The sequence below is a fragment of the Algoriphagus algorifonticola genome (assembly GCF_007655305.1).
Classification (GTDB): domain Bacteria; phylum Bacteroidota; class Bacteroidia; order Cytophagales; family Cyclobacteriaceae; genus Algoriphagus; species Algoriphagus algorifonticola.
Genome location: NZ_VLOG01000055.1, coordinates 115,343 through 158,231, shown reverse-complemented (window position 1 = coordinate 158,231; position 42,889 = coordinate 115,343). Strand labels below are relative to the sequence as shown.

The window sequence follows — 42,889 nt, the reverse complement described above, 5'->3', positions numbered from 1 at the left end:
GGATCAGTCCTAAAACTTGGGGGATTTGAGTGAATCGAGTTTCTTTGTTAAAAAAAACAATTGGAAGAAAAGGATTACCTCAGTTTACTTTTGCCTCAGGGGCTTTTGGAATTTTTCAAGGTTACCTCGGCAGCCTTGAAGGACAATGCTTATCATATTTATTTGGAAGAGCTCAACATTCATCCTGAACATCTTCAGGGAGTAAAGCTGGTTTCCAAAGGTTTTTTTGAGGAAGTTACCGTGCAGGATTTCCCCCTGAGGGGTAAAGCTTGTTTCCTGAAAATAAAGCGGAGAAAGTGGTTGAATGAAGAGACGGGAAAGAATGTAAGCAGGGACTGGAATTTGGTAGCTAACGGCACGCGAATGACACAGGAATTCGCGCTTTTTTTAAAAAGGAACGACTGGACTCGTCCCCTGTAAGTTGTAAGAGTCTTGCCGAAAACTTCCATGTGAATGGAAAGGTCCTTGAACATCAGTATGTTTTTCATCTCAGTGACTTTCAGACTTGGTCTCAGAAATTCCATGCCAAGGATTGGATTCTCTTTCCGGAAAATCTGGGCACCCACCTCAGCATTGATGAAACATCCCTTTCTCAGGGAGAACTCTATACCGTACTGACCAATAAAGCCGCCAAAGGCAAAAAGGGAGCGTTGGTTGCTATGATTAAGGGAACTGACAGTGAGCGGGTAATTGATGTGCTGAGAAAATTACCTGAGGGCAAACGAAAGAAAGTCAAGGAAGTGACCCTGGACATGGCTGCCAGCATGGAACGAATTGTTCGCAGGAGTTTTCCTAAAGCACTGTTGGTTACCGACCGCTTCCATGTCCAGCAACTTGTTCATGAGGCCGTACAGGAAATGAGAATTGCCCACAGATGGGAGGCCATCGAGCAGGAAAACAAAGAAATGGAACTGAGCAAAGAGTGTGGCAAGCCGTTTATTCCTAACAAGCTCGAAAACGGAGACACTGAAAAACAGCTTTTGGCAAGGAGTAGATATTTGCTTTTCAAGGCAGAGGATTCCTGGACACCCTCACAGGCACACCGGGCAGAAATACTTTTCTATCGCTATCCTGATCTGGAAAAAGCTTATAAACTGTCCAGGTCTCTGGCCAGAATCTATCAGACCAGCAAAATCAAGGGAGTAGCCTTCACCAAACTAGCTCACTGGTACAACGAAGTGGAACAGGCAGGATTCAAATCCTTCAACACCGTATCCAGAACCATCCAAAATCACTACGAAACCATTCTCAACTTCTTTGAAAACAGAAGCACAAACGCATCGGCTGAATCATTCAATGCAAAAATCAAAGCGTTCAGAGCACAGTTCAGAGGTGTATCAAATGTCGAATTCTTCCTCTTCAGACTTTCCAATATCTATGGATAAAATTTTAGCCTCCCCAGATATTCAGACTGATCCGCAATCCCTTCCTCTCTGCAAAAAGCCTTTTCGCTCAGCGAAAAGGCTTTTTGCGTTTAAGCGGCCAAGAACGCTTGAGCGGGAAATAGGCAAAAAAGATATTGCGAACAAGGTGAGCAGGCTTTTTTGAACTACCTTCTTTATTTGGGATTGGCAAGGCCAACCTCTTTATCTTTACAAGTAAAATCTCTAACTATCAGTATTTTATATAGTTGGGGTTTTTAATTTAATCAGTTGCGAAGTCATCCTTTTTATTTAAAATGAGCCACAGAATAAATTTTCCAGAATAGTCCTCCATCTCATTTATAAGGTAGTGAGTAGAAACTTCACTTAAATGAAGTAATGGAAAGTTGAATTAAAATTATCCCCGTAAGGGTATTTTAAGCCTTATTTTTTAATAATTATACCCTTTTAGGTGTAATTTGATGTTATTTCTTTAAATTGTACCCATAAGGGTATAAATATATGGCTTGGAATAGAAATAATAGCATTTCAGAATTTGTTCGAAGGAGAAGAAAGGAAGCTGGGCTAACTCAATTGGAACTAGCTGATATTTCTGGTGTAGGAATACGGTTTCTAAGAGAATTAGAACAAGGGAAACCGAATCTGATGGCGGATAAAATCAATCAGGTTTTATTGTTTTTTGGTCACACATTAACTCCAACTGAAATAAGTGATGAGACAAGGAGAAATTTGGGTAGCTAATCATTTGGTAGGAATTCTGGAAGAAGGTGAAGATGGGTATACATTTACCTATTCAGACAAGTACCTAAAATCAAAGAATCCATTGCCAGTTTCGCTGACATTGCCATTGCAAACAGAATCATATAAATCAGAAACTTTATTTCCTTTTTTTTGACGGACTGATTCCTGAAGGATGGTTATTGGAAATTGCACATCAAAATTGGAAATTGAATCCAAGAGATAGGATGGGTTTGTTATTAAAAACTTGCAGGGATTGTATTGGGAATATTAGTGTGATTGAAATATGATTTTTTGTCTTGCATGTAATCGGGCATTGAATGGAGAATCTCAATATCATCAAAAGTGCCTCAAAGATTTTTGGAAGGAAGATGAACCTGTTTTAAGTCTTAATCTGGACTTGGCTAATATTAAAGAACTTGCAAGAGAAAACATTTCTCAGAGGATAATTGTGATCGGAGTACAGCCTAAACTATCACTGGGTTTTATCGAAGAGAAAAAAGAGAAGAGATTGACTATTGTTGGAGCCTTGAATGGAAAATACATATTAAAGCCTCCATTTGATCTTTATCCTCAAATGCCGGAAATCGAGGCTTTATCGATGCTGATGGCCAAAGAGGCTGGAATAGAAACAGTTCCCTTTTTGCTAATACCTCTGCTAGGTGGTGAATTAGCCTACCTCACAAAGCGAATAGATAGAAGTCCAACCAATAAGAAGTTTCCAATGGAGGATGCCTGTCAATTTACAGGAAAACTTACCGAACATAAATACAGGGGCTCCTATGAGCAGATTGCAAAAGCCATTATCAACTTTAGTTATAACCCATTATTGGAAGTAGTGAAATTCTATCAACAGGTTATCGTCTCATTTTTGATAGGAAATTACTGTCGTCCGACATATTTATAAGAACACGCAAAAGAGGCCTCTAATGTTCAAGTAGAGGCCTATTTTCTATTTCTCAAAAAGTACCCCTATCCTGAGAACAGGATTTCTGTTTGTATTTTATTGAGTTCTGTTTTAAATATTCTTTCACCGTAGGCCTTACTATTAAGCAGAAACCTCTCCAGGCTCACGTATGAGCATAGGTTTTTGGCTGCTACCATCACAAGGGTTGAAAAGTCTTCAGCCTCCTTTATTTTCCTGTGGGGTAGGGTAAACAGCAGATTCAGGATCATGGCAACCCATATTTGGATTTTGATCCCGTTCTCGCTGTCCGACAAAAAGTATTTCAGTTCAAAATTCTGCTTTATCTGCTTGAACAGAACCTCTATGACCCATCTGTTCTTATAAAGCTGGGCGATGGTCAGTGCCTCATGTCCCATCAGATCGCTGATAAACTCCAGTTTTTACCGCTTTGGGGATCCAGGTAACTCACCATTCTGACCTCGACTGTCCGAGAAACACGGTTCTCTCTGTAAGTCAGCAAGATAACCTGGTCTTCTTCAATGTCCGGAGCATGGGAACATTCAAACTCCTTGACCATCTCATACCGTGCATTGTCTTTTTTTCGGGTCACAAAATACCTGTTGCTACTGCTCCACTTTTCAAAACAGGAATAGCGGTTACACCCCTTGTCAAACACGGCTATGCTGTACTGTTTAAGTTACATCACCTTAAGAAACACGTTTTCATTCGTTGCCGCTGAACGGATGCAGATGAAATTGGGAACGCCTTCTGCCAGATTCATCTGGGTGAATACCTTGGCTCCCCCCTTTTTCTTTCCCTCCAGGGGATTTCGTCCGGTACCCTTGAGCACCGCTTTGAAAAGCGTTATGGTCGTAGAGTCAAATACTTCCACTTTACTTGGGTCGACCTCACCGCCGATATCCAGCCAGTTCCCGGTCAGATTTGTTCTATAATGGATATATAGCCGCATATAAAGCTGCTGGAAAAAGGTGTGACTGCGTTTTCGGTTCGCATCGGACAGCGTACTTCTGGCAGGCAGTTGTCTGATCCCAAAAGGAATTAGGCTTTTGGCTATAAAAGAAATATTGGTACACACTTCCCGTAGGCTGCTGTTGCGGGTCAGCACGGCATAAAACATGGTGATAAAATGGTCTATTGACTTAAGCTTTTTGTAATACCTGTCAGCTCCTTCCTGTTCAGTGACTTCTTTGAAAACCTCCCTAGGGATCAGCGACAAAAGCTGAGCAATAATGGTATGACCGGATGAAAAATTATCCTTACTTTGCTTCATATTGTTATTTCTTGTTCGAAACAACAATGTAACTAAGATGGGATAGCTTTTTAGTTTCCCATCTTTAATATTGCACTATTCCTAGAAGAAATTGTTTTACCAACTTTTGTTCTCGGACGACAGTAGTTGATAATCATAAAATAACTGATCAAATATTTCACATCTTCGTTGCTAAAACCTGTCAAAGCCAGCACATCAGGCTGAAATCTCACCCTTAATCAGAGATATGGGAAAAAGTTTTTCAATCCGACTTAAATGTTCATTAGGTTAATCTTTCGCTGTCATCGAATGATCAGCTTCTTTCTTTTGAATAGTTTGGGCGTTCTTTTTGTTGAACGAAATTTATTTTGGAGGGACAATGCAGTTAAGTGCCATCAGACCTAATAATTGTAGGAATTCAGATACCTCGTCGCTGTTGGAGTATAAAGTAACCTAACCCAAACAAACAAAGACTCACCTATAAACCAAATAGAAGTTCGACTGGATATAACTGCCAAATCTTTTAAGAATTCAAGGTTTTGGTTTCCGGCCACAATTACCTTTGTGAAATCAAGGTGTGCTGGTAAATAGCCTAAATCATAGAAAAAAAGCACTAATTTCGATGCTTGAGACTAGCTGCCTACCAATTCTAAAATCATTCTTCCTTTTTTTTTAGTGGTAGAAATACTCAGTTCGACTTTTTTGTTGGAATCCAAAATAAGGATCGTATTCTTTTTGAATAATCAATTTTCCTTCTGAATCATAAAAATACTGGAAAGCATCTTCTCTCTCATCAGTAATTGTTCCTCTTATTCCTGATTCTTTAGCTACAAGAAGGTCATCATTATAGCGATATACCAGATAATCGATTTTGAATTCTTCCTGGCCCATTGCGGATTTCCATTCTTTTGAAATTCTACCAAATTCATCATATTCATAAACCTCCAAAGCAGCCCCGTTTTCATTAGGATACTCAACCTGAACTAATTGATTTTGAGAATTATAGTGATATTGGGCAAGAAGACTTCTTTCTCGATTTTCACTGGTGAGGAAAATTTTATCGAGGAGATTCTCAGACGTAAGTTGGATCTCCCGTGAGGAAAACCAATTTGCCTTCCCTTCTTGATATTGAAAGAAATGAGAGGTTTCCATTTGCTCTCCACTGAAATAATTAAGAGTTATCCCTAAAGTATCTTGATTTTGATCCTTTTGAATATGCACGCTAATATTCCCAATGGCTGGATAATATATTTCGATGGATCCATAAACCTTATCAGAGTTTCCTCCATAAGTGACCACTTTACTCAATTTGCCTGAAGGAGAAACAAGCGGCATTGCCAATACTTCTTTAAGTTCATCCTCCAAGGTAAATATAGGGGGATTTTGACTTTCCGTGATTTCGCAACCTGATAAGATGATTATCAAGAAAAATAAAAAGGCCTTAGTTTGCATGATTTCCTGAAATTTTATTTTAATTATACTAATATTCCGAAACTCTGTTAGAAATTGATAATAACGAATTATGGGGATGCGCGACGACAGACCACAATTCACAGAAAGCATTTTGGTTTTTAACCCATGTTTAATTGGAAAACTCGCATTGACGCGAATCTTTATGTAAATTAACATTTAATTATTTTAACGCAAAGCTTATGAAAAAGTATTTACTCCTCTCAGTTTTTATTTATTTCAATTTTCAACTAACTGAAACAATTGCACAAGCAAAAGTAGAAAAGGTGGATCCTTCACAAATTCCATCAAAAGTTTCATCCTTTAAAACTTCATTTGTACCAGAATTTCCAGACAAAGATCGTTCAATTACAGAATTGTTTTTAGGAATTCAGAATCATACTTCATTAGATAAGCCTCTTGACATTGGTAAAACCCTGATTTTTAATTTAAGTTTTGATTCGATTCCAAAGGTAAGGAATGGAGAGGTGAATTTTCGAGAAATTGAGATCTCTTCTCCTGGTTCCAACACATTGAGTGTTAATTTTAGCCATATCGAATTGTCTAAAAGCGCTCAACTTTATATTATTAATGATGAAGAATCGTATATTTTAGGCCCAATAATTTCAGAAGATATTTTTAGGTCAAATAATTTTGATCCAGGTTTCATTCCGGGCGATAAAATCAGGATTTTATTAATCGAAGGAGTAAATGAAACTTCTCCAAGTAAAGTCCAAATTTCTAATATCGGACACGTAATTTTTGACTTTTTTGGGGTTAATAAATTCGATGCTGCAAAAATAGAGGGAATTAATTGTTACGGTTATGGTTGTTCCTCATCATGTTTAGAAAATATAGTATGCTTTACTGGACTAAATTTGGAGTCAAAAGCAGTTGCTCTTATGACTTATTCCGAAAATTGGTCTGGAGGAAATATTTCGTTTCATGGAACAGGATTTTTGATTAACAATGGATCTCAAAATAAGAGGGCTCTTTTTCTTTCTATGATTCATGGCTTATCTGAAATTTTATTATCAAATATGAGATATATTTTTCATTACAAGAGCCCTCAATGTACTCCTACAACAAACGGATCGCAAATGTATTTTATCCAAGGAGCTACTCAACTGGGGTTTGATGGATCTAATGATTTAAGATTGGTTGAATTATCTACTAATCCGGGAACCAGCAGAGTTTTTAATAACAACCCAGTGTCTTATTTAGGGTGGAGTATAATTGATGAAACAATCCCTACTATTCACGGTATTCACCATCCTCTAGGAGATGTCCAAAAGTACATGCTAGGTGGCCCAGCAACGCCTGAATTATTAGTGGAGCCTGGTGTTTCTTATGGAATATGGAAGTATATGCTAACAAATTGATTTCCAGAAACGATTAGTTCTGGAAGTCCTACTCTAAACCAAAATAAACGCGTTATAGGTTCTCTATATGGTGCAGAATCTGTTCTAAACTGTTCTGATTTTACATCATATGAAGTATATTCTGTAAGGCTTAGTCGCTCATGGTCGTTCTTGTGTTCATATTTAGACCCAAATAATGAAGGCATTGTTGCAATTAATACCATTACGAGTACTCCAGGAAGTAAGATTTTCCCTTCTGTTAACGGCCCTGATTTAGTTTGTAGCAGTTCCACTTTTACTTTGCAAAATGCACCTCTAGATTTGTCAGTTAGCTGGTCAATTATTCAGGGGGCTTCACTTTTGTCTTCACCATCATCAGGAACAGGTAAAAGTGCGAATGTTTCTATTTCAAACACTTCTGTCTCAGGAGAGATTAAAATTAGATTCACTGTCTCTGGGTTGTGTAATTCTAAAACCTATGACAAAACGTTTAGAGTAGGAAAACCGAGCGGAGCAGGATCAATTTCTGGAGGAACTTACGTTTATACTTATAGTATAATTACATACTCGGTTCAAGCAGTTCCCGGAGCAACAAGTTATAATTGGCAATTACCCAGTGGGTGGACCGGAGGCGGTAATGGTTTAGGAAATTCTATTACAGTTACAGTAGGGCCTTCTAGTGGCAATGTTACTGTTATCCCCGTCAATTCTTGTGCCTCAGGCCAATCATCTTCCTTGTATGTTACAGTAAATAATTGTCAGAATTGTCGAGAAATTGAAATTAGTCCAAATCCAGCAAGTGAGTCGATATCAATCTTTCCAAAAAACAACAAATTCGATGTTGATGAAAACTTTGAAATCCATGGATATAGTATTTTTGATTTAAACGGGAAATTATTGAAAAACTCAAATCAAAAAATTGTGGGATCTCCAAAAAGAATAGATGTGAAAGATTTACCAAAGGGAGTGTATATCATACATTTAGCCATAAACGAAGGAGTCATTTCTAGAAAAATATTGGTAGATAGGTGAGAAATTTGCTTTCAAAAGGGTATTAGAGGACTTCAGAGGCTATATCCAAAGCGATGGATATGCAGTTTATGGCCAATATGGAAAACAAAATGAGGTGCCCATCTGTGTCGCAGATCATATTCATGCCGTGAATTCTTTAATGCATAACAAACCTACGAAATAAGGGCAAAGCTAGTACTTGCCTTTCTTGGAAAGCTTGAGGAGATGGAAGGTTACTGCCGGGACAATCGCTTAAGCCCTGTGTGTGTGGGGCTATAAGCTTGACAATTCATCGCCGGTATTGGATGCCTTTTCCAAATGGCTCATAGAAAACTAGTCAAAGTGCCTCCAAAAAGTGTGATTGCTAAAATCTAACCTATACCATGACCCGTTAGGAAAAACTTTCTAAAAATCTCTTGAATGGAATGCTCGAAATCAGCAAGAATGCAATTAAGAAAAGGATCAGACCTTTATCGGCTATAAACTATTCGTTCTTTGCGATCCCGAAGATCGGGACAGGAAGTGTAGTGTAAAGCCTAAGAGGTCATAAAGGGCTGCCTCATTCTGTAATTCAAGTTCACCTACCATTTTCAAAAAATTGAAAAGCAGTTGCCCTGAATCCACCTTAAAAAACAACAAGGAATCAGGGCAAGGGCTGCAAAAAACCCGATTTACAGCCAATTCTGCTTCCCGAAAGAGGAACGTAACGTATGGGGAAAAGGGAATGGCGGGAATTCAGAAACATAAAGTGGTCAATATTTTATCCTCTTTTGTATACAACAAAATCGTGATAAAATTTAGGAGGTTCGAAAACTTTTATAAAAATGGTTGGAAATAAAATCTACAGTCTATAATTTTAATGGAATTAGAAAACGTCTAATTAAATTTTGTGTAATTATTTGCATACCCGATTATTTGTTTTGTAACATATTGATTTTCAACATATTTCGTAAATAGTTCGAATCCCTTCCTCTCTGCAAGTCAACTTTAGCGATAAGGTTGACTTTTTTATTTTATGTAAAGTTCTAGGTTGTCGGCAAAGAAGGGATGAGAACCCTCGGGTTTGAAATCGACCGAAGGGAGATTCGCGAGAGGTTGAGTGGCATGGCTGAGCGTACGACCAATCCCTTCCTCTCTGCAAAAAAAAGCCAGTCTTTGCAAGAAGGCTAGCTTTTATTTTTGCAGTTTGAATCAAAGATTCAACCAATAAGTCATTTTAAAGACTATTGCTCGGGATTTGGAACTCCCAAACTCAATAAATCCATCCGGATTCATTTCTGCCAAATAATTGTCCGTGTAAACCAAGAAAATATCTGAAACCGGAGCAAAACGCCATTGGAGCCTGGAATTGATATTCACATTGTCGATTTGGCTATTGTATTGGACAAAGGTGGTCCAAAAAAGTTGCTTGCTGAAGGTGAAATCGAACCTCGGTCCGATTAAAAATAGATTGGAATCACTATAGGGTCTCGGAAGTCGGATTCGGTTGAATTCGAAGTCTATACTGGTAAAGCCTAAAGGTTGATATCTCCACTGAACGCTCCCCTCCAAGTTAATTCTCGTCCCGTTGAAGTATTCTCCGGATCGGGTGCCCAAGTTGAAAGAAATGATTTTTCTTTCATCAGAACTATACCTCGCTATGATCAAATTATTGGTGTATTCGGTATTGGCAGGTAAAGCGAGCCCGTCTGATCCGCTGGGATCAAAGCCTCTGAACAAATAGGTGTATTGCCTTCTCGCCCGCAAAGAAAACCGCGCCGAGGATTTCCAATTGATGTCATATAATAAATTGACATCCCAGTCCAAAAATCCATAGGTATTATTTCCTACCATGTCAAAGTCAAAGCCAGGTCCGTGTCGCTGAACTCCTCCCGAAGAAGGGAAGAAGCTGCGGCGGTAAGTCATGGCTAATTGTCGGATGTCTGTTCTTCGGACAAAGCCTACTTCAGGAGCATAATTGGAACCAACAGATTGAGAGCGCATTTCCAAAGACCACTTTGGTACATTGTATTCAAGTTCCACACCCATTGCAAAGGCACTGTCTTTTGCTACCTGATTGATATTTTGATGGTAGAAGAACTTACCATTTATCCGGTTATTTGCTGAAGCTAAATTGTAGTCTACTCCAAAAGTCCTATCCCAAGCATTGTACAGGCTATCAGCATATTTTTCTCTGCTCTGGAAAGTTTGCTTATTGACCAGGAAAGCAGAGATATTCGATCTGGTAAATACTTTTTGCTGCAAAGAAACCATAGAATAATTATAGGAAGGTAAGCTTGCAGCTTGGTCATCGGAGACCTGCATGCTTAGAATTCCTACCCGGAGATTGTCATTGGCCTTTCCACTGATTCTGGCTCCAAAGGGAATAGGCGATTGTATATTCTGTCCGGTGCTTTCATCTCTGGATACGCCAATTCTTCTGCTAAAAAAAGGTCGGGTACCTCTATTTCCATAATTCGAAAATAGGTCTGCATTTTCCAGAAAGAATTGTCTTCTTTCAGGAAAGAAAATCTCGAACCTATCCAAATTGGTGACCTGCTGATCGACTTCAACCTGGGAAAAATCCGGATTAACAGTTAAGTCCAGGTTCAACCCGGGAGTGATACCATATTTAATATCAAACCCTGCGTTGAAACCAGTTACAGCATCAGTTTTATTTTCAAAATTCTTACTGGAATTGCCTGATATATAGGGGATAAATGAAAGGTTTTTTCCGGATTTCTTGGTGGGTTCTTCCCACTGTGCAACACGCAATACTGCTAGATTAAAGAGCGTGAAATTTCTGGAAATGGGTGCCCAGGTAGATCTTTCGGCACTTTCACTGTCAATTCGGTAAAAATTTATATTCCACTCCTTCTGACCTTCATTGAATCTTAGGGAATTCAGCGGAATAGCCATTTCTGCTACCCAATAGCCATTATACTGCTTGGCTTCTCCTTTCCAAACATTATCCCAATCCAAACTGAATGAACTTTCTCCCGTTCCACCATTTGCGACCAAACCTTCTCTTCTTACGCCAAATGGATTGATTCCAAAAGTAAATGCATTGGTTCTATCCTGAAATGTGTCAAAAATGACTGTAAAGTTGTCATTTGCTGCCCCTCTGAAATCCCGTCTTAAGGAAGGGGTGACATATTTTCTGTCTTGGTTATTGCTGTATAGAATTCCTAAAACATAGATGTTTTTATCATCAAAAAGCACTTTAGCTACCGATTGATTAACAGCCAAAGCAGAGTCGAAAGGGAAATATTGCATCCAATTATAGGCAGAATCCGCAAGGTTCCACGCCTCATCAATCTCTCCGTCTATTTCTATAGGTTGTGAAACTCTTTTGAAAATAATATCCTGAGCAGAAAGACCACCTAAGCTTAAACTAAAAACTAAAATAAATAGTATTTTTCTTAGCATAGTGCAAAGTACAGCTGCTTAAGCGGGGTGGGAATCTTATTTATATCAGCGGTACTTTCTTGTCCTAAGCTTAGCCGTTTGCGTACATTTTTTAGAATCCAAATTCAGGGGAAATTGCAGAAAAAGAGAATATTTCACTTCTATTTTCCTTTATTCTCCTTCTTCCAATTAGTTTTATCGGATGAACCCAGAAATACTGATTGATTTAGTGACCAAGAGAATGCCTTTTGGAAAGTATAAGGGCCGTTTACTTTGTGATGTGCCAGAACACTACTTGGTCTGGATGCATGGACAGGGATTTCCTGAGGGGAAATTGGGGATGTGCTTACATACCCTCTATGAAATCAGGTTGAACGGGCTGGAGCAAATTTTAAGTGATCTTAAAAGGAAGTATCCTCAAAAATAAAAGACTTTCTCAAAAGTCCAATTTGTCACATTGAACATTCCGACGATTGTACGGGATCTAAATTTAGGCCACAACGATAGTAATGGCCTTCGAATCCTTTATCAATGACAGGTTGAATTAAATTCCGAAATTTCAATTATTTCGGAATTTAATTCTTTGTTCTTTAAAATTAGTTTTAACTAGACTAAGGACTTCCTGCTTCAATTTAGCATTTTGATTTTTTCTCTTTGTTCTTTTGGCTTGAACCAAAAGAACCAAAAGTTCAAGACGCAGCAAAGCTCCAACCGCACTGGGCCGGACGCTGGCCCGCTGCTGCGTCAGCCCACCGCGCCCTCCATAAATAAGTTTTTCTAAAAGGAATGGATTTCAATTGTGAAATAACAACAGACGAATCCATTTTGGATGACCCTGTCATACCATTATTTATATGATCGAAGAACATTTAAGACTCAGGCTGACAATAGAGCTATTAAAGAGACAGCCTCTTGATTGGGTTTTAAAGTCTTCCTCTTCTTTTTATCAACTCATTCCGTATTTCATTGGCACGCTCCTCGGTGACATTATAATTCCACATCGTCACTACGGCCAGCAGGGCGGCAACTATAGGTACAATTACGTCTGCAATTCTGAGGTTAGTGAGAGTTTCCAAAGTCTGGGTAGGCTGGTTTTGATCCCAACCGACAAATGAAAGGATCATTCCGCTGAGAGTCAGGGCAATCGCAGACCCAATTTTTACCATGAGCCAATAAACAGCTCCGAAGGTTCCCTCTTTCCGAGGCATTCCATTTCTCAATTCATCCAGATCGCATAGGTCGGCAGTCATACTCATCATTAAAGTGAATAAGCCCCCAATCCCGAATGACATGAAGGGAACTTGGATAAACATCAGCCAAGTGATCTCTGGATTGAAGCCCCACCATTTTATGCCATAGCCAATAATGGATATAAAAGTTGAAATAATGAATGCATTCTTTTTACCATACTTGGTGGCTAACTTGGTGATAATAGGAATTACCAAAAACATGGTGGAGGCTGCAGCTAAGGTATTATACCAGGCAGGCCATTGACCAGCTACTCCATAATCACCATTGAACATGTAATACACAATAATGAACAATGAAAATTGAGCTACGATCTGAAAACCGTTAAATACCAAAAAAGTAGCTCCACATACCCTCAAAAATTGCTGATTGGTTAAAATCTCTTTCATCCCCTTGAAAAGATTCAGCATGTTCTTTTTAAAGTCTTTAAGGGATAGATTAGATTGACCGGTTAGATTGGTTTGATCTATTTCTTTACAAAAAATAGAAGGAAGCAAGGCGAGAATCAGGCAGGCAATACCAGTTACAATTGCCACCGTTCTTACCCCCTGAGTTTGGGTTGGAAAAATATTAGGCTGCGCAATAACCCACCAAATCCAGGGAGCTATCATCCAGGCTAACTGCCCTATGATTTGAGAAGAGGCCATTAAGCGAGTTCGCTCATTATAATCGGAAGTCATTTCATACCCGAGCCCAATCAAAGGTGTGGCGAAAATGGTGTAACCTATATAGAATACAAAGGATAAGGTCAGGATGTACCAAAAATGAAAGTTGGAAGAGTCTTCTGGATTGAGCTGCCACATCATGATAAAGGTGATTCCTGCAATGAAGGAGCCCAAAAAGATATAGGGTTTTCTACGACCCCATTTGGAGCGAGTATTATCCGTGACATAGCCCATAACTGGGTCGGTGATTGCGTCCAAAAGACGGGGGATGGATGAGAGTAAGGCAGCATCCAGTGGGTCCATTTTATAGGCAACCACCAGGTAATACATAAATGCTCCCAAAGCGGCCGGGAACAACTGATTAGCGAGGTTACCTGCGCCGAAGGCAAACTTCTGAACAAAAGGAACAATGTCCTCAGGGGCAGTTTTAAATTTTGACATGTTTTGGGTTGATGGTTAAAGGTTTTAGGGTTAATTCAGCAAATTTGCTATTGCTTATCTACAAAAGCTTTCTTTACGATATCAAATACTTCTTTTTTGGATCGGTCTACTCTGACTATTCCCCAATATTCTTCATTGGGAGATCCGTCATAAGGGACTCCACTGCTGTTTGGGGCCCAACCTCCGGTATCTTGTTGGTCAGGATTTCCCGCTTTCCACCATTCATCGGAAAAGGCAAACAAGGCGACCCCTGATCCAATTTCCTGGTTGTCAAAGACGGCCTTTAATATATTCTTGGTAGCATCTGCCTGAGCTTTCTCATTACTTCCTGCTTGATATTTTTCTTTGGAAATCGTCATATAACTGTCAGCCCCAGCTTCAGAAAAATACATAGGTAAAGAACTGATTGCAGCCCATTCTTCATAAACAGTTTCCGGTTGATCCCATCGGTAAATATTCATGCCCCAAACATCAATTTCAGAGCCCATCGTCAAGGCCAAGGAGTCCGGAAGCTCTCCGTGTGCAGTAGTCACCGGATGATTGGGGTCAGTCTCATGAATTTTTTTGGCAGCCTCATTCATGGCTTTGTACCAGTTTTTCATATCCCCATCGAACCACTCCGGATGATAATTGTATTCATTTCCCAGCTCCCAAAGTAGAATGGCTGGATGATCCTTAAATTTTTTTACATAGTCTAAAAAGCTTCCTGATAGAATGTCAAACTTTCCATTTTGATTGTAGCCAAAGCCCAAGATGACTTTTAATCCGGCTTCATGTATTTGGTCCAATACTTCTTTTTCCTCGATAGGGGAGTAGACCCGGATGGTATTGATCCCCGCTTCCTTCATCAAGGCGAGATCTTCCTGAAGCCTTTTGAAAGTACGTGCGGTCTCTCCCTTTTCAACCGGATTGTAACAAATCCCTTTGATGAAATAAACCTCATTATCGACAATGATTTTTCGATTTTCGGTTCTCACCTGACCGTTTGTGCAGGCAGGAAATAGGATGACCAAACCTAGTAATGCGAAGAAAATTCTGATCCGGGACTTCATGATTGAAATTATTTCTGAGTTGGAGGAACTAGCACATCTTTTAAAAGGGAATCCAAGCTACCGTTATAGGTTTTTATAATGGGTTTCCCATTTCTTGTAAGACCTTCAAATTTTCCCTCATCCACATCTTTCCAAAGTGCATATTTAGCCTGGGCATCCAAGGTGATCAGTCCGAAGTGATTTTCTGAACCCATAGGATTCTGAGCATCTTTCCATTGCTCATCGAATGCCTCAAAATAGAAACAGGAAATTCCCGAAGCCTCTGTCCATTGTCTCATTAAATCATGATACATGGCTTGTTTATACTCATCAGTTGCTTTGGATCCTTCAGGGCCATAAAACCCATCAGAAACGGTTGCCCATCCAGTCTCTCCAATGTGAATAGGTTTATTCACTCCTATGCTTTTCATATAAGATGTGACTGAATCATATTGAGCTTTTGCAAAATCTCTGGCTCTAAGCATGGCAGCATCTACCCGTTCTAGTTCTGATAGATTAGACATGCTGTCAGACTCTATCCAAAAATCCGGGTTATAATGAGTATTATGATAAGGGTAAGTATGCATGGAGATATAATCCACTGCCTGATAAAGCGCCTTCAAATCCTCAGTATGGTAGGATGCATCGCCGCCTCCCCATGATGCGAAATCATCCGAACTTGTAATCCACAAAGCGGAAGAGAGTTCGCCATTGGCCTTCAAGTTCTGTAAATGGTTTACCCATTTAAGGATTACATTGGGGCGTACAAAGTAGCTTGCCGCCCAATTGACCATTGCCTCATTTCCGACTGCAATTACCTTCACGATATCTGGGTATTTCTGGGCCAATTCCACTGCGCGGGCTATTTCTCCGGCATTTTCCGGGCTTTCGGCTTCATGATTCGGGCTATCTGTCCATGCATTTTCGCAGTCTATCCAGGCACCTAGCATCACATACATTTCAAAGGATGAATCCTCTTTTTTCAGCTCTGCAATTGCCTTTAATAAATTGGGGGCTTCCATTAGCTGAACATTGTAGGTTCGGAGAATTTTAATTCCCATTGCCTGAAGAATTTTCAAATCCTCCTTCAATTCAGCGATAGTCGGCTGTATATCTCTTGATTTTTCTCTGTATCCACCATAAGAAATAGCTCTGTATTCCGCATTTCCCAGAATGTCCGCAGCCGTTTTTTCCGGCACTTCCTGAGTTTGTGATTGGCAATTCATCAAGCCCATTGCCATCGCTAAACCCAAGATCAAAGAAGGCCAATTTTTCATCCTTTTAAGGTTTTGTGATAAATACATGGATTTCCGTGATTTCTCCCGTCCTTTGAAATACTTTTGTACTCAGGGATTCTTCTAAAATGGTAGAAGGAATTTCCTTAAACTCCCCTTGAGAGAAATGCACTTGTATTTTTTCTTCTTGGTCAAGATGATAAACAACTGGTACTTGACAATAGGTGAAGACTAAAGAATTTGCGGGGATCTCTAAAGATTTTTCCTGTTGATTCAGGTCGAAATAAGAAAATGTTTGAGCTTGGTTCAGAAATTCCTCTTTTTGGAGAATAGTGGGTTGGAAGTGAATTTTTCCATCTCGGATCTTTATTCCCAGTTCTGTGAATCTTGTCAGAATATCTTCTTTCACCTGTCCGGTCATTCCTGGTTGCTGAGCTCCTCTTCCTCCTGGAGTGTGGGAGTACGGGTCAGTTGGAAATGCTCCGTAAAGCTCTGGTGATTTATGGACTCCAATTCCCTCGTTGATTTCAAAGTAATGTGCAATCAGTTTCCCAATAGTTGATTCGTTTTCTTCTTGTTCTATTGCCTGCACACAGCATTCTTGGGCAGCTAGGGCTAGTTTGGAAACCATATGCCAATAAATTGAGCCCAAACCTTCGTATCCATAAAAAGTCCCGGATCTTCCCGTAAAGGCTTTATGATTGAATACTGATTCAAAGGTTTGAAGCAAGGATTTCTTTTCCTTTTCCACTAATTCCTGATGGCTTGAATCTAGTTGAGAAAGGGCTTTTTTAAGGCTCTCTGCATTATTGAAATTGCCATTGAAATGGTAATCACCTAATACGTCCTGCTCAACGATCTGAGTATTGCCTTTTTCCAGGAGTTTTTGAAGGAGCTTGGAATTTTCCACAGCTTCTTTAGGTACCCGATTTCTATCTACAAACAGTGGACGTTGTTTATTCGGATAGAGAATGTAGCTGTATTGATCTTCCCTGAACAACTCACTTTGCTTCAGAGAGTCCAAAACTTCCAAGCTTTCTTTCGGAGATAGGTAACCCGAGCTCAAGACCGCTACCTGACCTTCCAGCATTTCACTCAGGTAGGAAATGGACACTTCCCGCTCATTTTCCAAAGTCATCAAATTGTAGGCATGATAAAGCCCATCCTTTCTTTTATTCGCTTGGATTGAATGATCAATAAATTGTAATGTAAGTCTTGTGAATTCCAGAAGCTGAGCTTTAGTCAAAGGAGCTTTTTGTGCTGAAAATCCATTTTCATAAATCACAGTCCTGAATCTACTACCTGCTTCTCCAAGTCCATCCATTACTGTCTTTCTGTCTTGATCAGAAATTTTCCCTTTCAAAAGCTGCTGATTGGAGTTTAGAGTAGCTTCTATTTCGTTGAAAAAAATCACTAATTCTTCCGAAACGGGGGAGGATTCGAATTCTGACTTTTGGAGTAGCTTTTCAAAAAAGGATAAGAACCTCCTGATGTAATATAAGGTCACCATGGAAACTCCATTGCCTACTAAGGCATTATTGGCATCGTTCCATTCAGGTCTTTGGGTATTCATCCAGATTCCCCCTTCCGGTATGAAATTGGAAATTTTTGAAAGCAGGGTTGCTAGGAGTTTTTCCAGAAAGTTTACCTTATAAATTTCGTGATTACTGGTACTCAACAGTGCTGCATCTGCACCAATTTGTTTCCTTTTTTCTCTGATTTGTTGGTCTAGATCAAAGTCAAAATCAATGGTATCTTTCGGGTTATCCAGAATTTCCTGATAGGATTTGATTTTGTAAGGCACATTGGCGTAAACAAACACATCCTTATTGAAACTTGAGGATAATTTGTCAGCAAAGTGCTTTTCAGAAATCTCAAGGAATTTTAATAGGTAGATTATCTGATGGTCTCCCCAATATCCAATGTAAGACCAAGGATCATCCGGCTCAATGGTTTCCCAGTCAAAGCCGTCTTTTGTCACGCGGTAGGGATTATATCCATCGAAAGTGCTCGCATTCAAAAATTTATGAATCATGCTTTCAATGAATTCAGGGTAGGAATAGGCTAAAGCCTCCCAGTTTTGAAAAATATCCCTCCAGTTTCCCTGGTAATCTAAAATCTTAGAGCCATCGGATTCACTTCTAGTATTGATGGAGAATTTGTTCCAAGGCCTACTTGGATCCCCGTGCCTTCTACTGAACTTGAGCGGTAAATATTCCAGGCAAAGTCTGCTAAAATCCTTGTCCTTACTATTCTCCGCTATTTGCTGAAGTTCCGTCTGAGCGAATTGCTCAGGGAGCTGCTCTATTTGATGTTTGTTTGCAGCAAATACTTTTTTATTCGCCTTGGCTAAGTATGGAACAAAGTCCTTTTTCTCAATAGAATAGTTATAATCAAATATTCCTCCCCGCATGATGTTGAATAAAACATTTGCAAAATGGCGGGAATTTCTTCGTTGATCGGAGCTAAGTTGTAGTCCATCGGCAGCCGCTGTCAGTGCTCTGAGGTTTTTGGTGCCGAGGGCAATATCAGCTTTGATTTCGGCTTGGAGATCACCTGATTTCTTGATGTATTCTGATAAGTTTATTACTGCAGAAGGGCCTTTATTCACGTCTGCAAGTATCATCCAGCATTTCTCCTCATTCGGCTGAAGTTCAAGCTTTTTATGAATGAGATAAGCTCCTTTTTCAGCCCGTCTATCATTTTCAGCTCGAATTTCTTCTCCTTTTCTAAATGCATTCAACTGAAGAGATGAAAGCAGAATTTGGGCATTTTTCAATCCTATATTCCAAGCCACATTGGCTTTGAGAGCCTCACTTGGCTCTGCTTTGTCTACGATGATGGCGCTGAGAGTGAAGAGGCCTAATTGGGAATCGGATATGATTTCAGTCTTTTTATAAGCGTCAACCAGATTACTTGCTGATTGCTGCAAGTCTGGATTTACGCCAAATGGTAGCACATTTTGAATTCCGTCAATCAACTCCAGAGAAACTGGATTTTGACTTTGATTGACCAATCTGCTGGTTTTTACAAAGCCGAACTTATCACTGAAATTCCAGGAGTAGCTAAACAGAAGCTGAAGGTCATGGTTGATTTCTTCAAAAATGATTTTGTTGCCAAAGTCATTTTTGTAGAGGTTTCGGGTTAGTCGAAATACTCCTGTATATCTGTCAGAAAAGGGCTCCCAGATTTTAAAAGCACCCCTCTCTTGAATTCTAAAAATGCTTTTATTGCCAGTAATTTCATAGTACTCAGTGATTTTATCATCAGTGTAATAGGGAAATAAAGCATAATTACTGTTTTTCCTACCGGCTGAAAGTCCTCCATTGCTGGAGATGAACAACCAGTGATCTGAGTCACTGACCACACTCATGAAGAATGGTCTTAAAGAATCAATATTTGGGATTTTATAATATCCTTCGTTTTCAAGTTGGACGTAATCCATGTTTTATTTGTAAGGGGTTTGTTCTGTTAAGTGGGAAAAAGAAGGCAAAAATTCTTTGGCAAAACGCCATTTTCACTTTCGCTTGCTTCTATTTCAAATTTGAATATAATTTTTATTAGATGTCGATTGAAATTAATCAATAGATTGGCAAATGATACTTTTGAGATGTTATAGGACTTTCACAATTCTTTCACTTTTGAAAAAAAATCAATTTAATCGCTGATAAAGGCAATTTGAATGGGTATTAATGAGAAAGTGGATGGGAGGCTAATTATAAACTCTCGCTCTTTGAAAAAGCGAAGTAGGGTAGGCGACCTGATATTTTGAAAGATATTTTAATAAAAACCAAAGATTTTATTGAATACCTTTTTTGGTACAATTCTTTCGTTGAATTGTTTTTTCTTTTGGCTAAAAATGTGAACCTTTCGCCGAGTTTAGAAGAATACGGCTCTTTTTGAAGTATCAAGAAAATTCCCCGCTCGTGTAAAAATTGGCTTAATCTTGCTTTAAAAGCGGAATTTTTCGAAAAAATCTAAAAGAGTCCATTGTTTTTTGAATATAAAAAATGATAACTTTAAAACTCGATTTTAGTGTAGAAACCATTTAACCTTTATCAAAAGTCTATTTAAAAATCACATTATGAGAAAGTTAATCGCTTTGTTCATGCTTGCAGGTATCCTATTCGCGCCTGTTTTCGCTAACGCACAAGAAGCAGAATCAGATTCTGCAGCACAAGAAGAAACAACCCCTGTAGCAGAACCTGCTGCAACTCCGGCCATCGTAGATGATGAGATCGTAGCTGAGGAGGTAGGCTTCCACCAAGTGGTAAAAGAAAAATTTATCGAAGGTGATCCTATTTACATGACTCCAGTATTGATCTGTTTGATCTTGGGGCTTGCAGTGGCATTGGAAAGAATCATCACTTTGAATCTTTCTACCACCAACACTAAGAAATTGTTGGCTAAAGTAGAAGATGCTCTTTCTTCAGGAGGAGTAGAAGCTGCAAAGGACGTTACTAAAAGCACTAAAGGTCCTGTAGCATCTATCTTTACACAAGGTCTAATGAGATACTCTGAAGGTATCGAAATGGTAGAAAAATCTATCATCTCTTACGGTTCAGTAGAAATGGGACGTTTGGAAAAAGGTCTTGTTTGGATCTCCCTATTTATCTCCCTTGCTCCGATGTTGGGTTTCATGGGTACAGTAATCGGTATGATCGGTGCATTCGACTCTATCGAAGCAGCTGGTGATATCTCTCCATCCCTTGTAGCAGGTGGTATTAAAATCGCCCTTTTGACCACAGTAGCTGGTTTGATCGTAGCGATCATCCTACAGTTGTTCTACAACTACTGCGTGGCTAAAATTGACTCTTTGGTTAATGACATGGAGGATGCATCTATCACATTGGTAGATATCCTAGTGAAGCACAAATTGACTGGTAAGTAATAACTACCGGCATTTGTTGAATTTCAATCAATTGTTAATCCCAAAGAAGACATATTATGGATACTTATGATATTTTACTATACGGAAGCTATCTACTCATTGCAGTAGGAGCTGTCGTATCCATCCTGATGCCTTTGATCCAATCTTTGGACAATCCAAAAAGTTTGGTAAAAACAGCCGCTGGCATCATTGGAATCGCGGTGTTGTTCTTCATTGCTTATTCTATTTCTAGCAACGAAGTACTTCCGAAATTTGAGGCAGATCCTTTCAACCTGACTCCTGCGGGATCTCAGTTTGTAGGGGGAATGCTGATTACAACTTACATTCTTGCTCTACTTGCTCTATTGAGTATTGTATACACAGAATTTAATAAAGCTATTAAGTAATTATGGCCAGAAAGAAAAATAGAATGAGCCAGGAGGTTAATGCAGGTTCGATGGCAGACATCGCCTTCCTGCTCCTAATCTTCTTTCTCGTTACTACGACGATCGCTTCGGATAAAGGTATCTTAAACGTACTTCCTCCGAAACTCGATCCTAAGAATCCTCCGCCAGAAATTGATAAAAACGAGCGTAATATCTTTACGATATTGATCAACGCAAATGATCAGCTTTTGGTAGAAGGTGAGTATGCTGAAGCCGACGGCTTAGATGAAAAGATCAAACTCTTCGTGTTAAACTTTGGGCAACCAAATGAAGAAGCACAAGGTTTATATAATTCGCTTCCAGCTTCCCTGAAAGCGATGTCTAGAAGAGACCCTGAATCATCTGATCATCCCGGTGAAGCAGTTGTGTCTATTAAGACCAACCGTGGAACAAGCTATGATAGATATTTGGAGGTTTTTGACCTAGCGAAAAAAGCCTACTTTGATATTTATGCTGAAAGGGTAAATCTAAGGACAGACGAGTATCGTGCCTTAACGGGTAAAGATGACGCAGAGCAATCTTTGATTGACCGAGGAAAAGAAGGAATCCCAATGGCGATTTCTATTGCAGAACCTGATAAAATTGGTAGTTGATATGGCAAAGTTTAGCAAAAAGACCAAGACTTCTGAGAATATCCCAACCTCTGCTTTACCAGATATTATTTTCATGCTTCTTTTCTTCTTCATGGTAACAACCGTGTTGAGAGAGCAGGAAATTTTGGTAGAGCAGAAGATACCTCAGGCTACCCAGCTTCAGAAGCTGCAGAAAAAGACATTGATTTCTTACATCTACATTGGTAAGCCAAAAAATACAGGCCTTTATGGTTCTGAACCTAGAGTTCAAGCTAACGATGCCTTGCTTACTCCTGCTGATATTGTTCAGTGGGTAAACCAAGAAAGGGATATGCTTCCTGAAGCAGATAGAAATATGATTACTATTTCTATGAAAATTGATAGAGATGTCAAAATGGGTCCAATTTCGGACGTTCAGACTGAATTAAGAGAGGCTGATGCCCGAAGGGTATTGTATGCTTCTGTGGGTAAAGTTCAAAAGGACTAAAATACCCAATAGTCAAAAAAGCTGCTTCAATCATGAGGCAGCTTTTTTTTTGCCCTTTCGAATCTCCTCCTATTTCCGACCACAAAAAATAGATTAGAATATCCTCTAATAAATTGTATTTTTCTAATTCATACCTGTGATCAATGCTAGCCAACCTGAAAAATAAAAAGAAAGTCCAAAATGCTTGGGCTATGTATGACTGGGCTAATTCTGTCTATAGTTTGGTCATTACTTCAACCATCTTTCCTGTTTATTACAATAGTGTTACCAAAGGAATGGATGATTCAGATATTGTATCATTTTTTGGTTTTGAGATCATTAACACGGTCTTGTACTCTTATTCTATCTCTTTTTCTTTTTTGATCATTGCCATTATTTCCCCATTGCTATCAGGTATGGCTGATTCAAGCGGGAAGAAGCTGGAGTTCATGAAGTTTTTCGCTTATTTGGGATCTGCAGCTTGTGTTGGATTGTACTTTTTTGATGCAAGTAATATTGAATGGGGAATTATCTGTAGTATCACCGCAAGTATTGGATACGCGGGAAGCATCGTTTTTTATAATGCCTATTTGCCAGAAATATCAGAGGAAAAAGAATATGATTTATTGAGTGCCAAAGGTTTTGCTTTAGGCTATGTTGGGTCAGTGATTCTTTTGGTAGTCAACTTATTAATGATACAAATGCCTCATTTATTTGGAATCCCTGATGGAGGTGTAGCTGCAAGGTTATCTTTCTTAATCACGGGTCTTTGGTGGGCTGGGTTTTCGCAAATACCCTTCAGAATTCTTCCTAAAAATCCATACAACAGGAAATTGAAAAGAGAATTGCTTTTTCATGGATATCAAGAGATCAAAAAGGTCTTTTACCAGATTCGTGAAATTAAAGTCATGAATCGCTTCCTTGCCTCATTTTTCTTCTATTCCATGGGGGTACAAACCACCATGTATTTAGCAGCTACCTTTGGCGATAAGGAGTTGGGTTTACCAGGAGATCAATTGATCATGACTGTTCTTATCATCCAATTTGTAGCCATAATAGGAAGTTATCTGTTTGCTTTTATATCCAAAAAATATGGGAATAAGGTGAGTTTGGTGATTATGGTATTGATCTGGACAGGGATCTGTGCTGCGGCTTATTACGTGTATACGGTTTATGAGTTTTTTGCCTTGGCTTTTGTCGTCGGGATGGTCATGGGAGGAATTCAGTCTTTATCGAGATCTACTTATTCCAAGCTTATTCCAAGAAATACCACTGATCACGCATCTTTTTTTAGCTTTTATGATGTGACAGAAAAAATGGCTATCGTTTTGGGTACTTTTTCTTACGGAGTCATTGAACAGCTGACTGGGAATATGAGGAACAGTGCCTTATCTTTAGGTATATTTTTCTTAGTAGGCCTAGGCTTTTTGCTATTGGTAAGTATTCCAAAGCAGGAATTGTCTCAATCAAAGGTATAGATCATGATCAAGATTTTAGCAGGAGAAAGTGTTTCCAAACTGGATCAACTCCATTGCAAAAGCGCTAATATCAGTTCCTACGAATTGATGGAAAAAGCTGCCCAAGAATTTGAAAAGTGGTTTTACCAGCAAGAATTCTCAAAAGAATCTCCAATTCTGATATTCTGTGGGTCGGGAAATAATGGAGGTGACGGTTTTGCGATAGCAAGACTACTATCTCAAAAGAATCATAAGATTTTAGTAATCAAATGCTTTGGAGATAATTCAAAATTAAGTGCAGATGCCGGCAAAAACCTTGAAATGCTTCCGACTAAAGTGAAGGAAGTATTTTTCAAGGAGTTTCAGGCACCTACAGAGCCTTGTATTATCATTGATGCATTTCTAGGCGTTGGGTTGAGCGGTCCCTTACGTGATAGCGCAAAACCAATTATAGGAAGGATGAATTCTCTTCAGGGGAAAAAAATTGCTATAGATATTCCGTCGGGCCTTCCTTCGGAAGGGGTTAGTCTAAAGCTTTCTTTTCAGGCAGATGTGACAGTGAGTTTTGCTTTTCCAAAACTTGCATTGATCCTTCCTGAAAATGCGGAATCTGTAGGGGATTTGGAAGTATGTGATATTGGTATTCCCGATACGAGGTATGAGGAGTTTGAAGGAAGCCTTTATTTTATTCAAGCGAAAGATATACCTGCTTTGCATAAAAAATTCCATCGATTTTCCCATAAAGGAGATTTCGGTAAAATCCTGTTGGTAGGAGGCGGACATGGAAAAATGGGAGCCATTATTTTGGCGGCCAAGAGTGCATTACGGACAGGTTCAGGACTGGTCACTTGTCATATAGAAGAAAGTGAAAGACTCAGTATTCAGGCTGCTTTACCGGAGGCGATGTGTAATTGGGGGCTGATTCCCAATGCTGACTATTATGATGCGGTCGGGATAGGTCCAGGCTGGGGCATAGAAAGTAGAAAGAATCAATTGGAGGCCTTGCTGAAAGACTTTCATTTCCCGATTGTTTTGGATGCAGACGGGATCAATATTTTGGCAAAATTTCCGGAATTGATTCCTTTGGTACCGAAGAACTCAATTCTTACTCCGCATATAGGAGAGTTTCAAAGATTGGTTGGGGCAGCGGCTAATCATCAGGAAAGAATGATGCAAGCCAAAGACTTTGCGATAAAACATCAATTGATCTTGATTTTAAAAGGAGCAAATACTGTAATCTCCACACCGGATGGAAGACAATTGGTCAATAGCACAGGTACTCAATTTATGGCTACAGGAGGAGCAGGTGATATTCTCACTGGAATGATTACTGCTTACTTGGGAATGGGATATAGTCCGGAATCAGCGGCAGTTTGCGGGGTTTTTCATCATGGATTGGCTGGTGAGTTGGCGGGAAAACGAAAAGGTAGAGGAACCATAGCAGGTGACATCATTGAGTCGATCCCGGAAACCTATTTTTATTTGGGTATTTCCTGATTTAACATAGTAATAGCAAACTTTATTTTTTTTCTTGTGGTTCAAGGCTAAAGCAATTTTGATGAAGAAGGAAAAATTACTGCTTTGGACTTTGGCAGCTATCAATTTTATCCACATTGTGGATTTTATGATTTTGATGCCTTTAGGTCCGCAGTTGATGCGTGTGTTTGAGATATCTCCCCGGGAATTTGGACTGCTGGTATCTTCCTATACTTTTAGCGCAGGTATTTCCAGTTTTTTTGGAGCATTCTTTCTAGATCGATTCGATAGAAAAAAGATTTTGCTTTGGGTTTATGTAGGATTCTCTGTTGCTACCCTAGGCTGCGCATTGTCACCAACTTACCCGATTTTATTATCCGCAAGGATTGTTTCGGGTCTTTTTGGAGGGCTGACTTCCGCTCTGATTTTAGCAATTATTGGCGATGTTATTCCAGATGCAAGAAGGGGAAGAGCCATGGGATTGGTTATGGCTGCTTTTTCAGTTGCTTCTGTTTTAGGTGTTCCTTTAGGTTTGTTTTTAGCTAGTTTGTCGGACTGGCATACCCCATTTTATATCTTAACAGGCTTGTCTGTAATTAGCTTAGGAATGATTTTCCATTACGTTCCCAATATCACTGAGCATCTTGGAAAAGAAATTGTCAGGCCTCATCCCTTGGAAGTGGTTCGCAGAGTGACAAGCAACCCTAATCAAATGCGGGCAATCACTCTTTCTGTAATGATGATGTTTGGGCAGTTTATGATCATTCCCTTTTTGAGTCCTTACACAGTGGCTAATGTTGGCTTTACGGAAATGCAGTTAACCTATATCTACATGGCTGGTGGAGCCTTTACTATTTTTACCTCTCCTTGGGTTGGGAAGATGTCTGACAAGTATGGGAAACTCCGGATTTTTACGATTTTCATGACCCTGAATGTGGTTCCAATTGCGATAATTACCAATTTAGGAGTTACGCCCATTCCTTATGTGTTATTGGTGTCGACAATGTTTTTTGTGACTTCCAATGGACGATATGTACCCGCTGCAGCAATTATTACGGGCACCGCGCGACCTGAAAATAGGGGAAGTTTTTTAAGCTTTAATTCAGCGATTCAACAATTGGCTACGGGTTTGGCATCTTTAATTGCAGGGCTCATAATTGGAGAAAATGCAGCAGGAGAATTGACTAATTTTAATTTGGTCGGATATATCGCCATTTTCTTCAGCTTGCTATGTATTCCTTTGGCGAGAAGGGTGAAAGTGGTGGCATAAAAAAACCGTCACTTGGACGGTTTTTTTGAATGAATTAAAATTCTGCGTTTCCTGGAGTTCTTGGGAATGCTATCACATCCCGGATATTTCCCATTCCTGTTACAAACTGAACCATTCTTTCGAAGCCCAATCCAAAGCCTGCATGAGGTGTAGCTCCGAATCTTCTTGTATCTAAGAACCACCACATTTCCTCTTTTGGAATGTTCATTTCATCCATTCTTTGAAGGAGCACATCCAGCCTTTCTTCCCTTTGAGAACCTCCGACAATCTCCCCTATCCCCGGGAAAAGGATATCCATAGCGGCAACTGTCTTTCCATCCTCATTTTGACGCATATAGAAAGACTTGATTTCTTTCGGATAGTCTGTCAGAATTACAGGTTTTTTGAAATGCTTTTCTACCAAATATCGCTCGTGTTCTGATTGAAGGTCAGCTCCCCAGGATTCAATTAGATATTGGAATTTCTTCTTCTTATTAGGATTGGAGTTTCTTAGAATATCGATAGCCTCAGTATATGAAATACGAACAAATTCATTGTCTACCACAAAGTTCAATTTTTCCAGCAAGCTCATTTCTGAACGCTGATCTTGCGGCTTAGATTTTTCTTCATCCAATAATCTGGATTCCAAGAATTGTAAATCTTCCTGGCAATGATCCAAAGCATATCGGATCAAATATTTAAGGAAGTCTTCGGCTAAATCTGCGTTATCTTCTGCATCATAGAAAGCCATTTCAGGCTCAATCATCCAGAATTCAGCTAAGTGGCGGGTTGTGTTGGAATTTTCTGCTCTGAAAGTAGGTCCAAAAGTGTAAATTTCAGAAAGCGCCATAGCAGCCAACTCCCCTTCCAATTGGCCAGATACAGTCAAATTAGCTTCTCTTTCAAAGAAATCTTGCTTGAAGTCCACTTTTCCATCTTCGGTTTTTGGAGGATTTCCAATATCCAGAGTGGTTACCTTGAATGTTTCCCCTGCACCTTCCGCATCAGAAGCGGTGATGATAGGAGTATGGATATAGAAAAAACCCTTATCATTGAAATATTGGTGCACTGCAAATGCCAAAGCATGTCTTACTCTGAAAACTGCACCAAATGTATTTGTACGCATTCTCAAGTGAGCGATTTCACGCAAGAATTCAAGGGAGTGTTTTTTTGGCTGTAAAGGATACTTCTCTGGATCCGCCTCACCCAAAACTTCTATGCTCTTCGCATTCAATTCTGAGGATTGCCCTGCACCTTGAGATTCAACCACTGTTCCTGTGATTTTGAGACAGGCTCCAGTTGTGCATTTTTTCAGAACATCATCCGAAATGAAATTTGGATCAGCCACCACTTGGTAATTGGTAATGATAGACCCGTCATTCATGGCAATAAAGGAAACATTTTTATTGGATCGCTTAGTACGAACCCAGCCCATTAATGTGATTTCACTGCCTATTAGACCCTGCTCTAAAATGGTTTTGATTTTTACCCGCTTGTTGAATGCCATGATTTCGTTTTGGTTTCAAATAAGGCTGATAGCCGAATTTTTTATAGTCTGCAAAAAAACGATTAAATAAGCTTTTTATCAAAAATTTGCTTGTTTTTCCTAACTTTGAATTCAGGGCTTTTTTTCTGAAAAAGTCCTTTTTTGAACCCAAAATGCAGGTTTTACTCAATTTCCAATGCAAAAGCTAAATCTTAGCCAGTCACTTTCACAGAAGCTTTCTCCACAGCAGATACAGTTTATCAAGCTGTTGCAGGTTCCTACAGCAGAATTGGATGCCAGAATTGAGGAAGAATTGGAGGTTAATCCAGCATTGGAAGAAGGAAAAGACGAGAAAGAAGACCCAGGTCAAGAAGAATATGAGGACTCCTACGATGAGGACCTTGGATCTGATGATAGAGATCTAAATCTGGATGATTATCTGGATGATGAGTACGGTGGATATAAAATGCAGGGCGACGGGAATTACAATTCGGATGAAGAAGATCGGGAGATTCCTATTTCTTCCCAAGCGTCTTTGCATGAATTGTTAATTCAGCAACTCAACTATCTAAAGCTTGATGAAAGACAAAAAATAATCGGGCAGCAGCTGATAGGAAGCATTGAAAATGATGGATATATCCGTAGGGATTTGGAGGCCATTATCAATGATTTGGCTTTTAGCCAAAATATAGAGACGGATATAGATGAGTTAGAGGAAATTCTGCGAAAGATTCAAACTTTTGATCCCGCTGGAATTGCTTCAAGAAATCTTCAAGAATGCCTCATTCTGCAATTAGAAAGAAAAGAGCATCCAGAGGATCCCACAGTTCAGCATGCCTTACGAATCATGCATGATTGCTTTGAAGAGTTTACCAAAAAGCACTACTCCAAGATCCAGCGAAAATGCGATTTGAATGAAGACGAGATCAAGGATGCTGTCAACTTGATTACTAAGTTAAATCCTAAGCCGGGAGGAGTTTCCGAGGGATTAGTTCGTACGCAGTACATCATACCGGATTTTATTTTGACCAATAATTCAGGGAAATTGGAAATAAGTTTGAACTCCAAGAACGCTCCTGAGTTAAGAATATCCAGATCATATGCGGATATGTTTGATGCCTATGATAAATCTGACAAAAAGGACAAAAAACTGAAGGAGACAGTCACTTTTGTGAAGCAGAAATTAGATGCTGCTAAATGGTTTATCGATGCGATCAAACAACGTCAAAATACTTTATTGAGAACCATGGAGGCTATTTTACAATATCAAAAAGAATTCTTTTTGGATGGGGATGAAACGAACTTACGTCCGATGATTCTGAAAGATATAGCCGAAAAAATAGACATGGATATCTCAACTGTTTCCAGAGTTGCCAACAGTAAATCCATTCAAACAGAATTTGGCGTTTATCCTTTAAAGTATTTCTTTTCTGAAGGTATCGCTACTGATAGTGGGGAAGATGTCAGCAATAGGGAGGTGAAATCTGTATTGCAGGCTATGGTAGATGAAGAGGATAAAAAGAGACCGCTTTCAGATGATAAGCTTGTGAAAATGCTGAATAAAAAAGGATATAATATAGCCAGAAGAACTGTTGCCAAATACAGAGAGCAATTACAGATTCCAGTGGCGAGACTTAGAAAAGAACTGTAGTGGGGAGAAGTCTAGCGCTGATTATTTCGGTTATTTTCCAGCCATTGATTATACCAACACTGGTTTTTGGTATGATTCTTTTTGTGGTACCCGAGGCAAGTAGTGTTCCTTTTGAATTTAAAGTCAGGATCTTTTATTTGATCATGTTATCCACTTTAGCTATTCCAATGATTACGATACTTGGACTGAGACTTAGTGGTACAGTGAAGAGTCTTCATATGATCGATATCAAAGACCGACTGATTCCTTTTTGTGTGACTTCAGTATATTTTTTGATGACGGTCTATTTCATGTTTGAGATGTCTGAATTAGACCCCATATTATGGCAATCCTTGGCAGTAATTACTGCGGTTGTGGTGATCTTAACGATAGTCACCTTTTTTTGGAAGATGTCAGCTCATATGACTGGGGTAGGAGGGCTTTTAGCGTTGGTAGTTGTCTTAGGAATGAATTTCCCGAATTTCGCCATACTTTACCCTTTATTAGGTGCTTTATTGCTGGCTGGAGTGGTTGGTACTTCAAGATTGTTTTTGAATGCCCATAATCCCATGGAGGTTTATGTTGGCTTTTTCTATGGTTTTTTTACCTGCTTTTGGGGATTTCTTTGGGTTTGGGGATAAAAAAAACCGGATTGAAAAACCCGGCTTCTTCTTATAATTAATTCAAAGCTTAGAATAGATTCACTGCAATTCCAAAACTAATTTGCTGTGATTGGTTAGCAGCCGGACCTTGCCCCTCTTGGAATAACCTGTTGAGTCCAAAATAGCTCCAAGCATAGAATCCTGGAGAACCTGCTTTTAGGGTTAGGCCATATCTCAATTTCTCTAAGCCATAATTCTGAGAGTCTTTGATTTTTCTGGTCAAACCATCCTCATCTGTGTATTTGATTTTGGAATGGGCATTATAAAGGAAGCCAACTTTTCCACCTACACTTACCCGAAATCCTTTAGTGTAATTATTTCTATTGACATGGTAAGTCAGGTCAAGAGGTATTTCGAAATAGTTCAGCGAGAAAACATTCTTGTCTACTGAGATATCATCCCCAAATACATCTGTCAACTCCAGGAAATCACTGGACTCAGGGCCATTAGAAGGATCATTGAAAAGATTCATCTCATCATTAAAAGCCAATTTGTCTGTACCAATACCAAATCCAGGATCTAAAGTGAAACCGGAATTAGCACCGAATACTGAAATAGGATATTGGTAGTAGATATTGAGCGTTCGGGATCCAAAAAAACCTGTACTCATATCCTCAGGTCGGTTATTGAGCACATTGAATCCAAATTCTACAACTAGATCAGCTGGAATATTGGGTCTTCCGCCTACAGGAACTTTTGGTTTCTGTACTGTTTCTTGAGCAAGCGCGAATGGGCCAATTGAAAATGCTAAAAGGACTATAAATAATTTTTTCATGTATTGGTTAATGTTTTTCAATAGTCACATGTAATCTTGCATGGCGGGTAGTCTTGAATGATGGTTTGACTGCCTTTGTGCTCAATTGAATTAAAAGAGTGCTTAATTACAATGTATTGCGGGCAAAAATAGAAAATCCCTGAGGAATTAACCTGTTTTTGCTCTTAATAATTCTTAAGTGTCGAAATGAGTTCCTCCTCTACCTTTGTAAAAAAGCTTCAGATAGATATTTGGAAAAAATCGATTTATAAGTACCTTTGCAAACCATTTCGGCCTCGTAGCTCAACTGAATAGAGCACCTGATTACGGCTCAGGAGGTTTCAGGTTTGAATCCTGACGAGGTCACACTAAAGTAAAGCTCAACCCATCAAGGTTGGGCTTTTTTATTTCAACCTAAAGCCTTATTATCTGCTAGGATATTTTTGATTTTTAAAGGAGGAGGTTTCAAGTTTGAATTCCCGCTTTGCGGGACAAGCTCTGACGAGGTCACACTAAAGTAAAGCTTAACCCATCAAGGTTGGGCTTTTTGTTTTTAGCACTGATAAATTTTTCAGATACCTGGAGCATTTTATTTTTGAAAGACGTGATACGAAGCCAAGAAATTTTCAAAGTTGGCAGGTTTCATAAAGCCCTTCACTGAATAGGGTATTTTCTTTTTTTCAGATGTTCTACTTACTTTAGGAGTAGTTTAGTAAGTATATGCGCATAGCTAGAAATTTCATCATTATTTTCATTCTCTTTTTTTCATCTTGCGACAGCTGGCTGCAAGATATCGGCTTAAAAGATATTAAGCGAATTGACGGGCCATGTACCATTTTGTTGGTAGATGGTACAGTCATAGAAACTCCCTATAGTTTGGAAGTGACCATTCGAACTGAGGCAATAACTTATAGAGATGAAAATGGAAAGCTATGGTCTCTTTTTAGAGAAGAATACGAAAGTTACTCCTGTCAATAAAAAAGCAGCCCGAAGGCTGCTTTTATCTTTTAGTGTGCTGCTGTGACCGAAGGAACATTTTTGGAGTTCTTTTGCCAGATAAATAAGATAATGAATAGCACAATTAATATGGATGGGAAAATGGTAAGCTTGAGAAGAGTTTCCTGGCCGGTTGCCAATTCTAATTCAGCACCACTAAGACCCGCTGCTAAATTGGAGGCTCTTGCAGAATCAATCCAGCTACCGATGACAGGTTGCCAAATCGCAGTAGAGAACATTCCGACACCACCTATGATAGACATACCCAAGGCCCCACTAAGAGGTACTCTTTGAGCTACTGCACCTACCATTACAGGCCAGAAGTAACATACTCCAATAGCAAAGATAAATGCCGCAACGTAAGCCATTGGGCCAGTAACAATGCTAAACAAGTAAATACCGATAGTTGCGAAAATTGCTCCTCCTAGAAGTACTCCGGTTTGACCCAGCTTACCAACTACTGGACCTGCGAAGAATCTTCCTACAGCCATTACACCGGTGGTAAGAGCAAGAATCAACATGCCACTAGCTCCTGAGCTATCCAAAACCACATTTGCCCATTGTTGGGTACCAAACTCTGTGATAGCTGTCAAAGCCATACAAATGAAAAGGAAAATATAGAGCGGACTGATCATCGCTTTCAGGTTGCTGGTTACAGAAGTAACTCCTTCGACGGTTGGTTTAGGGAAGGCTTTTCCAAAGAATAGAACGGCATAGGCAACGGTAGGCACCATCATAACCCAAATTTGAGCTTCCCAGCCAAATCCAGCATCGGTCATGAACTTTGAAATAAGAGAGCCAAGAACGATACCACCAGGGAACCACATATGGAATCTGTTTAGCATTTTATTCATGGTAACTCCAGTGTACATGTCAGCAATCATTGGGTTACAGGCAGCTTCTGTACATCCATTACCGAAGCCTATAAACAGGGTGGAAATCAATAGTGTAGTGTAACCATCTGCAAAGATTGTCATCAGAATACCCACTGTGTGGGTTACGAAAGCAATGTTCATGATGATTTTTGGACCTACTGAGTGGTAAAACAACCCTCCCAGAATCATGGAAATCGGGAAGCCTAAGAACCACATGGAGTTGATGAAACCAAGTTGCTCGGCACTAAGCCCAAATTCCTCTCCGAGTTGCGGAAGAATTCCAGCACGGATTGCAAAGGTAAAGGCCGTGGTAATCAGCGCGAGACAGCTTGCATTGAAGAGCGCGTTACGGTTAATAGCTTGAGTCATAGAATAGGTTTTTTGGATTTAGGATTGATAATGCATTCGATTGAAACGTTTGAAAATAGGAAAAATATTGCAATCGGGCTTTTCCGCCAATAAAAATTTTAATCCTACCTATTCGATTACAAAAAGTGAGCTGGTTATTTTTTCCTCAAAACCATAAATTTTATTTCTCAAAGCAAGTACAACTGCATAGGTCCCTAACGGAACTTTATTCCCTTGCAGAGTTCTTCCATCCCAGTTAAGAATAGGTTTTTCTATTGGTATTTCATTTATGAAAGAATGAAAGATTAATTCTCCCGTTCGGTTGTAAATAAAAACCTCCGCTTCTGTTATCCCCTGGGATACGAATACCCTGAAGTCTCTGTTGGAGTCATTCAACACCATAGCATTCGGGAATACCACTTTAAAGTTACATGCGTCATAAGTTGTGAAAGTGGAGAAAAATTCACAACCATCAATCGTAGTTACAATTAATGAATAGGTTCCTACTTGGTCTGGTTTGTAAATCCTATTTGTTGAAACTAAGTCTTCTTCAAAATACCACTCATAGCTAGCAAAATCTCCAGGATCTATACCGGGAAGATTATTTTTCTTGGAGCAAACTGTATAGACCTCTTCCAGATTAGGAGGTGTTAAAAGGGTGCTTTTTTCAACTTGAATGAAACTTCTTCCAATCTCGCATCCTATTTTGTTGAAAGCGACGGCTTCGTAGCTACCTTCTCTAGTGACTTCTATTTCAAATTGATTCTGAAATTGAGGTAAATCTTCTCTATTGTCATTGATATCAAAGTAAATCCACTCAAGGCGGTTTACAGCATTTTTTGTTGTGCTAAGAGTAATAATTGATGTGCCCGGCTCAGGACAGATCTTAGATGCACTCAAATCCATTGGAACAGATAGGACAGGAGGTTCTATTTCGAATGCTATAGGTTCATTTGGACAACTTCCAGTTTCTAATGGTTGAACATTTAAAGTAAATTTCCCATTGGAGGTGGGGTAAAATAACTCTCCTCTTCCCACTATATCTCCCGATTCATTGAGCCAGCGGATAGACGTTTGTTCGGGTTTTAAACCTGCGATTTCGGTCTTGTAAATCCTGTTCCCAAAGCAATCTTCTTCTAAAAGGATTAGATCGAAATTGATTTTAGGGATCACATTGACCTCAAAAGTAGTTCTCTTTGGACAGCCTCCAGTGGAGCTATCTGAAGCTTTCCCCAAAAGTGAATAACTCCCACCTTTTGTGAGTATAAATGGCTCTCCCGAGTTTTTTGTGATCTCATTGCCTGAAGGGTCTGTCAGGGTAAGGATTAAATCTTCTGAAGTTTCAGGAATCAATTCAAAGCTCTCGCATATATTGATTTTTTTGGGAACGCTGAAGTTTACAAGATTTTTTGACTCGATGATTATTTCTTGGGTAGGGTAGGCACAGCCGTCTATATTTAATTCTAAAAAATATGTCCCTCCTGCTAATGTCTGTTCTACCACTTGCTGATTTTGGATAAATCCTTTTACTATGGTACCAATTCCATTAGACATTACTCTATATTCACCGTCCACATTTCCTTGGTTGAATGTCAGTTTTAACTTTCCTTGGTTAACTCCAATTGCACCGCAGGTTTCAGGCTCAACTTCAATAGTTGGTTCATTGATATCAGGAACTTTACCTGTATTAATAGGAGGGTCTTTAGGAGCTAGGTCTAGTAGAGTGGTTAATTTGCAACCCTTGGAGTAGGCTGAAATAGTATAGATCTGAGCTTCAAGGTTTGAGAGCGAAACTGCTTGGTTTTCCGGCACGTTAGACTGGAAGAAACCAATCTCTACCACTATCAATGAGTCTAAATCTGTTGAAGCATTAATGGTAAATGCACCATTATTTACTACACAGTTATCAGGCCTGTTTTGAATTGTAAAGTTTAGATTCGGTGATTCGTTTACTGTGAATTTTTTCCTTCTTTCTGACCTACAATCAGGGTAATTTGGGTCAATTGCACTAAAAATTATTGTATACTCTCCTGGACTTGAAATGTCGGTGTTGCTTAAAGGGATTTCAAAAGCCGACCCTAAATCTGTTTTATTGTTGGAGCCAGGTTTGATAATGCTCCAATCACCAGGATAAGGCGTATCTAACCCAGCTGATAGGGCTTCGCCTTGACAAATGGAACTTTTACTTAGTTGAATCTCAAAGTCGAGCGATGGTCCTACATAGGTAGTTCCGGTGATTAAACATTCTGCTGCACCAGAGGTGTTGTTGGTCAAAAATAATTCGACTTGATAAAAGCCTTCATCAAGAACAGTGACTGTGTTTTGGTCTCCAATTACTTTTCCATTAAAATCTTTCCAGATAAAAGTATAATCTGAAATAGTAGAAGTATTTGGATCAATTGCAGTTAGTTGAACAGGGGTATAGCTACAAATCAAATAATCAGGCAATAGAACTAATTCTGGTCCTTTCTTGACATTTACAGTCAAATCATCTCGGTAGATGATAGATGTAGCTCTTCTAACACTAAGCTCTACTTTGTAAAGTCCTATCTCATTGAATGCTACCTTAACGGTTTCAAACTGAGGGCCTCCACCGGTTCGGTCAAAAATCACATTTCCTTGTGGATCTGTAACCTGCCAGGAATAAACATCCTGAGGATCACCTCCTCCACTGAAAGTACCGATAACTCCACCGAAAATAATACATAGATTTTCAGGGCCTACCAAGTTGGGGTCAGCTTGATAAGCATGATTTGAAGAGTTAGGTTGAATTGCTTCAGTCATGACTTTTTTTGCGGCAAGGCCGCCTGTCATAACCAAAAACAGAATAAACAATACCCCAATCTTCCACTTAGGAAATTGAGCATTTGTTTTCACGGATTCCTTTCGTTGGGTGATATCTAATTTACTTGATTTTGAGGAAATAAGCTTTGCTTAATTCATCATTCAAAGATCAAAAATCCAACCAAAATAAGGAATACGGTTAATTGTTTCTTAAATATAAAAATCTGGATGAGAAACTTGCTATCCTTAAAAAGATGGTAAGTTGGTTGGATTTATTCAACAACCAGCAGGGAGCCTATTGTCGTCTGATTTATATTCCTCTCTGTATTTGAATAATTTATCCGGATGGTATATGCTCCATTTGGAATCTTCCTTCCTTGGTAGGTTCCGTCCCAAGCACAAGTTGACTCCTCGGAAATAAGATTTTTATTTTCACAATGAAAAATTAATTCTCCCCATTGGTTAAATATCCAAACATCTAATTCGTCAATCAGATAATTGGTGTAAATCAAAAATTGCTTATTTGGGTCACTTGGTGTAAGTGCTGTAGGGAAACTTACTCTTAATTCACATTCTTCTTCTGTTGTAAAGGTAGTGGAATAGGAGCAGCCTTCTAGGCTCGTAACTGTCAGTGAATAATTTCCAATCAGATTAGGCTTGTATGTTGGGCTGGTAGAGACTAATTGTTCTCCAAAGTACCACTCGTAGGAAGCAAAGTTTCCAGGATTTAAGACAGGAGCTATTTCATATCTTGGGCATATTAGATAATTCTCCTCCAAAGTAGGTCTGACTACATCCTGACTTTTTAGAATCAAAATACTTTCCGTACCTAAAAGGCATGGAATTGAGTTGAATATTCTTGCTTCGTAGCTTCCTTCGTTAGTTACTGAAATTTCTCTTAGATTGGTAAAGTTGCTTAGTTGAGTCGATGTTCCATTAATATCTGTAAACCACCACTCAATTCTTGAAACCTCATCAAAATCTGTGTCTAGCCTAATGTTTGTTGAGCTTGCATCTGGACAATAAGGGTCAGATTCAAGAGCTAGAGGCAAAGAAAGAACCGGAGGCTCAAACTCGAAAGAAATCGGTTCAATTTGGCAAGTGGTTGAATTCGCAGGTTGAACCTCTAAGCTATAAGCTCCAGGGTTAGATATCTGAAGAAATTCATTTCCTCCGATAATTGTCCCATTAGCGTCTCGCCAAAAAATTTCTACCTCGTTGGCTTGATAATTTGATAAGGAGGCTTGATAAATTCGGCTTCCAGAACAATCTTCCTTGAATAATATAGGCTCAAAAATTACTGGTTCTACAATACTTACTTCAATTTCTTTTTGTTCTGGGCAAAATGGAGTAGGACTATCACTGTCAAATGCCAAGAAGGTATAAGTTCCTGGCTCCATAAGTTCAAAAGAGTCTCCTGAATTTCCATCTAGCTCTTCACCCGAAGGCGTGGTCACGAAAAATATCAGATTTTGATTTGTGGTTGGGATAAGATCATAGCGCTCACATATGGTAATTTCCTGAGGAATGTCGAAAAGAACTTTTTCTGGAGTAAGATCTAATTCAACAGAGGATCTTCCAAGTTCGCAATTTTTGTTTATATCAGGAATAATGCTGAACACTGAAGCTTCATAAGTTCCCCCGACTCGAGTAGTAATTTCAGTTTGATTTTTTAATTCTGGTAGCTCAATAATATCTCCATTTTCATCAAATCGCCTCCATTCAATATCTGTTATTGCATCTGGAAAAGTTGTTTCCAAAGTAATCATGGCTTCAGGGCCGAATTCACAGAGCTTGGTAGTAGTTAGTGTAACATCTACCGACAAAACAGGATCTTCTATTTCAAATTCTTTGGGTGGAATAGGGCAAGAGGAGCTATTGGCAGGTTGAACTTCTAGCTTGAATGTACCGGTGCTGGTCGGATTTAGAAACTGGTTATTCCCTACCACCTCGTCATTTTCATTGTACCAAGTAAATATTACAGAGGTAGAGTCCCTATCATAAATCTCAGCTTTATAGGTTCTATTTCCTAAACAGTCTTCTTCGTTAAGTACCACCTCAAATTCAACAGGATCTACTAAAGTGACTTGGAAAGTTTGGGAAACAGGACATAAATCATCCTGATTTGGAAGTCGCCCTATAATCTTATAAGTCCCGTCTTCTGTAATAGTGAATGGCTCGTTTACGTTCCTGAACTCTGAATTATTGGAGGGACTGATTAACTCAAATTCTAGTGCTTGGGTAGTTTGTGGAGTGAGTTCAAAGGATTGACAGATAAAAAGATCACCTGGGATGGAGTAATTAACAAGCTCTTTTCCGGGGATTTCAACAAACTCCTTTTTGGGTAGTGAGCAGGAATCTTGATTATAAAGTTCGAAGACAAATTTTCCTCCCGGAACGTCTATCAATAAATCCGATTTATCTGAAAAGGATTCATTCTTATAAATAGCTCCTTTCTCACCTAAAACTCGATAAAAACCATCTATAGGCCCATTGAGAAAGTTGACCTTGAAGCTACCATTAAGTTTTCCATCAAGTGTACATGTTTCCCCCTTTTCATCTGTTATTTGGAAATTTAGTTCGGTTGGAGGATTATCTAATGGGACAACTGAGGCATAAGAATTCCCACAATTTCCTAAAAAGCTTATCAAATTATATGCCCCTGACTCTAATCCAGATAAAGTATATATATCCCCCGGCTCAAGGGATGGAGACACGACAGAAGTTCCTTCTACAATGATATAATCGATCTTCGTATTTGCCCTAATTTGAACTCCTCCATCGGGTATGTTACAACCACTCGATCCAATTGAGCCTATGATTGTAAAGTCTGGGATTGGATTAAATGTGAATGTGTTTTGGATTAATATTTCACAATCTACTGCATCAGGATTGATAACCTCATAGGTGACTTCGTAATCTCCAAAACCATCATTAAGTTGGTTTTGAAAAATAAAGAGAGATTCACTTGTGGTTAAAAATGTTCTTGAGCTTTCCCCAGCTTTGTTTAAATACCAGTTTCCAACGCTACTTGGATTAGTTGAAAAAGTAATTCCTTGATCTTCACAAATAGAACTTAAACTTTGTTCAACTTTTATATCAGATGAGTTGCTAACTTCGGTCGAAAGGTTAGTGACACATTCAGATTTCCCAGAACTATTTGGGACGAATACAGTAACAAAATATTTACCTGAATTAACGACAGTTAAGTTATTAGCATCCCCAATTTCATTTCCCGATTCATCTCTCCAAATAAACTCATAAGAGGCAAAGTTTGGAGATGAAGGATTAATGGCTGTAAGATTTAATGGGTCTGTTCCACAAAGAGAATATTTAGCTTTTAAGGCAGGAGTGGGTCTGTCCTGGACTAATACATTGAGAGTTTGAAGAGGAAAGACCAAGACGCCTCTTCTCACAGAAAGTTCTACCCGATGAACTCCTCGAATTGAAAAGGTGTAATTGATTGTTTGTAGGAGAGCACCCCCAGAAATAGATAGTAATAGAGAATTGTTTGGGCCAAATATTTTCCAAGAATAAACATCAGCAGCCGGTATACCTCCCCCAGAAAAAGTTCCAATTACACTTTCTCCGCCCAGTGGAAAACATAGCGTTTCAGGACCTTGAAGATCGGGTTGATTTACTAATGGGAAATCAAATTCATCTTCTGAAAAATTAGCGCTGCTAGGTGTGAGTATAATTGAAAAAAAAAACACTCCTAACAAGAGCAAAATTGTTGCTCTATAGTTGGAGTGTAAGTCTTTCAATTTATTCAAATGCATTTTTATTGGAGTCAACCACTATTTTGGAATGTAAATCTACCAAATTCCCTGACTACCAAAAAATTAAGCCTCGAATTACTTTAGATTCAAGAATTATCCCTTTTCCTATCGAACAAAGACCCAATCCTTCCCATCACTTAATGGATCGGAGAACTCATACCCTTCAATATCAAAGGTTTTAAGTTTTTCAGGATCGGTGATTCGGTGTTTTATGGCAAAGTCAGTCATCATACCTCTTGCCTGCTTCGCAAACAAGCCTATTACCTGATACTTTCCATCTCTGTGTTCCTTGAAATGAATATTGATTACAGGCGATTTCAAAGTCTTTAAATCAACTGCCTTAAAATATTCCTGAGAGGCCAAGTTAACAACCGGTTTTCCGGCAGCTACTTGATTGATTGCTTTCGCAATTTTAGTATCCCAATATTCGTAAAGATTTTTTCCTTTTTTAGTTTCCAGACGAGTCCCCATTTCTAGTCTATAAGGCTGAATAAGATCAAGGGGCTTCAATAGCCCATATAATCCTGAAAGAATTCTTAAATGATTTTGAGCGAATTCGAATTCCTCTTCATTGTAATTGTCTACATCAATTTTGGTGTAAACATCTCCTTTGAATGCTAAAAGCGCTTGCTTGGAATTGTCAGGAGTAAACTCCTTTTGAAAAGTTTTAAATCTCTCTTCATTTAAGTTCGCCAAGCTATCACTTACTTTCATTAGGTCTGCGATGTCCTTCGAACTTTTCTTTTTCATTACTGATACCAAAGATTTGATATCAGAAGTGAATTCTGGTTGGCTGTATTCTTGGAAATTTGGAGTGCTGTAGTCTAAAGTTTTTGCAGGAGAAATTAGAATTAACATTACTGTATAATCGTTATTGCTTTGGTTATTTGTTCGGTTTTGTTCTGATCTACACTAGTAAACCTGACAACTATGGCATATGTTCCGTTTGGAACGAATTTTCCATTGACCACTCCATCCCAAGGACAGAAAGGCTGAGCAGGCTCAAGATTTTGATGCTCACAATAGAAAATAAGCTCTCCCCATCGATTGAATACAAATACTTCCGCTTCATCAATATATTCGTTGGCATATAGAATGAAGTTTCTGGATGGGTCGTTTAAAACAACACCTGTTGGGAAGGAAACCTTCAATGAACAGTCCTCTAAAACCTCAAAGGTTTCTACATAGAAACAGCCTAAATTATCAGATACTGTTAATTCGTAAATGCCCGGTAGAGTAGGTGTGAAAATTGCATCCTGCGAAACCTCTTCTCCATTCAATACCCAAGAATAATTATCATAATCTCCCGGATTAATGCTTTGAGTTACTCCTTCGATAGCACAAATAGTAAACCCAGTAGGGACAACAGGGGGGATGATGACGGATTTTGCTACCTGAGCAGCTGCTCTACCAAGATCACATCCCGCAGCACTTCTTAATAAAACCTCATAGGTTCCCTCTTGATTAGTTTCAATAATTGGTAAATCGTCAAACTGAAATAACCTGGTTCTAGTCCCACCCTGAACAGAATACCATTCAATATTTGTCACATCACTTAGATCTGCTACCACTGTGAGGTTGGTAGTTGCCTGATCTATGCAGAAAGGAGTAACATCCAATTCCAAATCTATAGTAAGCTCTCGGAACTCAGCGGTAAAATTAATTGGCGGAGTTGTACATAAGCCACCACTTCTTGGTTGTACTTCCAGACTATACTCTCCATCTCTAGGTGGAGCAAAACTTTGTTGCCTTCCTACAATAACTCCCCCCACATCTTTCCATAGAAAGATAACATCAGCCGGAACCGCATTATTCAATTGAGCTTCATACCTGATCCCTACCTGACAATCATCAATTGGACCTACTAATTCAAAATCAATAGGTTGAGTAATGGTAGCATTGATGTTTATCTCCCTAGGACAATCTTCTCCACTTGGATCTTGGCCAAGAAGGGTGTAAGTGCCTGTTTGAGTGATAGTGAAAGCCCCATCTGAATCTGGTTGGATAGTATTTCCTCCGGGGCCAGTTAAGGTGAAAGTAAGCCCATCGGATGGGGTAGGGCTGAAGGTATAGCTTTCACACGCTGTAAAATTGCTTGGTGCTGAGAATTGAACCAAGAATTTTTGTTCAACGGTATACAACTGAGGATCCGGAATGGCACAGTTACTAGGGTCTATAATTTCAACCGCATACTCCCCGTATGGAACTGGAATGTCCACAGAATTCACATTAGCTAAAGTTCCGGAAAAGACTTGACCATTTCCCTGTCGGGTAATTTGATAACTACCATTTACAGGAGACCCGCCAGTAAAGGTGATTGAAATTAACCCCGGCTCAATTCCATTAGGTCCACATGTTTCATCTGTAGAGGTCACTGAAAATTCATATCCTGTAGGAGGGTTACTGTTTTCAATGCTCATCGTGGCAATGTAAAAACAGCCGAAGGCATTTTCTGCCTCAATGGTGTATACATCCGGTAATAAATTGTTAACCGCGATTACATCACCTGCATTGACATTGGTGAAAACTTCTCCTGTTTCCTGGACTGTGACTGTAGAGGCATTTGCCTGCATGGTAATTTCAAAGGACCCATCAGCAGTAGTACAATCTGTTGCCGGAGTCGTTTGAACTGCGGTAAATAGCGGAAGCTCGTTAACTATTAGATCAACTTTTTTCTCAACCTGACATCCTTCTAAAATCGGGTCTTGAGTCACAAAAATGATTTCATAATTTCCAGGACTAGGAAGGGTATTAACCAATAATTCTAATTCAAAAAACTCCCCTAAAAGAACTCTATTTCCGTCCTGATCTCTTTCATAATACCATTCTCCGCTGATTGGCGTGTCAGGTGCAAAGTTGACAATCACATCTTCAAAGCAAACCTCTTGGGCATCCTGATTGATATCAAATTCAA

At 39.2% G+C, this 42,889-nt stretch carries 35 protein-coding genes and 1 tRNA gene (1 of these 36 only partly in view); 20 read left to right on the top strand and 16 right to left on the bottom strand.

From position 1 onward, the window contains the following. Positions 1-60 precede the first annotated feature (60 nt). From FL972_RS19535 to FL972_RS15455, 6 genes are all read left to right on the top strand, one after another. The gene (locus tag FL972_RS19535) at positions 61-420 is read left to right on the top strand and encodes an ISAon1 family transposase N-terminal region protein (protein WP_144602284.1); all 360 of its coding nucleotides are present in this window, start codon (positions 61-63) and stop codon (positions 418-420) included. A 29-nt stretch (positions 421-449) separates the two neighbouring features. Continuing rightward, the gene (locus FL972_RS15470; RefSeq protein ID WP_144602282.1) at positions 450-1,385 is read left to right on the top strand and encodes an ISAon1 family transposase; all 936 of its coding nucleotides are present in this window, start codon (positions 450-452) and stop codon (positions 1,383-1,385) included. 498 nt (positions 1,386-1,883) lie between these two features. Further along, positions 1,884-2,123 carry a helix-turn-helix domain-containing protein gene (locus tag FL972_RS15465; protein WP_144606690.1) on the top strand — a complete coding sequence of 80 codons (240 nt, stop codon included), beginning with the start codon at positions 1,884-1,886 and terminating at the stop codon, positions 2,121-2,123. Then, complete coding sequence (locus FL972_RS19730; protein WP_317129955.1) at positions 2,095-2,277, top strand: HipA N-terminal domain-containing protein; 183 nt, start codon at positions 2,095-2,097, stop codon at positions 2,275-2,277. Before FL972_RS15465 ends, FL972_RS19730 begins: the two co-directional genes overlap by 29 nt. Positions 2,278-2,302: 25 nt before the next feature. Further along, positions 2,303-2,410 (top strand): hypothetical protein, encoded by a 108-nt coding sequence (locus FL972_RS19725; protein WP_394344576.1) that lies wholly within the window; start codon positions 2,303-2,305, stop codon positions 2,408-2,410. Further along, positions 2,407-3,027 (top strand): HipA domain-containing protein, encoded by a 621-nt coding sequence (locus tag FL972_RS15455; protein ID WP_144606688.1) that lies wholly within the window; start codon positions 2,407-2,409, stop codon positions 3,025-3,027. The genes FL972_RS19725 and FL972_RS15455 overlap by 4 nt, the downstream gene beginning before the upstream one ends. Before the next feature lie 65 nt (positions 3,028-3,092). Here the strand turns inward: FL972_RS15455 and FL972_RS15450 are convergent, their stop codons facing one another. From FL972_RS15450 to FL972_RS15435, 4 genes are all read right to left on the bottom strand, one after another. Further along, positions 3,093-3,443, bottom strand: coding sequence for a transposase (locus FL972_RS15450; protein WP_144606686.1), 351 nt, complete (start codon positions 3,441-3,443; stop codon positions 3,093-3,095). After that, a complete protein-coding gene (locus tag FL972_RS15445) occupies positions 3,443-3,703 on the bottom strand; it encodes a hypothetical protein (RefSeq protein ID WP_144606684.1) in 261 nt (86 codons plus the stop codon). The genes FL972_RS15450 and FL972_RS15445 overlap by 1 nt, the downstream gene beginning before the upstream one ends. Before the next feature lie 21 nt (positions 3,704-3,724). Beyond that, entirely contained in the window at positions 3,725-4,318 is a 594-nt protein-coding gene (locus tag FL972_RS15440; RefSeq protein WP_144606682.1) for a DUF4372 domain-containing protein, read from the bottom strand. A gap of 651 nt (positions 4,319-4,969) precedes the next feature. Beyond that, a complete protein-coding gene (locus tag FL972_RS15435; protein WP_144606680.1) occupies positions 4,970-5,749 on the bottom strand; it encodes a hypothetical protein in 780 nt (259 codons plus the stop codon). Between the two features lie 200 nt (positions 5,750-5,949). Between FL972_RS15435 and FL972_RS15430 the strand changes: the two genes are divergently transcribed. Together FL972_RS15430 and FL972_RS15425 are read left to right on the top strand one after the other, a co-directional pair. Further along, positions 5,950-7,128, top strand: a complete 1,179-nt coding sequence (locus FL972_RS15430) for a hypothetical protein (protein WP_144606678.1) — start codon at positions 5,950-5,952, stop codon at positions 7,126-7,128. Positions 7,129-7,278: 150 nt separating this feature from the next. Next, positions 7,279-8,139 carry a T9SS type A sorting domain-containing protein gene (locus tag FL972_RS15425; protein ID WP_144606676.1) on the top strand — a complete coding sequence of 287 codons (861 nt, stop codon included), beginning with the start codon at positions 7,279-7,281 and terminating at the stop codon, positions 8,137-8,139. 1,170 nt (positions 8,140-9,309) lie between these two features. Here the strand turns inward: FL972_RS15425 and FL972_RS15415 are convergent. Next, complete coding sequence (locus FL972_RS15415; protein WP_144606674.1) at positions 9,310-11,526, bottom strand: carbohydrate binding family 9 domain-containing protein; 2,217 nt, start codon at positions 11,524-11,526, stop codon at positions 9,310-9,312. A 181-nt stretch (positions 11,527-11,707) separates the two neighbouring features. Between FL972_RS15415 and FL972_RS15410 the strand changes: the two genes are divergently transcribed. After that, positions 11,708-11,932, top strand: a complete 225-nt coding sequence (locus FL972_RS15410; RefSeq protein ID WP_144606672.1) for a DUF3820 family protein — start codon at positions 11,708-11,710, stop codon at positions 11,930-11,932. 496 nt (positions 11,933-12,428) lie between these two features. Here FL972_RS15410 and FL972_RS15405 read toward each other — a convergent pair whose 3' ends face one another. From FL972_RS15405 to FL972_RS15390, 4 genes are read right to left on the bottom strand one after another with little or no spacing between them, the layout of a single operon-like run. Continuing rightward, positions 12,429-13,859, bottom strand: a complete 1,431-nt coding sequence (locus FL972_RS15405) for an MFS transporter (protein ID WP_144606670.1) — start codon at positions 13,857-13,859, stop codon at positions 12,429-12,431. A gap of 47 nt (positions 13,860-13,906) precedes the next feature. Next, positions 13,907-14,911 carry a glycoside hydrolase family 2 TIM barrel-domain containing protein gene (locus FL972_RS15400; RefSeq protein WP_144606668.1) on the bottom strand — a complete coding sequence of 335 codons (1,005 nt, stop codon included), beginning with the start codon at positions 14,909-14,911 and terminating at the stop codon, positions 13,907-13,909. 8 nt (positions 14,912-14,919) lie between these two features. Further along, on the bottom strand, positions 14,920-16,167 hold the full coding sequence (locus tag FL972_RS15395) for a glycosyl hydrolase family 17 protein (RefSeq protein WP_144606666.1): 1,248 nt from the start codon (positions 16,165-16,167) through the stop codon (positions 14,920-14,922). Between the two features lie 4 nt (positions 16,168-16,171). Further along, positions 16,172-19,570 (bottom strand): hypothetical protein, encoded by a 3,399-nt coding sequence (locus tag FL972_RS15390; protein ID WP_144606664.1) that lies wholly within the window; start codon positions 19,568-19,570, stop codon positions 16,172-16,174. A 639-nt stretch (positions 19,571-20,209) separates the two neighbouring features. On the opposite strand from FL972_RS15390, the gene FL972_RS15385 reads away from it, so the two are divergent. The 7 genes from FL972_RS15385 (at position 20,210) to FL972_RS15355 (ending at position 26,682) form a co-directional block, all read left to right on the top strand. Continuing rightward, the gene (locus FL972_RS15385) at positions 20,210-21,016 is read left to right on the top strand and encodes a MotA/TolQ/ExbB proton channel family protein (protein ID WP_144606662.1); all 807 of its coding nucleotides are present in this window, start codon (positions 20,210-20,212) and stop codon (positions 21,014-21,016) included. 56 nt (positions 21,017-21,072) lie between these two features. After that, a complete protein-coding gene (locus tag FL972_RS15380; RefSeq protein ID WP_144606660.1) occupies positions 21,073-21,402 on the top strand; it encodes a hypothetical protein in 330 nt (109 codons plus the stop codon). 2 nt (positions 21,403-21,404) lie between these two features. Then, on the top strand, positions 21,405-22,034 hold the full coding sequence (locus tag FL972_RS15375; protein WP_144606658.1) for an ExbD/TolR family protein: 630 nt from the start codon (positions 21,405-21,407) through the stop codon (positions 22,032-22,034). 1 nt (position 22,035) lies between these two features. Further along, complete coding sequence (locus tag FL972_RS15370; protein WP_091648824.1) at positions 22,036-22,500, top strand: ExbD/TolR family protein; 465 nt, start codon at positions 22,036-22,038, stop codon at positions 22,498-22,500. A gap of 143 nt (positions 22,501-22,643) precedes the next feature. Next, positions 22,644-23,957, top strand: coding sequence for an MFS transporter (locus FL972_RS15365; RefSeq protein ID WP_144606656.1), 1,314 nt, complete (start codon positions 22,644-22,646; stop codon positions 23,955-23,957). Between the two features lie 3 nt (positions 23,958-23,960). Continuing rightward, positions 23,961-25,433 (top strand): NAD(P)H-hydrate dehydratase, encoded by a 1,473-nt coding sequence (locus FL972_RS15360; RefSeq protein WP_144606654.1) that lies wholly within the window; start codon positions 23,961-23,963, stop codon positions 25,431-25,433. 61 nt (positions 25,434-25,494) lie between these two features. Further along, positions 25,495-26,682 carry an MFS transporter gene (locus FL972_RS15355; RefSeq protein ID WP_144606652.1) on the top strand — a complete coding sequence of 396 codons (1,188 nt, stop codon included), beginning with the start codon at positions 25,495-25,497 and terminating at the stop codon, positions 26,680-26,682. A 34-nt stretch (positions 26,683-26,716) separates the two neighbouring features. On the opposite strand, the gene asnS is transcribed toward FL972_RS15355, so the two are convergent. Then, positions 26,717-28,168: an asparagine--tRNA ligase gene (gene asnS, locus FL972_RS15350; protein ID WP_144606650.1), complete on the bottom strand. Its 1,452-nt coding sequence runs from the start codon at positions 28,166-28,168 to the stop codon at positions 26,717-26,719. A gap of 175 nt (positions 28,169-28,343) precedes the next feature. On the opposite strand from asnS, the gene rpoN reads away from it, so the two are divergent. Then, positions 28,344-29,798 carry an RNA polymerase factor sigma-54 gene (gene rpoN, locus FL972_RS15345; protein ID WP_144606648.1) on the top strand — a complete coding sequence of 485 codons (1,455 nt, stop codon included), beginning with the start codon at positions 28,344-28,346 and terminating at the stop codon, positions 29,796-29,798. After that, positions 29,798-30,418, top strand: a complete 621-nt coding sequence (locus FL972_RS15340; RefSeq protein ID WP_144606646.1) for a phosphatase PAP2 family protein — start codon at positions 29,798-29,800, stop codon at positions 30,416-30,418. The genes rpoN and FL972_RS15340 overlap by 1 nt, the downstream gene beginning before the upstream one ends. A 49-nt stretch (positions 30,419-30,467) precedes the next feature. Here the strand turns inward: FL972_RS15340 and FL972_RS15335 are convergent, their stop codons facing one another. Further along, positions 30,468-31,214, bottom strand: coding sequence for a porin family protein (locus FL972_RS15335; RefSeq protein WP_144606644.1), 747 nt, complete (start codon positions 31,212-31,214; stop codon positions 30,468-30,470). A 271-nt stretch (positions 31,215-31,485) separates the two neighbouring features. On the opposite strand from FL972_RS15335, the gene FL972_RS15330 reads away from it, so the two are divergent. Together FL972_RS15330 and FL972_RS15325 are read left to right on the top strand one after the other, a co-directional pair. Next, positions 31,486-31,559 (top strand) — tRNA-Arg (locus FL972_RS15330). 354 nt (positions 31,560-31,913) lie between these two features. Then, positions 31,914-32,171: a hypothetical protein gene (locus FL972_RS15325; protein WP_144606642.1), complete on the top strand. Its 258-nt coding sequence runs from the start codon at positions 31,914-31,916 to the stop codon at positions 32,169-32,171. 29 nt (positions 32,172-32,200) lie between these two features. Here FL972_RS15325 and FL972_RS15320 read toward each other — a convergent pair whose 3' ends face one another. The 5 genes from FL972_RS15320 to FL972_RS15300 all read right to left on the bottom strand — a co-directional run. Next, the gene (locus FL972_RS15320) at positions 32,201-33,433 is read right to left on the bottom strand and encodes an MFS transporter (protein ID WP_144606640.1); all 1,233 of its coding nucleotides are present in this window, start codon (positions 33,431-33,433) and stop codon (positions 32,201-32,203) included. Positions 33,434-33,541: 108 nt separating this feature from the next. Further along, a complete protein-coding gene (locus tag FL972_RS15315) occupies positions 33,542-36,196 on the bottom strand; it encodes a hypothetical protein (protein ID WP_144606638.1) in 2,655 nt (884 codons plus the stop codon). Positions 36,197-36,468: 272 nt separating this feature from the next. Further along, positions 36,469-39,975 (bottom strand): T9SS type B sorting domain-containing protein, encoded by a 3,507-nt coding sequence (locus tag FL972_RS15310; protein WP_144606636.1) that lies wholly within the window; start codon positions 39,973-39,975, stop codon positions 36,469-36,471. A gap of 105 nt (positions 39,976-40,080) precedes the next feature. Next, positions 40,081-40,833, bottom strand: coding sequence for a peroxide stress protein YaaA (yaaA, locus tag FL972_RS15305; RefSeq protein ID WP_144606634.1), 753 nt, complete (start codon positions 40,831-40,833; stop codon positions 40,081-40,083). Beyond that, positions 40,833-42,889, bottom strand: the 3' end of a protein-coding gene (locus FL972_RS15300; RefSeq protein WP_144606632.1) for a gliding motility-associated C-terminal domain-containing protein. Its footprint extends 3,463 nt past the window's final position; only the last 2,057 of its 5,520 coding nucleotides appear in the window; its start codon lies off the right edge, out of view; the stop codon is at positions 40,833-40,835. The genes yaaA and FL972_RS15300 overlap by 1 nt, the downstream gene beginning before the upstream one ends.

Bases quoted from the DNA above. Each gene is read 5' to 3' on its own strand.
- FL972_RS15465 (WP_144606690.1), top strand. From the start codon at position 1,884: ATGGCTTGGAATAGAAATAATAGCATTTCAGAATTTGTTCGAAGGAGA.
- FL972_RS19730 (WP_317129955.1), top strand. From the start codon at position 2,095: ATGAGACAAGGAGAAATTTGGGTAGCTAATCATTTGGTAGGAATTCTG.
- FL972_RS15455 (WP_144606688.1), top strand. From the start codon at position 2,407: ATGATTTTTTGTCTTGCATGTAATCGGGCATTGAATGGAGAATCTCAA.
- FL972_RS15450 (WP_144606686.1), bottom strand. From the start codon at position 3,443: ATGGGACATGAGGCACTGACCATCGCCCAGCTTTATAAGAACAGATGG.
- FL972_RS15440 (WP_144606682.1), bottom strand. From the start codon at position 4,318: ATGAAGCAAAGTAAGGATAATTTTTCATCCGGTCATACCATTATTGCT.
- FL972_RS15435 (WP_144606680.1), bottom strand. From the start codon at position 5,749: ATGCAAACTAAGGCCTTTTTATTTTTCTTGATAATCATCTTATCAGGT.
- FL972_RS15430 (WP_144606678.1), top strand. From the start codon at position 5,950: ATGAAAAAGTATTTACTCCTCTCAGTTTTTATTTATTTCAATTTTCAA.
- FL972_RS15415 (WP_144606674.1), bottom strand. From the start codon at position 11,526: ATGCTAAGAAAAATACTATTTATTTTAGTTTTTAGTTTAAGCTTAGGT.
- FL972_RS15410 (WP_144606672.1), top strand. From the start codon at position 11,708: ATGAACCCAGAAATACTGATTGATTTAGTGACCAAGAGAATGCCTTTT.
- FL972_RS15405 (WP_144606670.1), bottom strand. From the start codon at position 13,859: ATGTCAAAATTTAAAACTGCCCCTGAGGACATTGTTCCTTTTGTTCAG.
- FL972_RS15400 (WP_144606668.1), bottom strand. From the start codon at position 14,911: ATGAAGTCCCGGATCAGAATTTTCTTCGCATTACTAGGTTTGGTCATC.
- FL972_RS15395 (WP_144606666.1), bottom strand. From the start codon at position 16,167: ATGAAAAATTGGCCTTCTTTGATCTTGGGTTTAGCGATGGCAATGGGC.
- FL972_RS15390 (WP_144606664.1), bottom strand. From the start codon at position 19,570: ATGGATTACGTCCAACTTGAAAACGAAGGATATTATAAAATCCCAAAT.
- FL972_RS15385 (WP_144606662.1), top strand. From the start codon at position 20,210: ATGAGAAAGTTAATCGCTTTGTTCATGCTTGCAGGTATCCTATTCGCG.
- FL972_RS15380 (WP_144606660.1), top strand. From the start codon at position 21,073: ATGGATACTTATGATATTTTACTATACGGAAGCTATCTACTCATTGCA.
- FL972_RS15375 (WP_144606658.1), top strand. From the start codon at position 21,405: ATGGCCAGAAAGAAAAATAGAATGAGCCAGGAGGTTAATGCAGGTTCG.
- FL972_RS15370 (WP_091648824.1), top strand. From the start codon at position 22,036: ATGGCAAAGTTTAGCAAAAAGACCAAGACTTCTGAGAATATCCCAACC.
- FL972_RS15365 (WP_144606656.1), top strand. From the start codon at position 22,644: ATGCTAGCCAACCTGAAAAATAAAAAGAAAGTCCAAAATGCTTGGGCT.
- FL972_RS15360 (WP_144606654.1), top strand. From the start codon at position 23,961: ATGATCAAGATTTTAGCAGGAGAAAGTGTTTCCAAACTGGATCAACTC.
- FL972_RS15355 (WP_144606652.1), top strand. From the start codon at position 25,495: ATGAAGAAGGAAAAATTACTGCTTTGGACTTTGGCAGCTATCAATTTT.
- asnS (WP_144606650.1), bottom strand. From the start codon at position 28,168: ATGGCATTCAACAAGCGGGTAAAAATCAAAACCATTTTAGAGCAGGGT.
- rpoN (WP_144606648.1), top strand. From the start codon at position 28,344: ATGCAAAAGCTAAATCTTAGCCAGTCACTTTCACAGAAGCTTTCTCCA.
- FL972_RS15335 (WP_144606644.1), bottom strand. From the start codon at position 31,214: ATGAAAAAATTATTTATAGTCCTTTTAGCATTTTCAATTGGCCCATTC.
- FL972_RS15325 (WP_144606642.1), top strand. From the start codon at position 31,914: ATGCGCATAGCTAGAAATTTCATCATTATTTTCATTCTCTTTTTTTCA.
- FL972_RS15320 (WP_144606640.1), bottom strand. From the start codon at position 33,433: ATGACTCAAGCTATTAACCGTAACGCGCTCTTCAATGCAAGCTGTCTC.
- FL972_RS15315 (WP_144606638.1), bottom strand. From the start codon at position 36,196: ATGACTGAAGCAATTCAACCTAACTCTTCAAATCATGCTTATCAAGCT.
- FL972_RS15310 (WP_144606636.1), bottom strand. From the start codon at position 39,975: ATGCATTTGAATAAATTGAAAGACTTACACTCCAACTATAGAGCAACA.
- yaaA (WP_144606634.1), bottom strand. From the start codon at position 40,833: ATGTTAATTCTAATTTCTCCTGCAAAAACTTTAGACTACAGCACTCCA.